This window comes from Arthrobacter sp. 9V (assembly GCF_902506065.1).
Taxonomy (GTDB): Bacteria; Actinomycetota; Actinomycetes; order Actinomycetales; family Micrococcaceae; genus Arthrobacter.
Genome location: NZ_LR732912.1, coordinates 4,367,913 through 4,424,831, shown reverse-complemented (window position 1 = coordinate 4,424,831; position 56,919 = coordinate 4,367,913). Strand labels below are relative to the sequence as shown.

Here is a 56,919-nt window from a genome sequence, read left to right as displayed (position 1 = left end):
GGTCCCTATCCGCTGCGCGCGCAGGAAATTTGAGAAGGGCTGTCCTTAGTACGAGAGGACCGGGATGGACGAACCTCTGGTGTGTCAGTTGTACTGCCAAGTGCATCGCTGATTAGCTACGTTCGGACCGGATAACCGCTGAAAGCATCTAAGCGGGAAGCCGTCTTCGAGATGAGATTTCCATGCACCTCGAGTGTGAGAGGCTCCCAGCAGACTACTGGGTTGATAGGCCGGATGTGGAAGCGGGGACTAACGACCCGTGGAGCTGACCGGTACTAATAAGCCGAAGACTTGATAACACACTGATTTCCGTGCACTTGTTGCACGGGCTCGCGTCCACTTTGTGGTTCCCGACAGACGATCGGGAATCGAAACTGAATACACCGCTCTGCCCTCTTCATCGAGGGTGGTAGTCGGGACAGCTTTGAGACCAATGTATGATCTGGTCGAGAGTGTTCCGGTGGTCATAGCGAGAGGGAAACGCCCGGTCACATTCCGAACCCGGAAGCTAAGCCTCTCAGCGCCGATGGTACTGCAAGGGGGACCTTGTGGGAGAGTAGGACGCCGCCGGACTTAACGTAGTAACACCAGGGAACCCCTGACCATTCATGGTCAGGGGTTTTCTGCGTTCACGGGGTTGTTCTGAGCGATCTGACGGCGGTGGTTGGGTTGATAGGCCGGATGTGGAAGCGAGGACTAAAGACTCGTGAAGCTGACCGGTACTAATAGGCCAACAACTTACACCACACAACACACTGCACGCGTCCACTATGTGGTTCCCGAACAACAACCGTTCACGGGAACCAACAACTACATAACAACACCACAGTTGTAACCACAAGATTTCCCACCCCACGGCCACAAACCGTAGGGACGGGTAACAGAGTTACGGCGGTCATAGCGTGGGGGAAACGCCCGGTCCCATTCCGAACCCGGAAGCTAAGACCCACAGCGCCGATGGTACTGCACCCNCAACAACCGTTCACGGGAACCAACAACTACATAACAACACCACAGTTGTAACCACAAGATTTCCCACCCCACGGCCACAAACCGTAGGGACGGGTAACAGAGTTACGGCGGTCATAGCGTGGGGGAAACGCCCGGTCCCATTCCGAACCCGGAAGCTAAGACCCACAGCGCCGATGGTACTGCACCCGGGAGGGTGTGGGAGAGTAGGACACCGCCGGACAACCATTCACGGGAAGCCCCGACCACACGGTCGGGGCTCCCCGCATTTAACAACCAAACCGCCGAGTCAGCGCATGCAGACGCTGTCCCCCGTCCTTATTCGGTGGATAGATCCGCCAGTGCCTGCTTCGGCGCGAAGTTCACCGGCCCGTGCCCCTCACACCTCAACGACACTGCCACGTGCCAATGCGAAGGGCAGGCGATCGAAGATAATGCGAATCTCAACAATCTGATTGTTCCGGACGCGATAGAGCTCGGCCCCAGGGGCGCTCGGTATCGCCCGATTGGCTGTGTCATACATGAGGATGGCTTCGTCGTCAGCGCCGTAGGCAGCGAGAAGCCTGGATTCCGTGAGGCTCGCGGCGAACGGCGCCATAAACGCCTGGACAGCCGCCCTGCCATTGAGGTCGCCTGCAGGTGCATGGCAGATGACTTCCGGGGCCAGGTGCGCCGCCGCCGATTCCAAGTTTCCTGATGTCCATGCCTGGTGGTAGCTGAGTGCGATCTCGACTGCTTGGGCTTGTCTTACGTCCATGATCCTGTTCCTTCCGTTGAGAGTTACTCATGTATGGACACCTCAGTCCTGCCCATCGGAACGATCTCAGTGGCACGTGCCAAGATGGAGTCGTGACGTTAGAGCACCTCGAGGCTGCCAGGGCCGGCGACGAGAAAGCGTTCGCGAAGCTTGTTGCGCCCTTTCGCCAACAGCTCCATGTGCACTGCTACCGAATAGTCGGCTCCGTTGACGATGCCGACGATGTCCTCCAAGAGGTGCTGCTCGCGGCGTGGAAGGGCTTGCCTGCATTCGAGGGAAGGTCGTCCCTGCGCACATGGCTCTACCGAATTGCCACTACCCGTTCCCTGAATGCAGTTAGGGATCGAAGTCGTCGTCCACGCCTCGAACCTGTACCGCCCTTTGAGCCTCCCACTCCGACGGATCGCTTTGATCTGTCGAATCTGCAGCCTTACCCGGACGTCTTGCTCGACAAGCTGGATCCCGCTGAGCGGTTGGTCGCCCGGGAGAGCATCGAGCTTGCTTTTGTGGTTGCCCTTCAGCGAATGCCTCCGCGTCAGGCGGCGCTGTTGATGCTCTGTGATGTCTTGGGTTTCAGTGTTGGGGAATCTGCGGAGATGCTCGGCATAGGTCCGACGGCGGCAAAGGGACTTCTCCAACGCGCGCGGTCCTCCCGTTCTGTTCTGAATCCGATCAAATCGGGCATGGAGCATCAGCACCTTGCCCGCAAGTTCGCGGATGCCTTCTCCCAGGACGACGTTGATGCGGTGGTTGAATTACTCACGGACCAGTGCTGGCTGGCAATGCCGCCCGCCAGCGAGTGTTATGTCGGCCGGCATGCGGTGGCGAGGTTTCTTCGTGCCAGTGCGGCCGGACGCCCAGGTGGCAGCTACGAGCTGGCCCCCGTCATAGCGGGTGGCAGGCCTTCCTTCGTCTGCTATTTGCAAGGCAGGGCCCGAGGGCTTCTGGTCATTGAGCCGTCCATGGACGGGATGAAGATCGAATCGATCATGCGATTCCTCGACGACGGGTTGCATCGACACTTCGGGATGCCTGATTCCTCGGCGTGAAACGGCGTGTTGGGGTGGGTGTGGGGGTGGATTTGCGTTGGGGGTGTGGGGGGTGTATTGTTTTCTGAGTCGCCGGGTGCGAAACGGAAAGCCGGAAGGTGTGTACGGTTCGGTAGGCGGCCAAAAATAACTCTTCTTTTCCAATGGCCCTGTTGGGTGCGCTGCTTTGTGGTGTGCTGTGGGTGATGTTTTGGAGGGTCTGTTGTTTGAGAACTCAATAGTGTGCCAAGTTTGTTGATACCGATTGTTTTATCAATTGGTTGAAATTATGGCCAGTACTGTCATGCACCCCCGTGTGTGGTGGTCTGGTTTTCAGCTGGTTTCCCACACAACACACTGCACGCGTCCACTATGTGGTTCCCGAACAACAACCAGAAATGTTCACGGGAACCAACAACTACATAACAACACCACAGTTGTAACAGTCTTCCCACCCCACGGCCACAAACCGCGGGGACGGGTAACAGAGTTACGGCGGTCATAGCGTGGGGGAAACGCCCGGTCCCATTCCGAACCCGGAAGCTAAGACCCACAGCGCCGATGGTACTGCACCCGGGAGGGTGTGGGAGAGTAGGACACCACCCGGAAGCTAAGACCCACAGCGCCGATGGTACTGCACCCGGGAGGGTGTGGGAGAGTAGGACACCGCCGGACAACCATTAAAACGGGAAGCCCCGACCACACGGTCGGGGCTCCCCGCATTTAACGGCCTATTACAGCCGAATGCTAACTATGGGCATCTACGGCGTGGGGCTGCCACCGTTGACGTTGAGCGTCTCACCGATCACGTAGCTGGATTCCGGTGAGGCAAGAAACACATATGCCGGAGCGAGTTCTGCGGGCTGGCCGGCGCGTCCCAACGGGGTCGATTGCCCGAACTCCGGGAGTTCTTCCTTGGGTTGGCCGCTGCTGACCTGCAGGGGCGTCCAGATGGGACCAGGGGCTACAGCGTTGACCCGGATGCCCTTGGGGGCCAGTTGCTGGGCGAGTCCCTTGGTGAAGTTGTTGATGCTTGCCTTGGTGGTGGCGTAGTCCACCAGCGTTGGCGACGGGTTGTAGGCCTGGATAGAGGTGGTATTGATGATCGTCGATCCGGCAGGAAGGTGGGGCAGGGCCGCCTTGGTCAGCCAGAACATGGCGTACACATTGGTTTTCTGCGTGTGGTCAAACTGTTCGTCCGTGATTTCGGTCAGATCTTCCTGAGCCACCTGCTTGCCGGCGTTGTTGACCAGGATGTCTACTCCGCCGAGGACGGCAATGGCAGTGTCCACCACTTCCTGGCACATGGCGGAGTCCTTGAGGTCTCCGGGCACTTTGACGGCCTTACGGCCTGCGGCCTCAATGATGCCGGCAATTCGCGCTGCGTCTTCTTCCTCTTCGGGCAGGTAGGAAAGAACGACGTCTGCCCCTTCCCGGGCAAAGGCGATGGCCGTGGCGGCACCGATTCCTGAGTCGGCGCCGGTGACGATCGCCTTGCGGCCCTCCAGGCGCCCGGTCCCGCGGTAGCTGTCTTCGCCCAGGTCCGCCTTGGGAGTCAGCTCGGCATCGAGGCCGGGCTCGGGCTGGTGCTGCTTGGGGGGTGAGATCTGTTCGTATGCGGTGACCGGGTTTCGGAATGTGTACTGATCAGTCATGGTGGTCCTCCTGTTGCCGAGGTCTGGAACACGTAAGGCAACTGCCGGGAAACTAAGCCGGTCAGCGCCCGCCCCCTCAAAAGGTAAGGGGGCTTAGTATTTACAGCCTAAGCGGGGGACAAAGCATCTGCCAAGCCATGGCCTGCGGACTGACGCAGGAACGTCATACCACCTCATGCAGCTGGTGGGATTTAGCCCGAGAAGAACTCCGACAACTCCGCGATCAACTTATCCGGTGCCTTGTTGGGGCCGTCATGGCCGAACCCGGGGAGGATGGTGTAGCTGGATCCTGACAGGATGTCGTGGATTTGGCCGCAAGCAACACCGAAGTACGCCGGGCTCTTTTCGCCCACCACAATGAGGGTTTCCAAGGGCAATTCAACGAAAGGTTCCGCGGGCATATCCGCGGCGATGACGGCTTTGATCTCGCGGACGCCGCAGGTCATCAACTCGCGCATCTGCTTGCCCAGTGGTGTCCCGGCGGCAAGCTTGTTTGCCAGCGTCAACATGGACAGGGGCATCCGAGCGAAAGCGCCGCCGGTTTCCACCCCCTTGATAAGAATGGCGAGGGCACGATCATAGTCTCCCGCCGCCGTCGCGCGTTCATACTCCGGTGTCCAGTCGGCTTTGACGCTGTGGTTGACCGAGACGGCGGGGTCGTAGACGGCGAGGCGCTCCACAGGCAGTGTCCGGGCCGCGTGCAGCGCAACGGCGCCGCCAAAGCTGTGCCCGAACACGTCAGTGCTGGATGTGTGCTTCATGACGTCGTGGAGGTCCTGGATATCCGCTTCCAGGGTGTAGTCCTCCGACTGCGGGGACGAGTCACCGCGCCCACGCCGGTTGAAAGTATGGACTGGGCGGCCAAGGGCTTCGCTGAGCTTCTGAGCGAAACGCATGTAGTCAGTGGCCGTCACCATGGAGGCAGGAACGACGACGACGCCGGAGCCCGCCGCTGCCAGCTCACCGCCGGTGGTGAGTACTTCGAGGTGTCCGCCGTCGTGGGTCATGATGATGTCGCGCGTCATGACTCGAGCCTAACCGAGCCACCTGACTGCCGGCAGCATGCAGGCCCCTATGTGGACAAGTCAGCTCTTAAAGTAGTCCGAGATGTCCGAGACGAGTTCATTGACGGCGGCCGGAACAGAACCGTGGAAGCCTTTCGGGGAGACTTCCAGGGTGCTGCCGGGAACGGCCCTGTTGAGTCGTGCGGCGGTGACCTTATAGAACTGTGGGCTCTTCTTGCCCACCATGAAGTGGGTGGAAGGAGGCAATACAGAAAAGTCCTTCGGGGTATCGGCGGCATCGAAAGCCGCTTTGAGCTCACCCACTCCTGAGGGCATGAGTTCACGGAAAAGCTTGTTGATCCTGGTCCTCGAGACCACCGCCATCAGCCCGGCCAACACCGGTTCCGGGACCCGGGCCAATGCGGTTCCAGGCTGCATTCCACGCTTCATCCGGGCCAGCGCCCTCCCAACATCGCCCTGGTTGACGGACTCCGCAAACCCATCCAGCCAAGCTGTGTCCATGCTGCCGTCTATATTTACCGCGGCGTCGTACACGGCAAGCTTCTCCGGTTGGTGGGGCGTGCCTGCGAATGCCTGGGCTGCGTTCAGGGCGACGGCGCCGCCAAGGCTGTGGCCCATGATGTTGCGGGCGCCCGTGGCGTCCATAATGGTGCGGACATCGGCGATCTCCGTCGCCATGGAGTAGTTGTGGGGCTGCTCGGTTGACTTGCCCCGGCCCCGGCGATCGTACACATCCACGGCCCACCCATCGCCCAGTCCCTTGGACAGAGCTATGGAGAAGGGGCGGTAGATCAGTGCGGTGAGGAATGCGCCGCCGATCAGCACTACCCGGCGTTCCCCGGGAGCGTCTTCCGTGCCGTAGCTGTACAAGGCGAGGTTGCCGCCGTCGTGCGTTCTGATGTCCCGTTCCTTCACCGGAACATCCTAGGTGGCAAGGCCGGATTCTTCCTCCACAAGGTTCCCTGACAGGAACCTGGCGACGCGCGAAGCGAGGCGTTTCCCGGGGCGCAGCGGACCTTCATGGAACTGCAGCGGCACCACCGCGAAGGTGATGGCAGGCACGGCGCCGGCCAGCATCCGGCCGGTCTCTGCAAAGTAGGACGGACTCCAGCCGCCGCTGAGCATAAGCGTGGGGGTGGAGAGCTTCATGAAGTCGTTAAGGTGGGCGTCGGCGTCCAACACCGCACGCATTTCCGTGACGGCGGTAGGTAGCAGGGAGCGCATCTCCAGGCCCAGCCGGGTACGGGCGGAGAGGACACTGAGCGCACGGAGGGCGCCCATGGGCAGATAGGAAATAGGGCCCGCGGTCCCCAGCCCCTGCACCAGATGGGCCCATGCGTGATCCAGTTGACCGGAAGTGACAGCTTCCTCGAGCTCGGGCCGCCAGCGGCTGCTCAGGTTGCCGGAGAGCGACACAGCGGCGTCGTAGGTGACCAGCCTGTTGATCTTGACTTGGCGCGCGGCTTGCAGTGCCACGAATCCGCCGTAGCTGTGTGCCACCACATCCGTTGAGCCGCACTGTTCCATCACCTGTTGCAGGTCCGCGATCTCGGTATCCACGGAGTAGCCCGGTGGCTGTGGTGCGGAATGGCCGCGCCCGCGCCGGTTATAAGTGTGCACGGGCCGTCCCAGCAGGACACTCAGCGTCCGCGCGAACGGCCAGTACAGCGAGTCCGTCACCAAGGTGCCATGAACAAGCACGACGCCGGCGGGTTCGGCAGGTGCCTTCGACCCCGGAAAGGAAGCACCTGCAGAAGCAGCCGGCCGAAAGGTGTGCACCTCGAGCTGCCCGCCGCCGTCGTTCGTTTCAACCGTCCACGTCTCCACAGCACCGAGTCTATGCGTTTCCCCGATCTTGGCGCCCGGAAGTAAAGGTCCGTAATCACCGGTAAACTTAAGGACTGTGACTTCCGCAAACACCCCCGCCCAGAACCCCTCCACAGAGCCCGTCGACGCCAGCGAGCAAATGCGCATCCGTATGGAGAAGCGCGCCAAGCTGATCGAGCGCGGCACCGAGGCCTATCCGGTGGGTGTTGAACGGACCCATTCCCTGAGTGAAATCCGGGAGAAATACGCACATCTGCAAGCCGATGAAACCACTGGCGATGTTGTTGGCGTCACTGGCCGTGTGGTATTCGTCCGCAACACCGGCAAGCTGTGCTTCGCAACTCTCCAAGAGGGCGGCGTGGACGGCAAGGGCGTGCGCCTGCAAGCCATGCTGAGCCTGGCCAATGTTGGTGAGGAAGCACTTGCCGACTGGAAGGCCCTGGTTGACCTTGGCGATCACGTCTTCATCAAGGGTGAGGTCATCTCATCCCGTCGCGGCGAGCTGTCCGTCATGGCTGACTCCTGGTCCATGGCATCCAAGGCCCTGCGCCCACTGCCGGTCCTGCACGCAGAACTGAATGAAGAAACCCGTGTCCGGCAGCGCTATGTGGACCTCATGGTCCGCGACGAAGCCCGCGAGATGGTCTACAAGCGCGCAGCCATCACCCGTTCAGTCCGCGACACCCTTGATCGCCATGGTTACGTGGAGGTGGAGACACCCATCCTTCAGCTGGTCCACGGCGGCGCTACAGCCCGTCCGTTCGAGACGCACATGAACGCGTTCGATCAGAAGATGACCCTCCGCATCGCTACGGAACTCTTCCTCAAGCGCGCCGTTGTTGGCGGCATCGACCGTGTGTACGACATGGGCCGGGTTTTCCGCAATGAAGGCGTTGACTCCACGCACAGCCCCGAATTCACCACCCTGGAATGCTACGAAGCGTGGGCAGACCAGTTCGTCATGGCCGAGCGCATGAAGGAAATCATCCTGAATGTGGCCGACGTGGTAGGTACACGCACCATCCAGACGGACGCCGGTGAAATTAACCTCGACGGCGAATGGGCTTGGATTTCGGTGTACCCGGGTATTTCCGAGGCCGTGGGAATTGAAATTACTCCGGACACCACAGTGGATGAGCTGCTGGCAATTGCTGCCAAGCACGAGGTCAAAGTGGACCCCAAGTGGGACGCGGAGAAGATTGTGGTGGAACTGTTCGGCGAGATCGTGGAACCCACGCTGCTGAACCCCACGTTCGTCTACGACTACCCGCCCTCCGCTCAACCGCTTGCGCGTCCTCACCGCGAAGATGGACGGCTCATTGAGGCCTGGGACCTGATTATTGGTGGCATGGAGCGCGGTACGGCGTTCTCCGAGCTCATTGACCCGGTGATCCAGCGCGAACGCCTCACGGAGCAGTCCCGCCGTTCCGCAGCGGGTGACGAGGAAGCCATGCAGCTGGACGAGGACTTCCTCAGGGCCCTGGAATACGGTGCGCCGCCAATGGGTGGCATCGGGCTGGGTATTGACCGCCTGGTAATGCTGTTCACCGGTGCCGGTATCCGCGAAACCATCCTGTTCCCGTTGCTGAAGCCTGAGGGTCACTGATTATGGAGTACATCGCAGTCCTGGCGCCATCCATTGTGGTGGGATTGATCTTCTGGTTTGCCATGAAGTCGATCTTCAATGCTGACAAATCCGAGCGGCAGGCTGAAGCCAAGGCGCAGGCTGAAGCAAATTTGAAAAATTCGGGACCTGCATCCGAGGGGCCGGCGGCTAAATAGCTTCAATTGGGTTCAGCTAACTGAAGAGAATCCAATTACGCTTTGACGTGCATGCTTGCCGTGAACGATAATCATCAAAGGAATCCGGGGAATTTCTGATTATCCAACCCTCCAAATGAGAGGCACCTCATGGCACAGAAAGTAAAAATCATCCTCGTCGATGACTTGGATGAAGGGGCAGCGGACGAAACTGTCCGTTTTGGCCTGGATGGCGTGAGCTACGAGATGGACCTGTCCACCGCCAACGCAGCCTCGCTGCGCAAGGCATTGGAGCCCTACGTAGCAAAGGCCAGGAAGACTTCTTCCGGCCGTGCAACCCGGGGCCGTGCAACAGCCGCACGTAACCAAGATTCCGCGCAAATCCGCCAGTGGGCCCGTGACAACGGTTACACGGTCAACAGCCGCGGACGTATTCAGGCTGAAATTCAGGAAGCGTACCAAAAGGCCAATTCCTGATTCACCGCTTCAATGCCCCGGCAGTCACTGCCGGGGCATTGGCGTTTAAGCCCTGAGTTTGCGGTTGCCCGCCAGGCTTGGAATATCCTGTGAATCGGCCCGGCCCTCAAGCTTCGAATACCGCACTAATGGGTCCCAACAAAGCCGGACCCGGGTTCACCGACGAATTGCTTGAGGTCAACCATCGCTTCAGGCCGTCAGGCAAGGCGACAGGGTCCCACCGCCGGCCGTCAGAGGTCAAGGGCCGCAGCCGGATTTATTCCGTAATCACGTCATGTTTCCCCTGTGGCGAACACGCCCCAAAAGTGCTTCTCAGACACGTAGCATCAAAGTACGTCGTAGCTAGGAGTGTGGCGAAATGTTTGAGAGATTTACGGACCGTGCCCGTCGCGTGGTCGTCCTTGCCCAAGAAGAGGCACGGATGCTCAACCACAATTACATCGGTACCGAGCACATCCTCTTGGGTCTGATCCACGAGGGTGAAGGCGTTGCTGCCAAGGCGCTCGAGTCCCTGAGCATTTCGCTCGATGGCGTTCGTGAGCAGGTGCAGGAGATCATCGGTCAGGGCCAGCAAGCCCCCTCCGGTCACATCCCCTTCACCCCGCGCGCCAAGAAGGTGCTTGAGCTTTCCCTCCGCGAAGCACTGCAGCTCGGCCACAACTACATCGGTACTGAGCACATCCTGCTCGGCCTCATTCGCGAAGGCGAAGGCGTGGCCGCGCAGGTGCTGGTGAAGCTTGGGGCAGACCTGAACAGGGTCCGCCAGCAGGTCATTCAGTTGCTCTCCGGCTACCAGGGCAAGGAGACCGCAGGCAGCGGCTCCGGCCAGGGCCAGCCTGAAGGTACCCCTGCCGGCTCGGTGGTGCTTGACCAGTTCGGTCGCAACCTGACACAGGCTGCCCGCGAAAACAAGCTCGATCCCGTGATCGGCCGCGAGCAGGAGATGGAACGCGTCATGCAGGTCCTCTCCCGCCGTACAAAGAACAACCCGGTCCTGATCGGTGAGCCCGGCGTCGGTAAGACTGCCGTCGTCGAAGGCCTCGCCCAGGCGATCGTCCGCGGCGATGTTCCGGAGACCATCAAGGACAAGCAGCTGTACACGCTTGACCTCGGTTCCCTGGTTGCCGGTTCCCGCTACCGCGGTGACTTTGAAGAGCGCCTGAAGAAGGTCCTCAAGGAGATCCGCACCCGTGGCGACATCATCCTCTTCATCGACGAGATTCACACCCTTGTTGGTGCAGGTGCTGCCGAAGGCGCTATCGATGCTGCGTCCATCCTCAAGCCGATGCTGGCCCGCGGTGAGCTCCAGACCATTGGTGCAACCACGCTGGATGAGTACCGTAAGCACATTGAGAAGGACGCAGCCCTTGAGCGCCGCTTCCAGCCCATCCAGGTCAAGGAGCCCTCAGTCGCTCACGCGATCGAGATCCTCAAGGGCCTGCGTGACCGTTACGAGGCACACCACCGCGTGACGATTACCGACGGCGCCCTCGCCTCCGCTGCGCAACTGGCCGAACGCTACATCTCGGACCGCTTCCTGCCGGACAAGGCGATCGACCTCATCGATGAAGCCGGCGCACGCCTGCGCATCCGTCGCATGACCGCTCCGCCGGAGCTCAAGGCCATGGACGAGCGCATCGCGGACGTGAAAATGGAGAAAGAATCCGCGATTGACGCCCAGGACTTTGAGGGTGCTGCCTCGCTGCGCGACAAGGAGCAGAAGCTCATTGCCGAACGCGCAGAGAAGGAACGCACCTGGAAGTCCGGCGGCATGGACGACATCTCCGAGGTTGACGAGGATCTGATTGCGGAAGTTCTTGCGAACTCCACGGGCATCCCGGTCTTCAAGCTCACCGAGGAAGAGTCCTCGCGTCTGCTCAAAATGGAAGACGAACTGCACAAGCGGGTCGTTGGTCAGGATGAGGCCATCAAGGCCCTGTCCCAGGCTATCCGCCGTACCCGTGCAGGCCTGAAGGACCCCAAGCGTCCGGGTGGCTCGTTCATCTTTGCCGGCCCCACCGGCGTCGGCAAGACCGAGCTCGCCAAGGCACTTGCCGAGTTCCTGTTCGGTGAAGAGGACGCCCTCATCACGCTGGACATGTCCGAGTACTCCGAGAAGCACACGGTTTCGCGTCTCTTCGGTGCACCTCCGGGCTACGTCGGCTATGAAGAAGGCGGCCAGCTGACTGAGAAGGTCCGCCGTCGTCCGTTCTCCGTGGTCCTGTTCGACGAAGTTGAAAAGGCCCACGCGGACCTCTTCAACTCGCTTCTGCAGATTCTGGAAGACGGCCGACTGACCGACTCCCAGGGCCGCGTGGTGGACTTCAAGAACACCGTAATCATCATGACCACCAACCTTGGTACCCGCGATATCTCCAAGAGCGTGGCTACGGGCTTCCAGTCCGGCACGGACACCCAGACCGGTTACAACCGGATGCGTGCCCGGGTTACGGAAGAGCTCAAGCAGCACTTCCGCCCCGAGTTCCTCAACCGTGTTGACGACGTCGTGGTGTTCCCGCAGCTGACGCAGGACGAGATCATCGAGATCGTGGACCTGTTCGTGACCCGCCTGGAGCGCCGCCTCAAGGACAAGGACATGGGCATCGAGCTCACGCCCGCTGCCAAGGTTCTCCTGGCCACGCGTGGTTACGATCCCGCCATGGGTGCCCGGCCGTTGCGCCGCACCATCCAGCGCGAGATCGAGGACCAGCTGTCCGAGAAGATCTTGTTCGGCGAACTCCACTCCGGCGACATCGTTGTGGTGGACGTTGACGGCGAAGGTGACGACGCAAAGTTCACGTTCGAAGGCAACGCCAAGCCGCGGATCCCGGAGATCGCTCCCACCGCGTAAGCGCAAGAAGCATTAAGCCCCGCCCGTTCCCAACAAGGAGCGGGCGGGGCTTCTGCGTTAACAGCCACCTTCAAAAGAGAAAGGAGCGGCATGCGGGTACTTATGGTGACTCCGGGAACACGGGGCGATGTTGCACCCATGGCCGGCCTGGGAAATCGCCTGCAGGGCCTGGGCTATGAGGTAGCCATTGCGGCCAACCCTGCCTATGCAACTCTGGTTGTTGAGTCAGGCTGCGAGTTCAGGCCGCTGCCCGGAAATCTGGAAGAGTTGATCAGGCACCCGGCCCCGGGTACCAGGGCATCATCTGAGGGCGTGCTCACCTTCTGGCGGAAGCTCACGGAGTATATGGATGCGGCAGCCACGGGAACCTTGGCCGCGGCTGAGGCAGGGACCGACGTGATCCTTGCTAATTCGGTGGCGCCCTATGCATATGACATTGGGGAAGCCATGGGCATCCCGGTCATCGGCGCCCATCTGCAGCCCACTGAGCCGAGCGCAGCCTATCCGCCGGTCCTCATGAATTCGGCCCGAAGCCTTGGCGCATGGGGAAATAGGATTATTGGTGAGCGCGCAGCTGCGGGCCCGGCGCCCTACGATGCTCCCGCCGCACGTCTCCGCAAGGAGCTGGGATTGGGCAAGCAGAGTCGCGCGGCCGGGGAGCGCCGTCGTCGTAAAGCGCATGCAACTGTTCTTCACGGCATCAGTCCCACAGTTCTGCCCCGCCCTACCGACTGGCACCCGGGCCTGGTAATGGCTGGATACTGGTGGCCGGCGAACTCGGCGGACTGGCAGCCTCCGGCGGATCTTGTTGCCTTCCTGGCCGAGGGTCCTCCGCCCGTCTTTGTTGGTTTTGGCAGCAGCGCCCACATTGATCCGAGCTTCATCCTCGAGGCCACCCGCCGGGCCGGCGTTCGGGCTGTAATACAAGGGGCAGAAGAAACCCGGGGCGCGCTGGGTGACGATGCAATCGCGGTGGGGAGCGTTCCGCACGAGTGGCTGTTCCCGCAGGTGGCAGCCGTGGTCCACCATGCCGGAGCGGGAACCACGGCGGCCGGCTTCCGTGCCGGGGTGCCGGCAATAGCTGTTCCTGTGTACACGGACCAGCCGCTCTGGGCGTCCCGGATCGCGTCGCTCGGGGCGGGTCCTCAACCGATTCCCCACAAGAAGCTGACTCCGTCGCGCCTTGGCGAGGCAATAAAACAAGCTGTCGGCACGGCGTCGTACGCGCGGCGGGCCGCGGAAGTAGCGGCTGTCATCGCCACGGAGGACGGAACCGCCCCCGTGGTGCAGGCCTTGCGACAGCTCGGCTAATGGCGAATATGTGAAAGTACTGTTTCACTGTGAGTGAACCACTCTGTGATCCAGGGCACAATGCGTGTTGAATCGGACCATGGACTCTGCTGATACTTACGCACGGGGCGAGCAGCCCGAAACTGCTTTTCACAACATGGACCACTACCTCGCCATCCCGCGGGTTAGTGGGCTCACCCTCAGCCCGGATGGCAAGCGCCTGGTCACCACCGTGACAACGCTGAACGGCAAAGGAACCGAGTTCGCCACGGCGCTCTGGGAACTGGATCCCAGCGGCCGGAACCACGCCCGCCGCATCACCCGCAGCTCCAAAGGCGAAGCCGGTGCCGTCTTCGCTGCCAATGGCGACCTGTACTTCACCTCGGCCCGTCCTGATCCGGACAGCCCTGAGGCGGACCCCGTGAACGCACTCTGGCTGCTGCCCGCCGACGGGGGAGAAGCCCGTGTGGTGCACTCGCGGGCTGGAGGTATCTCTTCGGTCATGGCTGCCAAGGATGCCGATGCCACGTTCGTCAACGCCGAGGTCCTGGCGGGCTCGGCCGATGAGGAGAACGACGAGGAACGCCGCAAGGCACGCAAGGACAACAAGGTCTCCGCCATTCTGCACAGCGGCTACCCGGTCCGCTACTGGGATGCTGACCTCGGTCCGGCCGAGCCGCGGATCTTCGCCGTGGAACAGGGTGAAGAGGAAGCACCTGGCAAACCCTCCACGGTGGACGCGTCAGCGCCGCTACAACTCCGGAACCTGACGCACGGCGTCGGCGGTTCGCTGCGTGAATCCAAATCAGTGGTGAGCCCGGACGGCAGGACCATCTACACCAGCATGACCAAGGCGCTCGCGAAGGCTGACAGCCGCGAGGTGCTCGCCGCCGTCGACGTCGCCACCGGCACCGTCAAAGTGCTCCTGGACCATGAGGGCATGAGCTACTTCCCTGGTCCTGTGAGCCCGGACAACCGGACCCTGGTGGTGCAGAGCGAGAGCGACACGACGCCCACGCAGGCTCCCCAAGTGAAGCTCCATTTGCTGAACGTAGCCGGCGGTGAAACCACGGACTTGGAACCGCTGGCGCAAGGATGGGACCGGTGGGCCAACCCCGCCGCCTGGCTCCCGGACGGTAGCGCGGTGCTGGTAACAGCGGACGACGACGGCGCGTCGCCGGTTTTCCGGATCAGCGTCGCCGACGGTTCAGTCAAGCGGGTGACGAAGGACGCCGCCGCCTATGCCGACGTCGTGGTTTCCCCTGACGGAACCACGGCGTACGCGCTCCGGAGCTCGTACGAGTTCCCCGCCGAAGCCGTGCGGATCGATCTGTCCACCGGTGAGGTCCTCCGGCTGCAGGCGCCGGCGGAGCGCCCTGTTTACCACGGTCGCCTTGAGCGCGTGGAGGCGACGGCCGAAGACGGTACCCGTGTTCCTGCATATCTGGCACTCCCGGAGAAAGTGTCCGCGGACAACCCTGCACCGCTCCTGCTGTGGATCCACGGCGGACCTTTGGGTTCGTGGAACGCATGGACCTGGCGCTGGAACCCGTGGTTGCTTGTGGCCAAGGGTTACGCCGTTCTCCTGCCTGATCCTGCCCTCTCCACCGGGTACGGCCAGGAATTCATCCAGCGTGGTTGGGGCGAGTGGGGAAAGAAGCCCTTCACCGACCTCATGGCCATCACCGACGCCGTGGTGGCCCGGCCGGACATCGATGAATCGCGGACTGCGGCCATGGGTGGGTCCTTCGGCGGCTATATGGCCAACTGGGTTGCCGGGCAGACCGACCGGTTCAAGGCGATCGTCACCCACGCAAGCCTGTGGGCCCTGGACCAGTTCGGCCCCACAACCGACGCCGCCCAGTACTGGCTCAAGGAAATGACCGAGGAAATGGCGATGGAAAACTCGCCGCACCTGAACGTGGGCAACATCAAAACACCCATGTTGGTCATCCATGGTGATAAGGACTACCGGGTGCCGATCGGCGAAGGCCTGCGCCTCTGGTACGAGCTGTTGTCCTCATCCCAGCTCCCCGCCGACGAGAACGGCCAAAGCCCGCACCGCTTCCTGTACTTCCCCGACGAAAACCACTGGGTCCTGCAGCCGCAGCACGCCAAGGTCTGGTACGGGGTAGTTGAGCACTTCCTGGCCAAGCAAGTGCTGGGCGAGGACGTTCCTTTGCCGGAGGAGCTGGGAGTCTAAGGTCTCGGAGGTCGGGCTGGGAACAGACTCACCGCGAAGACATTCGCCGGATCTCGGCGGCATAGCCGTCGAGGACCTCGAAGACTCCTTGGTGTTGCCACACCCGGTTGCGGCCCCGGCCTGACGCCTCGACGAGCACCCCACGGTCCGTGAGAGCATCCAGCGCACGTTGAGCCGCCATCTCACCGAGACCGAGTTCGCTCATCAGGTACTTTGAGTTCACTGCGGGCTGCCCTATCAGGGCAGGCAGCACTTTCCATGCTGCGGCGTCTGCTCGAAGGCCCGCCAGTTTGGTCCGGGATTCCTCTAATCGTGCTACGAGGTTGTCCACTAGTCGCGCCCCAGTGGTTGCGGCGATCCGGCTGGCCCTGGCGAACTCAAGGACGATAGGCCCGGCGTCGCCGGCGCGGAACGAGTCCAGTGCCTCGAAGTAGCGCCCTGTGTGGACGAGGAGACCCGCCGAGATCGGCACCGCCGTGGAACTGATCAAGCCTTTGTTGCGCAAGACCGATTGTGCCAGCGCGCGGCCGGTCCGACCGTTCCCGTCCGGGAACGGATGGATAGTTTCGAACTGGGCGTGGCTGACCGCGACCTGGACGAGTACGGGGACATCCTCTCGGCTGATAAATCCAACCAGGTCTCTGATGGCTTCGGGGATACGGCTGTGGTGAGGGGCTACGAAGTCGGCCATCCGAGGACCGGCCTCGCCACGGCCGATCCAGACCGGCTCGTCGCGGAATCGGCCGGCATCGAGAGGATCGAAACCGCGCTGATGGATCATCAGCGCCTTGTGCATAGCAAGGATGGCTTCCTCGGTGATGTCATCAGACAGTCGGAGGGCTGCCTCCATTGCGTGAACGTTGCCCACCACAGTGAGGGCGTTCGCCTTATCGCCCTCACTGATTTCAGCGAGGGCAAGCTGCTTCGCTGATGTCGTCAGCTGCTCGATCTGCGAGCTGGAGGCCGATTCCGTCCGTAGCAGGATTGCCGTCATAGGTCCGAGTGCGGGGTTATTCGTGCCAAGGGTCTGCTGCGCGTGCTTGTCGAACTCGATGAGCTGCCGTGTCGCATCCTCAACATCGGTATAAATCTCGCTGGAGAGGCGAGGGACCCAGTCCGCAATCGTGGCGGTGACTGCTGCCTGGTAGGGCCCGGTCTGGCGCTCAACCTCTGCGCGCGAGAACATCTCGGGTTCCTGCGGTTTCCACTGGTAGGTTTCGAATGAAATCGGGGCAATGGGGATGAGTGCCTCAGGAGGTATCGGCATATGTTCACGGTACCAACACTTAGATGAATAAGTGTTAGTAAGCGAGGAATTTCTTATCATCTATCTCTGCTGGCACCCGGCTGGAGATTCCGCCATAAAACGTGGGTCCAGCCGCTCGTAGTTAGGATGGGGGAGTGAATTCGACCTTCAGCCTTCGTCCTGCCCGCACCAGCGATGTGGCGGCTATCAAAAGGCTTGTGGCGCCCTTGGCTGAGGAGCGGATCCTCATGGCCAAGGAGACGGTGGCGTATTACGAGAGCCTCCAGGAATTCCGGATCGCCGAGTCCAGCGACGGCGAAGTCATTGGTTGCGGGGCCCTGCACGTGATGTGGGAAGACCTGGCCGAAATCCGCACCCTCGCCGCAGCTGACTCTTGGCGCGGGCGGGGCGTGGGGCACGTCCTCGTGGAGAACCTGCTGGAAGAGGCGAAAGCGCTGGGCGTCAGCCGGGTTTTCTGCCTGACCTTTGAAGTGGACTTCTTTAAGCGCCACGGATTCGAGGTTATGGCGGACCAGTCAGTAGTGGATCCCCAGGTGTACTCCGAGCTGCTGCGCTCGCATGACGAAGGTGTGGCCGAGTTCCTGGACCTGGCCCGGGTGAAGCCCAATACCTTGGGCAACACCCGCATGATCAAGCAGCTCTAGCGCCCTCGCAGCAAACTCTCACCCCTTATTGCGTGCCTGATGAGGCGCGGGACACAACCCTGCCCGATTATGAGTGATTTATTATCTCTTCTCTTATATCCAGTTGATGGATAAACTGATCAAGGCTTGCTGGGGAAGCTTCCACCACATCGGTCAATTGAGAGAAGATCATGCAGTCCCACGCGTCCTTTTCAGATGTTTCAGAACTCCAACTCAGCGTGCACGGTCCCGTGTTTACGCCTGCCGATCCGGGCTTTGCTCCCGAAGTAGCGGCCTTCAACCTCTCCACACAGCACCAACCCGATCTAGCCTTTGGCGCCCTCGATGCAGAGGACGTTTCCGCGGCTGTTCGCTGGGCAGCCGAGCGCGGCATGCCCGTCTCCGTTCAGTCCACCGGCCATGGCGCCACCAATGCCATTGAAGGCGGTTTGCTCATCAGCACCCGCCGAATGCTGGAACTCAGCATCGATCCCATCGAGAAGACTGCCCGCGTTGGTGCGGGCGTCCGCTGGAAGGCCGTGGTGGATCTCGCCGCGACGTTCGGCTTGATGGGCCTCTGCGGTTCCACTACCGACGTCGGGGTGGTGGGCTACACCTTGGGTGGCGGGCTGCCCATCCTGGGCCGCAAGTACGGCTTCGCTTCAGATCACGTGATTGCCTTTGAACTCGTCACCGCCGACGGCACACAGCGCCGGGTGACCAGGGACGAGAACCCTGAGCTGTTCCATCTCCTGCGTGGCGGCAAAGGAAACCTGGGCATCGTCACGGCCATGGAATTCCACCTCTTCCCGGCAGCTGACCTTTATGCGGGCGGGATGTACTTCGACGGCGGATATGCCCCTGAAGTCCTGCGGGCATTCCGGGAGTGGGTGCCATCACTGCCGGTGGAAGCGTCAGCATCCATGGCATTTCTCCGCCTTCCGGATATGGAGATGATTCCCGAGCCGCTTCGCGGAAAGTTCGTCATCCATCTCCGCTACGCCTATCAGGGTGACCTCACAACCGCCGCGGAGCTCCTCGAGCCTATGCGCGCGTGTGCACCGTTCATGATGGACGCCACCGGCCCCTTGAGTCCCGCGCAATTCGACACGATCCACCAGGACCCGGACCAGCCGGTGCCCGTTCGTGAGCATGGTTTTCTGCTGGATCGTTTGGACGAGCAAAGCGAAGAAACGTTGTTGCGGCACTTTGGCCCCGGGGTGGAAAGTCCTGTGCTGTTGGCCGAACTCCGTCTGCTGGGCGGTGCATTGGCGAAAAGCGCTGAGGGGGAAGACATGGTGGGTGGACGCGACGCAGCGTTTAGCTTCTTCATGGGCGCCATCGCGGTCCCTCCTGTGCTGGACATCCTGCCCACTGTCTTCAGCGCCGTTCACGAAGACCTTCGGCCTGCTGCGAATGCAGGGACGTTCGTGAACCTGCACGGCCACTTTGTGGATGCCGAGGACAGGGAAAAGCCGTGGCTTCCCGCTGCACGGGAACGGCTCAGGAAGGCCAAAGCGGAGCTGGACCCGAAGAACATGTTCAGTTTTGGTCACGTTGTAGGCCTTCCGGTGATCGATCAGACCGTGCTGTTGGAAGACGTTGTCACTGCCGGCGGCGACGCCGTCCTGAGCAGCTGAAGGGGATGCGGACCATGGACCATAGGGTCACGTTCCCCGATTTCTCCGCTTTTCAGATTGATATGCCCCACGGGTCTTGGCCGCACGAAGCCGCCTGGCAGGACGCGGGCCACTCCAACCCTGATCTGTACTCGGCCTTCTGGCCCGAGTACCAGGCCAGAAGTGAACCCGAGGCGGTGACAACGCAGGGCTCCGAGGATTAGCGGAGCCGAAGTACAGCGTCAACAAAAAAGAACAGCAACAGCGGAAAGGGACAGTCATTGGGGGCTGTCCCTTTCTGTGTCTGATCTCTGTCTGAATCCGGGAGCGGCCAGCTCCCTTTATGCACAACCGCTGCCATAAGCCCTACCGTGGCCACAGTCGCCGGTAGTAGGGTCAGAGCACCAGCCACAGCATGCCCAGGAGCATCACATGAAAAAGCTCATTAATGATCCACGCGCAGTGGTGGACGAGTCCGTTGAAGGTTTCGGCATGGCCCATGCCGACATTGTGGACGTCCATCCCGATCCCAAGTACGTCGTCCGGAAAGGCGCTCCCGTTGCGGGCAAGGTAGCCCTGGTCTCCGGTGGCGGCAGCGGTCACGAGCCCTTGCACGCGGGCTTTGTGGGCCTTGGTATGTTGGACGCGGCAGTCCCCGGCGCCGTTTTCACTTCGCCGACACCGGACCAAATCATCCCGGCCACCGTCGCTGTGGACTCAGGCGCCGGCGTCGTGCACATCGTGAAGAACTACACCGGCGATGTGCTGAACTTCGAGACCGCCGCCGAAATGGCGCAAGCTGAAGGCGTGCGCGTGCGCTCGGTGTTGGTCAATGACGACGTCGCGGTGGAGGACTCGCTGTACACGGCCGGCAGGCGAGGGGTTGGTGGAACAGTCCTTGTGGAGAAGATTGCCGGCGCGTCCGCCCAGCGCGGTGACGACCTTGACGCCGTCACGGCGATCGCCGAGCGCGTGGTGGCCAACGTGAGGACCATGGGTGTGGCCCTGTCCGGCTGCACGGTTCCGCATGCCGGTACGCCGAGCTTTGAGCTCGAGGAGAATGAGATCGAGATCGGCATTGGCATTCACGGCGAACCCGGCCGGCACAAGATCGCAATGGAAAGCGCTGATGCCATCACGGACCGCCTTCTGGGGCCTGTGCTGGAGGATCTGGCCCTGGCATCCGGGGAGAAGGTGCTGTTGTTCGTCAACGGCATGGGCGGCACCCCGCAGAGCGAGCTGTACATTGTGTACCGACGCGCAGCCCAAGTGCTGGCCGAACGCGGTGCCACCGTGGAGCGCTCGCTGGTGGGGAACTACGTGACCTCCTTGGAGATGCAAGGCTGCTCGGTGTCTGTGCTGCGCCTCGATGACGAGCTGACCAGGCTCTGGGATGCGCCCGTCCACACTGCAGCCTTGCGGTGGGGAGCTTGAGCATGGGCTTGGACGTCAACTGGGCTCTGGATTGGCTGAAACTCTCTGCCAAGGCCATGGACGAACACCGGGTGGAACTCATTGAGCTGGACCGGGCAATCGGCGACTCTGATCATGGCGAGAACATGGACCGCGGTTTCCAGGCCGTGCTGCAGAAACTGGATGAAACCCCGCCGGAGACGCCAGGTGCAGCATTGAAAGCTGCAGCCATGGCACTGATGTCCAAAGTGGGCGGCGCTGCCGGACCGCTGTACGGCACGGCGTATCTGCGGGCAGCAACTTCCCTGGGGGACACCAGCGATATCGATGCGGAGTCCTTGGCCGCTGCCCTCGCGGCAGCCCGTGATGGCGTGGTGGCCCGCGGCAAAGCCGAACTCGGCGACAAGACCATGATCGATGCGTGGACACCTGCGGTTGAGGCTGCCCAACAAGCCGCCGCGAGCGGCGCCGACGCTCTGGCAGTCCTGGAAGCGGCTGCCGAGGCGGCCGAAACAGGGGCCACGGCCACGGATCCGTTGGTGGCCCGCAAAGGCCGGGCCAGCTACTTGGGGGAGCGCAGCGCAGGTCATCGCGATCCGGGCGCCGCATCAACCGCGCTGCTCCTGAGGGCGGCCGCTGCCGCTGCCGCAGGGTCTACCGGTGACACGGGAACCGACGCCGTATGACCGTGGGGATTGTGGTGGTATCGCACAGCAGCAAGATTGCTGAGGGTGCGGTGGAACTCGCCGCGCAAATGGCGCCCGACGTCGAACTCGTCGCCGCCGGGGGAACGGACGACGAGCGGATCGGAACCAGCCTGGAGAAGGTGCTGGCCGCCGTCGAGCAGTCCTTGGTCGATTCCGGAGGCGACGGAGTGGTGGTGCTGACCGATCTGGGCTCGGCCGTCATGACAGCCGAGTCGGCGGTGGAATTTTCCAGCGATCCCGAGGCCGTTTTCCTGGCCGATGCGCCGTTGATTGAGGGGCTTGTTGCTGCTGCCGTCGCGGCTCAAGGAGGCGCCGGTGCAAAGGATGTCCGCCAAGCCGCGGAAGCTGTGGCCTTCGGCAACGTGCCCGCAGGCGTGGGGGGTCCGGAAATTTCTGACGGTGAGGATGAACCGGACGCGAGTGGCGACTTTGAGCTCATCAATCCCCTTGGAATGCATGCCCGGCCAGCTGCGAAAATCGCCGGGGGTTTATCCGGACTGGACGCGGAGGTGACGGTCAACGGCGTCGATGGCATGTCCATCATGGCGCTGATGGCACTGGCCGCCGGTAAGGGTTCCACCCTGCATGTTGAAGCAAGCGGCAGGGACGCGTTGAAGGCCGTGGAGTACGTGGGCAGGCTTGTGGAGGAAGGGTTCGGAGAGCTCTAGCTCGAAGATAATTTTCTCCCAAATATTGCTAAGTACACTGATTAGTGATGTTGTAGAGGTACAGGTTCACTACAAGGAAGAGGTGCGAAGCATGGGTGCTGACGACAAGATGGAGAACGCTGGCGAGAAGCTGGGCGGCAAGGCTAAGGAAGCCGCCGGAAAGCTCACTGACAATGAGCGCCTGGAAGCCGAAGGCAAGGGCGACCAGACGAAAGCCGACCTCAAGGGTGCCGGCGAGAAGGTAAAAGACGCCTTCAAGAAGGACTAAGAATCCAGGCAGGGCCGCTGCAATAGCAGCGGCCCTGCCTTGTCTTTGAGGCGATTGTTATGTGAGGCGTCGCTTGGCGACGCGCAACTTATGGAGGATCCTCGTGAACATACTGGTGAAACTTTTCGGCCTGGCCGTCAGCCTCGGGGCTGGCACGCTCGCAAACAAGACGCTGGAAGGCCTCTGGGAGAAGAAGACCGGTAAGCCTGCGCCCAAGGACGGAACCGACCTCAACGACTCGCTGCCCGGCGTTCTGGTCTTCGCTGTTGTGTCCGCAGGGGTGGGTGCCATAGTTCACGTTCTGACCCAACGGGGCACCAAGAGCGCCCTGGCCCGCATGAAGAAGACTGCTGACGAGGTTTAACAATGGCTATAGCTAAATACCCGAGTGTAGTGATCGATTGCCCAGACGCTGGTGCGTTGGCCGCCTTCTACGGCGAGCTGTTTGGCTGGGAAATCGAGGACAAAGGTGACTGGTTCGATATCCGTCCCGCCGACGGCAGCAATTGCATCTCCTTCCAGCAAGTAGAGGTGTACCAGCCTCCGGTGTGGCCCGGTCAGACCATTCCGCAACAGATGCACCTGGACATGGTGGTGGAGGATCTGGACAAGGGTGAGGAAGTTGCCCTGTCCCTTGGTGCGAGCAAAGCGGACCACCAGCCGGGCGAAACGTTCAGGGTGTTCCTCGACCCCGCCGGACACCCGTTCTGCCTCTGCCTCAGCTAAGGCCTCACCGGGGCGGGGCCCTCACCGGGGCGGGGCCCTGGCCCGGGCTCAGCCTTGGCCCGGCGCCGGGTGCCGGGGCGCTGCCTTGGCCCGGGTTCAGCCCTGCTGTGCGGCCCACTCATCAACGCGGCGGTTGCTCTCTTCTTCTGAGAGGTCCTCTACTCGCGTCATGATGGACCAGCGGACGCCGAACGGATCGCGGATGCTCGCATAGCGGTCACCCGAAACGAACGTGGACAGCGGCTCGCGGATGGTGGCTCCGGCCTGCTCCGCCTTTTTGACCAGACCGTCGGCGTCCTGGCAGTACAGTCCCAGGGAGTAGCAATCGTCCTCGCCACTGGGCGACGGAACCAAGTGATATTCCGGGCTGGGCTCGCCAAGCTGTAGGTGGCCGTTGCCGAAGTCGAGTTCGGCATGCACCACCACCCCTCCCATCTCGGTCTCGCCAACAACCCGCGCTCCAAATACATCGCGGTAGAACGCGATTGCTTCCCTGGCGTTGGGGACGGCGAGGAACGGTGTGAGGCTGGTCAGGCCGTTGGGTATGCCGTGCGTGGTGTGCTCACCGTGCGCTGCTGTGATGGACTCTGTGCTTGTAGTATCTGTCATGGTTACGACGCTACGGGTGCCTTGCCCCGTGGCGCTTGCAGATTTGCGACAGCTTTGATCCTCCACGGGAAAGGCTCTGATGGAAGGCTCGTTCAAGGGCATCCTTTATCCCGCGCGGCTGCCCACCTTCCACCGATTTCCCGCCCCCGCCTCCGTTGCCCACCTGGTGCAGTGGTTTTGGATTCCGGAGTGGAACATCGAGCCCGGCCGCTCATCACGGCAACACGTGATCGCCTACCCAACGTCCAATCTGGTGGTTCAAGGAGACGGGGTGGAGTTCTCCGGGCCAACAACCCGGGCCTCTTACCGTGACCTGACGGGCCAAGGCTGGGCAGTCGGCGCGCTACTCCGTCCCGCCGCCGTGCCACTGTTTACCGACAATCCCGCAGCTCTCCGTGACCAGGAAGCGGTGCTGGCTCTCACGGATCTTCACGGACCCGTATCGGCAGCCATGACGGCGGCCAAGGGTGGTGCCATGGGTTTGGATGACACTCACGACGCCGGCGCTCGCCGCGAGCGGGCAGTGGAAGCCTTGGTTGCCTGGCTGGTTTCGCTTGGGTTTGTTGCGTCAGAAGAGGCCTTGCTCGCCAACCGAATGATGGACCTGATCGCCACGGATCCTGAGGTGCTCTTGATGGAGGACGTGGCATCCCGTCTTTCAGTGTCCCCGAGAACCCTGCAGAGAATCGCCGGAAAGTACGTCGGTTTGAGTCCCTCCGCCCTCATCAGGCGCCGGAGGCTACAGGATGCCGCCGAGCTTGCCCGGTCCAACCAAACGGCGGACCTTGCCGCGATCGCCGTCGAGCTTGGCTATGCGGACCACGCCCACCTGACGAACGACTTCCGGAAGTACCTGGGTTTCACACCAAGTGGCTACCGGAAGTCGTTCGGTGCGGTTCCTGAATGACCTGCTGGCCCTGACCGGAATCCGCTAGCGATCCTCTTCGGAATCGTCGTCAGAGGTATTCAGTAGTCCGCGTCGTGCCAGATCCGCTTCCTCGGAGGCTTCCGGAGGCAGCGGGTCGGTGGCGTCCGGGACGTCGCTCGGAGCGTAGTCCGCAAGGCCGGCGGCAACTCGTTCCTGTTCCACGGCTTCCTGGTAAACGTCGTCGTCGATGCCCTCAGGCATCTTGCCGTGGCCCGAACGGTCGGGATTCGGCAAGGCATCGTCCTGCGGAACGATGACGTCCTCGACGGCTTCGCCGGCGGTGTTCTGTTCTTCGTTGGGTTGAGTCATGACTACTCCTTTTGTTCTGGTGATTATTTGTCTTTCCCGGATCCTGGCTCGCTGAGTTTGCGGTTGAATTCGGCTCCTGCGGCGTCCGGCATGACGTTGCTGCCCAGGCCCATGGTGCGGGATTTGAGGGAGCCGCCCAGCACATTTCCGTCCCCGTCCATCAGCCCTTTGAAGCCCTGTTTGGCAACCAATGCCGGATCATCCTTTTCGTCAGCCCCCACCTTGGTGTCCAGGAGCTCTGCGCGTTCAAAAAAGTCCGTCTCCGTGGGCCCGGGCAGGAGGGTGGTGACACTCACTCCGGTGTCCTTCAACTCGTTTCGCAGCGCCTGCCCGAAGGACTGCACAAAGGCCTTGGACGCACCGTAAATGGCTTGGAAGGGTGCCGGGGCCCGGGAGATGACCGAGGAGGTGAAGAGGATCTTTCCCTTGTTGCGTTGGACCATATCCGAAGCAACCCACTTGGCGATCACCACCGTAGAGGTGACATTCAGGTCGATCGTTTTGAGTTCCTCTTCAAGGTCGGTTTCCACAAATGGACCGCCCACTCCTATGCCGGCGTTGATGGCGGCTGCTTCCAACGGCCGGCCCAGGGTGGTGACCGCCGTGTGCAAACGAGTCATGCCCTGCCTGTCCGTGAGGTCGATCTGTTCTGCATAGACCTCCCCGCCGAGACCCTTCAGTTCCTCCGCTGCCGCGTGGATCTTTTCATTTTCAGCGACTATGAAGGTGTCGAATCCGTTGCTGAGGAACTGCTTCGCCAGCTCCAATCCGATGCCGCTTGAAGCGCCGGTGACCAGTGCCAGCGGCCGATCAGTAGTGGTCATGGTGGTTGCCTTTCGGATGTCAGTAACAGTCAGATTACTGAGTATTATCCGATGTGGCACTACCTTCAGTGAAGTATCCACACTGCCATTGCCGGGTCCGGACCGCCTGCCGATTACTCACTTCGGACCACGGTGGATACACCCGGAAACCACGCTTTCCGCCGGTGCCGTTCACGGACACGATTCCTTGCTTGACCAGCGCCGATTTCGGGAAGGCGAAGTAGCCCGCCCTGGTGCCTTCCCGGACTGTTATTACCAGCAAATCAGCGCCGTCTTCGGCGGGGAAGGGCTCAGTGGAGCCGTCCTTGGCGCGGCGCCAAACGGCAACAAACAAGCCCACCTTCGTGGGGGTGAGCTTTCCCACCCGGAACCGGATCAATTCCTGCCCGAGGTTGACGACGGCGGCGCCGTACTCAAGATTGTCGGCCTCGGCCGCCGGTGTTGAGGACGTTCCGGCTGGTTGGCTGAGATGCCGCAGTGCCTCAGTTACGTCGGGATGAACATCATGGTCAGGCACCCTCTCATCCTATGGTGCTGGCCCCGCCCTAGGGCTGCCGCCCTAGGGCCGCCCCAACCTACCGCTGCCGCAACCCCTCGCCGTCCAGCATCAGGCCCGCGGAAATCACGAGGCCGCACTGCTCGCCGTAGGGGTAATCACCCTTGGGTGTAAAGGTCACTGTGCGCACGGGTAGCGCGATGCCATCCGGGGAAGTTCCTGTCACGGTTGCCTCAAGGGGGCTTTCGCTGAGGGACGGAAGTTCGAGAAAGCCCTGGAGAGTCCCGTCCGGCGATGACGTCGCTGAGCACACGCCATCCGGGGCGCAGCCCTGGTCCACGGATGTAGCGCCGGGGTTCAGCATGATGTCCTTCTCAGTGCAGACGCCGTCCTGGCACGCCTTCAACCTCAGTGAAGCAACATCCGGGGCGTACGTGGCCGCGACGGCCAAGGAAACGCCGGCTACGTGTCCGATCGCCGGGCATCCCACGGGTTCATCGACGCAACCAGGAAGCAGCGCTGCAGTCCCCATGAGAGTCAAAGCCAGCCCGATTTTGCCCATGCTTCAGGGTAGGACCCAGGGCTGCCGGTGTCCCCGAAATCCGGCCAAGGAACGCAAACAGCTTCGCATCGTTACGGTTCCAAAGCCGCCCGTTGCCAAACCGACACCGCACCCGAGGAGCGCTACGCCGGAAGCCGCAAACCGCCGTCGTGCATCTCTGCCAGGCCGTCCAACAAGAGGCCCTCAAGGGCGCGCTCAAGTTGCTCGGGCGCTGAGTTCAAACGGTGCAGGGCGGCGAGCGGGATTCCGACGCCTGACGGAGCGAACCCGAGATCTGCCGGCGCTTGCTCGAACATTTCGCGGGGGACCGGGCTGGAAGCTTCACGGAGGACGGCCATCACGGCGCCGCGCACCTGCCGGTCCGTGCCGTGCCAGGACTGCCCCTTGGGGACGTACGACGGCGGCGGCTCGCCGGCCGCGAGCCACGCGCAACTGGAACGAACCGGGCACTCAACGCACTTGGGACTGCGCGCGTTGCACACCATGGCGCCGAGTTCCATGACGGACGCGTTCCAGCGCACGGACAGTTCCTGGTCCTCGGGCAGGAGGGCCTCAGCCAAGCGCATCTCCGCGGCGGTCAACGCTGGCGCCGGAAGCGCGTTGCCGGAGATGAGCCGTGCATGGACCCGCCGGATGTTGGTATCCACCACGGTTTCGCGGCGGCCAAAAGCGAAAGCTGCGACGGCGGCCGCTGTGTAATTACCGACGCCCGGCAACCCCAGAAGCTCGTCATAATTGTCAGGTACCTCGCCACCGTGCTGATCACGGATAGCGACGGCTGCCGCATGGAGCCTTAAGGCACGGCGTGGATAACCGAGGCGCCCCCAATGGCGGACGGCTGCGCCGGACGCTTCATCGGCAAGGTGGGCGGGCGTGGGCCAGCGTTCCATCCAATCCAGCCACACCGGAAGAACCCGGACAACTGGGGTTTGCTGCAGCATCACTTCACTGACCAGGATGCCCCACGGGCTGCAATCAGGCTCCCGCCACGGGAGGTCGCGGGCGGTCTCAGCGAACCACTGATCAAGGGCTTGGTGGAGGCCTGCCAGCGGGCCTGAATCGGGAAGTGTCATGCTGCCATCCACTGTAGTGGAAGCGGGGCGGCTCGGCGCCCCGGGAGGTGGCGACGAGGGGACACATCGCGGTGCTGATGGTCAGTCTGGTGACAATTGACGTGACCGGGAACGGTGCGCCTGCGCTGGAGTTGAGCGTGCCTGGCCGCGTCCTGCTGAAAGTGACCATGAACCGGACCTTGGAAGGTACCGGTGTCCGGATCGTCGAACTTTGTCCAACTCAGAAGAGGAAAGTTCCAGTCCAAGAACGCTGGCACTTGCCCTCGTGGATGACGTGCTCAGCCGGGAGCGCCACAACGAAACCATTGGCATCCCGATCAGCGGCACCAAAACGCTGCGTACGAGCTTACGCCCGTAGCTCCTGATCAATCCTTTTCATTCGAGCACGCACCAACTGGAAACGCGCGTCCCAGGGACCAGTCAAGTTTGTCAACGCGGCAGCGGCTGCCATATCGCCGGAGCCCATATCGCTTGCGCACCAGCGTGAGATCAGGTCGGCGTCTCCGCTGGAACGGACGGAGGCCGCAACTGCCTCATTCAATTCGTCACGCATGAGCCCCACGGTCAGATTTGTTGAGCGGTTGAGTAAGCGGGCAGGGTACGCTGCCAATGCTTCTCCGAGGCGGCCGGCCCGCAAATACCCTGCCACTGCGTCTGCGTCGGACATCACACGCACGCCGGCGGCAAAACGGTATGGATTGGGTTCCACCACCGCACCCAGCACCGCGCGGATTCGGTGCATTTCCGTCCGGATTGTCGCGGCCGCTCCGTCCTCGCCGTGCAATTGGTAGGCCAGCTCTTCTGCGCTCCAGCCTTGTGTTCGGGATGCCAGTAAAGCCAGTATTTCGGCTCGGCGCAGCGTGATTGGAATGCTACGGCCGCCATCGAGCTCTGCTGTGGGCTTGTCGCCGAGCAGCCGCAGAAACAGTGTGGAGGCGGTGCTGGGACCGGAAAGCCTGACGGTGGTATGTGGACTCGCCTCCGCCGACGGGCCCGCGGATCTCAGCAATTCCTCCGCTAACCGGACGCCGCAACGCACCATCCGCAGGCTGTCCGGCGTTACTGTATCGATCGGTCCGGAAACATCCAGCACGCCCACGATTTCCCCGCTAAAAGGGTCACGGATCGGGGCGGCTGTGCATGCCCAGTCGTGGTGTGTCCGGACTAGGTGCTCGGCCGAAAACAACTGGGCCGGACCGCCTGTAATAAGCGCTTCACTGATGGCATTGGTGCCGATACCGGACTCGGACCAGTCTGCACCTTCAACGAACTCCAGCGAGTCCGCCAGCCGCAACGCTGACCCGCTGCCTACCCGCCACAGCACCTCACCTTGACTGTCAGTCACGATCAGCAGGTGACGGCCGGCGGCGGACTCATCAGCAAGCATCTGAGACAAAGGCGGAACCACCGACGCCAGGCGGTGTGTGGCGCCCAACGAGCGGGCTTCAGATATGTCATGCAGATGCACCGGGCTGTGCCGCTCTGGATTGATCCCCAGCGCCAGGGAGCGGCGCCACGACTCAAGCAACGATGCCGAGAACGCGGGATCCGGCGAGCCGGACAGGGTGGCCTCCTGCGCACTGCGGAGTCTCATGGCGTACTCCCGAGGGGAGGAGAAACGTAGCCCAGGATCGGGCGCCAACGCGTGCCGCATGTGTCCACTCCCAATTCGCCTTTGAATCCGTCCACTAAGACCCCACAGCAAAAGGGGGTGGGGTCGGTGTAACCCGATTGTAACCCCCCGTGGCATGTACTTGTGATACGAGTCACCATCCGGGCGGGTGTAACGGAAGCGGGAATGACTCATCGCTTGCTATGGAAAGAGGAGACATGCCTGAGACCGCAAACGGCATAGCCGAGGCGTGGCTGGCGCAGTTCGACGAGGCGCTGCGCAGCCGCAACACCGAGGCAGCATTGGAATTGTTCGAGGACGAGTCGTATTGGCGCGACTTTGTATCCTTCACCTGGAATCTCAAGACGCTCGAGGGCAAGGACCAGATCAGGAACATGCTGGACGCCACTCTCGAGGATATCCAGCCACATAACTGGATCCTGGCCGAAGACGCAACCGGCGACGCCGCTAACAGCGAAGCATGGGTCAACTTCGAGACCTCCCAAGCCCGTGGATACGCACACTTGCGGCTGCGCAACGGCAAGTGCTGGACCCTGCTCACCACCATGCAGGAACTGAAGGGCTTCGAAGAGAGGAAAGGGCCCAACCGCGAAAAGGGCGTGGCCCACCACATCAGCAAGGGTCGCAAGTCGTGGCTCGAACTCAAGGAGGAACAAGAAGCCAGGCTCGGCTACGAGGACCAGCCGTATACGGTGATTATCGGCGGTGGACAGGGTGGCATCGGCCTCGGCGCTAGGCTCCGCCGGCTCGGCGTGCCCACCATTATCATCGAGAAAAACGAAAAGCCCGGCGACTCTTGGCGCAATCGGTACAAGTCCCTGCACCTGCACGACCCCGTCTGGTACGACCACCTGCCATACCTGAAGTTCCCGGATGACTGGCCCGTTTTCGCGGCCAAGGACAAGATCGGCGACTGGCTGGAGCACTACACCCGCATCATGGAGCTGAACTACTGGTCCAGCACCGAATGCACCAACGCCCGCTACGACGAAGACGCCCAGGAATGGATCGTCCAAGTCATCCGAGACGGCGAGCCGGTCACCTTGCGTCCCAAGCAGCTCGTCTTCGCCTTGGGCGTCTCCGGTTACCCCAACGTGCCAACGTTCGACGGTGCCGAGAGCTTCCTGGGGGAGCAGTACCACTCCTCCAAGCACCCCGGTGGCGGTGACTGGACAGGTAAGAAGGCCGTGGTGATCGGGTCCAACAACTCGGCCCACGACATCTGCGCCGACCTCTGGGAACACGGCGCCGACGTCACCATGATCCAGCGCTCGTCCACCCACATTGCCCGCAGTGAGTCCCTCATGGACCTGGCCCTTGGTGATCTCTACTCGGAGAAGGCGCTGGCCAACGGCGTCACCACGGAGAAGGCCGACCTCCTGTTCGCCTCGCTGCCGTACCGGATCCTCCCGGACGCCCAGATCCCGGTCTACCAGGAGATGGCCACGCGCGACGCCGATTTCTACTCCCAGCTCGAAGCGGCGGGGTTCGAGCTGGACTTCGGAGTGGACGGCTCGGGGCTGTTCCTTAAGTACCTGCGGCGCGGCTCCGGCTACTACATCGACGTCGGGGCCTCCCAGCTCATCATCGACGGCCGCGTGAAGCTGGCCAACGGTCAGGTCAGAAAGATCACCGGCAACGCTGTGGTGATGGACAACGGCACCGAGTTGGAAGCCGACGTGATCATCTACGCCACCGGCTACGGTTCCATGAACGGCTGGCTCGCGGACCTCGTTTCACCCGAGGTGGCGGACAGGGTAGGCAAGTGCTGGGGCTTCGGTTCCGATACCCCCAAGGACCCCGGGCCGTGGGAGGGAGAACTTCGCAACATGTGGAAGCCCACCAACGTGCCCAACCTCTGGATCCACGGCGGCAACCTGCACCAAAGCCGCCACTATTCCAACTACCTGGCCCTGCAGCTCAAGGCCCGGCTGGAGGGGCTGTCCACACCGGTGTTTGAGCTCCAGGCATCGCACCACACCCGCTGATAACCACCCGCCAGGCGGCGGCTGCACCGATATGGCGCAGCCGCCGCCCTGCCCAAAGGACCTCAACACTATGACTGTTCAGAACAAAGTAGCCCTCGTCACCGGCGCCGGCCAAGGGATCGGCCGGGGTATAGCGCTGAGATTGGCCCGGGACGGATTCCACGTTGCCGTGGCGGATCTTGATTCCCAGCAGGAGAAGGGCGAGGCCGTCGTCGCCGAAATTAGAGCCATCGGGAGCAAGTCGGTCTTCATCGCCGCCGACGTCGGGCGGCGGGAAGATGTTGTGGGTGCAGTAGAGACGGCCGCACGGCAGCTCGACGGCTTTGACGTCATCGTCAACAACGCGGGCATCGCCCAGATCCGGCCGGTACTGGAGATCACCGAGGAGGATCTGGAGCAGGTCTTCCGGATCAACCTGAACTCCGTGATCTGGGGCATCCAGGCGGCCACTGCAAAGTTCGATGAACTCCAACACGGTGGCAAGATCATCTCAGCCGCGTCGATCGCGGCAGTGAAGGGCTTTCCGATTCTCGGAGCGTACTCGGCATCCAAGTTCGCGGTCCGTGGCATCACCCAGGCCGCAGCGCAGGAGCTGGCGCCCAAGGGCATCACCGTAAATGCCTATGCACCGGGCATTGTAGGTACGGGAATGTGGGAGCTGATCGACCGGGAACTGAGCAAGATCAACGGCAAGCCGGCCGGCCAGAACCTGAAGGAGAACGTCGAAGCCATCGCCCTGGGCCGCATCGAGACGCCCGATGACGTCGCGAAAATAGTCTCCTTCTTCGCAGGCCCGGATTCGGACTATGTCACTGGACAAACGCTGCTCGTAGACGGCGGCATCCTGTACAGCTGAGCCCGACGAATCAGACACCAAGAAAAGGCAGAAGAGAACATGAAAGCAGCACGGTTTTACGCCCGCAATGACCTGCGGATCGACGATGTTCCGGAGCCGGAGGTGCGGGCCCGTACAGTGAAAATCCAGGTTGCGTGGTGCGGCATCTGCGGAACCGATCTCCATGAGTTTCTGGAAGGCCCCATCTTTGTCCCATCACCCGGACATCCCCATCCTCTCTCCGGAGAAGAAGCCCCGGTCACCATGGGCCATGAATTCTCCGGCACGATTGTGGAGGTCGGTGAAGGTGTTGACGAACTAGCAGTCGGTGACAATGTCGTCGTCGAACCCTATTTCGTATGCGACGAGTGCGCACCCTGCAAAGCCGGCAACTATCATCTGTGCACGAAGATGGGCTTCATCGGCCTGTCCGGCGGTGGCGGCGGTCTCGGCGAAAAGATTGTCGTGGACACAAGGTGGGTTCACAAAATTGGTGACATTCCGTTGGATGAGGCCGCACTGATCGAGCCGCTGTCGGTTGCCCACCACGCGGTGACCCGCAGCGGCGCCAAGACAGGTGACGTCGCCCTGATCGGCGGTTCCGGACCCATCGGACTACTGACGGCCGCCGTTTTGAAAAGTATGGGTGTCACCACCGTCATCAGCGAGCTCAGCGCGGCCCGCAAGGAAAAGGCGCGCTCCAGCGGGGTCGCGGATTATGTGATCGACCCGAGCCAGGAAGACCTCCAGACACGCGTACAGGAAATCACGAATAGCGTCGGCGCAGATGTGGCATTTGAATGTGCCGGCGTTAATGCAGTGCTGGATACCTTACTTAATGCTGTAAAGCCCGTCGGCGTGGTGGTGAATGTGTCCATCTGGGGCCATCCGGCGACTGTGGATATGCAGAAAATCGTGCTGAAGGAGATCGATTTACGCGGCACAATCGCCTATGTGCGCGACCATGCCGCGGCGATCAGGCTGGTCCAGGACGGCAAAGTGGACCTCAAACCATTCATCACCGGACGGATCGCGTTGGAAGACCTTGTGGACAAGGGGTTCGAAACCTTGATCAACCACAATGACACCGCGGTGAAGATTCTGGTCCACCCGTAGTCGCCGGCGGTCTGTACGGGACCGCCTTGGGGTGGAGATAACTCCGAAATGCTCTTCGGAGGCTGGTAGCCGACACGTAGATCTAATTAGGCTGCAGGGAGGTGCCCCTTCAAGTTTGGGCGCACCTCCCTCCACCATCAGCACAGCCAACCCGTTTGCTCAAGCAGGGAGAATGAGCCTCGTAATCTCTTCGACTCGTCCGGTGCCGTTGACCCGTCTGAGGAGGCCCAGCTCTTCGTAGTGCGACACGACGGCCTCGGTCTCATGCTGATAGAGGTCCAACCGGCGGCGTATGACCTGTTCAGTATCGTCCGTGCGGCCGTCCACCGCTGCGCGCTTGAGCAGCCGCGTGACTAGTTCCTCGCTGTCTGCCGTTAGCTGCAGGACACAGTCCAATTGCTGGCCCTTGTCGGCGAGGACGTGATCGAGGAACTGCGCCTGAGTGACCGTGCGGGGATAGCCGTCCAAAAGGAAGCCGTCGGCGACATCAACTTGCGCGAGCCGATCACAAACCATGTTGTTGGTGAATCTGTCCGGAACGAAATCGCCCCTGTCCATGTATTGCTGGACCTCAATGCCTAGCTTTGTACGGCCACGGACATTCTCGCGGAAGATGTCCCCTGTAGAGATGGCGACAATACCGAGTTGCGACGAAATACGTTCTGCCTGGGTGCCTTTGCCAGAACCGGGAGGGCCCATGAGCAACATTCTCTTCATGGCAGCTACTTTCTACTTAGTGAGCGATTTGGCGATCTGGGCCATGATGCCGGGGTCTGCCAGTGTGGTGGCGTCGCCGGTGTCGCGGCCTTCGGCGATGTCCTTGAGGAGGCGCCGGACGATCTTGCCGGAGCGCGTTTTGGGCAGTTCCGGAACGATCAGCAGCTGCTTGGGCTTGGCGATCGGGCCGATTTCCTTGCCCACGTGGTTCCGCAGTTCCAAAACCGTTTCGTCGCCGTTGTTCACGGCGTCACCGCGGAGGATGACGAACGCGACCACAGCTTGGCCGGTGGTGTCGTCAGCTGCACCCACCACGGCTGCCTCGGCAACGGACGGGTGGCTGACCAGGGCGGATTCGATCTCCGTGGTGGAGAGACGGTGGCCGGAGACGTTCATGACGTCGTCCACGCGGCCCAGGAGCCAGACGTCGCAGGTCAACAACTCGCGGGCCTGCTTCGCCCAGAACGCGGGACGGTCCGCCTCTGCCTCTGCGTAGGCGTCAGCGCTGGTCACGGCGTTCGCGGCGAACTCCGCAGACGGCGCGAACTTGCGGTTCTCATGGAGGAGGTTTTCAAGCGCCTCACCCTGCTGAACATAGTTTTCCGCTGACATCGCGGCAATATCCGTTGACATGTATAAACCCTTCGTTTTCCTTCAGTTTCTGCGGGGTCAAGGCAAGGTAGCCCGTTGCCTTCCTCAATCGGCCGGGAACACTGCAGGTTTCTCTCGCTGCGACCGTGCCGTGGACCTCAGCGTAGGAGCGGGGAGGTTACAAGCAGGTTGCACCTGCAGTTCTGCAGACGGATGGGGAGTTCTTGCACCTAACGTGCGATTGCTCCAGCTAGACCGCCGGCGGGCCGGCCGCCGCCCCCCAAAACTGCCCATGGTCGACGTCACACACGCCCGCATGAGGCCCTTTCGGCGTGGAGGTTAGGTGCCCATGCGGCTGCGCGCCTAGCCTAGAACCATGGCCAACACGGGTAAGCAGGATTCGACCGCGCGCACGTCAGCGCCGGCGAAGGGTGCTGCCCCCGGCAAAAAGCGACGGCCGAGCCCTGCCGTGTACCGCCGTCGTCGGCAAGTGGTTTTTGGCGCCCTGCTGCTGGTCATCGCACTGGTGATCGGCGGGGTGGTGGCCCTCACCGGCGCGCTGGCTGGTGACCCGGAGCCGCAGGCCGTCAGCACGCCCCAGGCATCAACGGTGCCAAGCCAGGGAAGTACCCCGACGGGAACGGCTGCGGCGTCGCCATCGCCCACACCCGTGTGCGATTTCAACCTGATGACCGTGGCCGCCAAGACCGATAAGCCCGCTTACGGTCCGGAGGAAAAGCCGCTGCTGACCATGACCATCACCAACGGCGGCACGGCCCCGTGCGAGGTCAACGTGGGCACCTCGCAGATGGAGTACTTGCTGATGAGCGGCTCGGACCGGATCTTCTCTTCTAAGGACTGCCAAACGGGCGGCGAGGATCTCATCAAGACCATCCAGCCCGGCAAGAGCGAAACCGCAAACTTTCCCTGGCAGCGCAACCGGACGCTGGAAGGCTGCGCCAGCATCGCCGCAACGCCGGGAGCGGGTGGCGCCTACTACACGTTCGAGGCGCGCCTCGGAAACAAGGCGAGCCCCAAGGTCGCCTTCCAGCTGAACTAGCGCTCATCCAAGCGCGAACGCCCGACGGCGGCGCTCGGCTTTAGAGGAAACGGTCCAGCAGGCTTGCCTCGGCCATGCGGCTCAGGCCTTCGCGGACTGTGCGGGCGCGCTGATCGCCGATTCCGTCCACGGTCATGAGGTCATCGATGGTGGCTGCCATGAGGTTCTGGAGTCCGCCGAAGTAGTCCACCAAACGGTCGGCCACTGCCTTGGGAACGGACTTGAGGCCGGAAAGGAGCCGGTAACCGCGCGGCTGCACTACGGCGTCCAACTGCTCCACTCCGCCTGCGAAGCCGATGATGTGGGCAATGCGGCTGAGGTCGATCAGTTCGGTGGGGCCAAGGTTGAGGAGTGCTTGGACGGCTTCCTCAATTTCCTCGGGCGTCGCGTCCGGATCGGAGTAGTCGCGGATGATGACGTCGCTGCCCGGTCCGCGTCCCATGGTGAGTTCCTCCACCTGAAGGGACAACAGCCGGCCGTCTTCACCGAGTTCCAGCACGTATTGGGCGATTTCCTCGGAGATGCGACGAACCATTTCCTGGCGTTGCAGCGTGACGGCAACATCCCTGACGGTGACCAGGGCCTCGATCTCCAAGGCGGAAAGGGAGCTGGTGACCTGGTCAAGACGTGCGCTGTACCTCTCCAAGGTGGCCAGTGCCTGGTTGGCGCGGGCCAGGACCTTCTCCGAGCCCTCCAGCACGTGGCGCAAACCGTTCACGTAGAGCGCGATGATCTGCATGGACTGGCTGACGGAAATAACGGGAACGCCGGTCTGGATGGCCACGCGTTCTGCAGTGCGGTGCCTGGTGCCTGATTCCTGGGTCTCAATGCTTGAATCCGGCACCAGTTGGACGGCCGCGCGGACAATGTTGCTGGCGTCCTTGTCGCAGATGATGGCGCCGTCCATTTTGGCCAGTTCACGCAGACGCGTTGGGGAGAAATCAATGCCGATATCGAACCCGCCCGAACAGATGGAGTCGATAGTGCGGTCGTACCCCAGCACGATCAAGGCGCCGGTGCGTCCACGAAGAATGCGTTCCAGGCCGTCACGCAAAGGAGTTCCGGGTGCGACTCTGGCAAGGGTCGCCTTGAGCGACTCTTCCGGGCTCCGGGCCATAGGGTTTCCCTTCGAAGGTGCAAGCCATGGCTCACAGACAAGCTGAATCCGGCGTCAGCGCGCACTGCCAAAAATGCCCACAAGACGACAAGCACAATGATAGGGCTTCCGGACGCCATTAACCGCACCAGCAAGCCCCAAAGTGGTCCATTTGGTGATGTTCGGTGTGGCCCGGAAAGTGGTTTGGCGACCGATTGACGCGAACCCTATTTCGGTCAATCAGCCGCCATCGCTCTAGCGCTGGCCGCGCCCAAGGCCTGTCAGCAAGGCGCTGCCCGCTTCCCGCCACAGCCCGTGGTTCCCCGGCGCAGCAGCACTTTCTGCCAAATATTTAATCCAATCGCCGTACTCCGTAATATCCCGGGCAGCTGCTGCAGCTACGGCATCGCAGGCGAAACCCACCGCGGTGCTCCCATCGTCCAAGGTGATGGACCCCAGCAACATCGGTTCGGGCAATTCGGCCAGGAAAGATCCCAACGCCGCCTCGGAAAGCAGCCATCGTTCTGCTACGAGCCCGGATCCTTGTTCAGACCGAACCACTCCGGGCTTGGGAGGCGTGGTTTCCAGGGCCACCATGCGGTACCTCGCCGCAGTGACAACCCGGCCCTCCCAGAAAGCTCCGCGCCGCTCAAGTTCCGCTGCCAACGGCTGGCCCTTCCGGTGGGCACCCACCACTACAAGAGGTACGACGGCGGCCCCCGCGGCAACCGGCCAAGGAACCTCTGTTGCGCCGAAACTTGCGGGTGCCGCCCCGGGTGCGAACAGTTCCGGCTTCTCCGGGGTCACCTCGATCCGTCTGGCTATGTCCGCGGCCACCCCGTCCTCGAAGGTGCGGGCGATGACTGTCAGGCCGAACTGCGAAACTGCGCCGCCTGTCCCGCCCGCGCTGCCGTCGCCGTCGGTAACAGTTCCTGCCGGGACTGCAACAGCGCTGAGATCAAAGAGGTTGCAGAAGTTCGTGTACGTGCCCATCCGGGAATTGACCCCCACGGGATCAGCCGCAACCTCGGCAAGTGTCGGGTGGAAAGGTGCTGTTGGCACAATCAGGGCATCGAAGCCGTCCAGCCGCAGCATCGCTTCCTTCTTGAGCTGCTCCAGGGCCGCGGTGTCCGTCACGTACTGGTATGCCGGTACTTTGCCCGCGGCTGTAATGATCCCTGCCACGGTGGGATCGAGTGTTGCAGAAAACCCGCCGGCCCGCACCTCATCAACAAAGCTCCCGACGGCGGCATAACGCTCGGCCACCAATCCGCCGTCGTATAGCAGCCGGGCGGCCTCCAGGAAGACGTCCACGTCAATGGCTTCGGCCACCACCCCGGTGGATCGTAGGCGCTCTATCTGGGCTTCGAGCTCGAGCGCCCACGCGTCCGGGAGTGCCGGCAGCGCGGCCGGATAGGCCACCCGCGGAGTTGCCGGTGCGGCGATCTTCACGTCCGCTGGCCAGCTACGACCCTCCCCGGCCATGATGCCCATGGCGAGCTCGGCAGTTGCGAGGTCGCGGGCAAAGATGGTGGCGGTATCCCAGGAACGGCAGGCCGGAACCACACCCTCAGTGGACACCACGCCCAGCGTCGGCTTGATCCCCACAATCCCCTGCAGGGCGGCGGGAATCCGCCCCGAACCGGCGGTATCCGTACCGATGGCAAGGTCCACGAGTCCCAGGGCCACTGCCACTGCGGAACCTGAGCTGGAGCCACCGGAAATCCGTTCGGGACGACGGGAATCGCGCACAGCTCCATACGGGCTGCGGGTTCCCACCAGTCCCGTGGCGAACTGGTCCAGGTTGGTAGCCCCCAGCACCAGGGCACCCGCGTTGCGGAGCCTCGCAACCGGCACCGCATCCCGGGCGGGCACTTCACCAAAGCCGGGGCACGCCGCCGTCGTCAGGAGACCGGCCACGTGCACGTTGTTTTTCACGGCGAGCAACAGACCAACCAGAGGCAGGTCCTTGCCGGACGCCGCGGCCGCATCAATCCGTGAGGCTTCGGCGAGCAGCTCATCCCGCCCGCGCAGGTGAATCCATATTTCAGGACGGCCGACGGCGTCAATCGCCTCGAGTGCCGCCAGGACGCGTTCCACGGTAGGCCCGGTCATGAGGCGCTGCCTTCCAGCACAAGTGCGGGTTCCCGGACGTCAACAGGCTCGAGCACCACCAGAGCCTCACCGGCCACAACCTGCGCACCGGCCGTAGGCAGTACGCGGTGGACTACGCCACCAACAGGTGCCTGGATGACCGTCTCCATCTTCATAGCTTCAAGGGAAACCAGCGGTTGGCCGGCCGCCACCAGGTCACCGGGTTCCACATCCACTTTCCACACACTCGCGGCGAACGGAGACGTAACCAAGGTGCCGCCGTCGGGAACCACAACGTCATCCGCCGGCGGGGCCAGGGACACAACCTGCTCGGCGCGATCGAACTCGCCGGCTTCCTCCCAAGCCTGCCGCTCCACGGCGAAAGCCGCGGACTGGGTCTCACGGAACTCCGCAATGGAGACGCTGTTGCGCTCAAGGAATTCCTCATGCTCGGCCAGCGAGAAGGTGCCGTCCTCAATCTCCACGCCCCGGCCCCTGCCGGCTGCCATATCGGCCCGGAGATCAAGCAGTTCCTCAGGGCTGACGGGGTACCAGGAAATTCGGTCGAAGAAACGGAGCAACCACGGGGAACCCGGCTCAAAGGGCGCTGTGTCCGCGTAGCGCGACCAGACCTGCGTTGTGCGCCCAACAAACTGGTAACCGCCGGGACCTTCCATGCCGTAGATGCACATGTAGGCACCGCCGATGCCCACGGCATTCTCAGGGGTCCACGTGCGGGCAGGGTTGTACTTGGTGGTGACCAGCCGGTGCCGCGGGTCCAGGGGCGTTGCTACCGGAGCGCCCAAGTACACATCGCCCAGTCCCAGCACAAGGTACTCGGCGTTGAAGACGGTGTCGAAAACATCATTGACGGACTCCAAGCCGTTGATGCGGCGGATGAACTCGATGTTCCACGGGCACCACGGGGCATCATCACGGACACCGGCCATGTAGCGCTCGATCGCTTCACGGGTGGCGGGATCGTCCCAGGACAAGGGGAGGCGGACGCTGCGGCTGGGCACTACCAATTCCGAGCTTGCAGGGAGCGAGGCGTCTATCTCCCTGACCAGGCCCAACAGCTTGGATGTGGGCAGCACCGACGGATCAGCCTTGATCTGCAGGGAACGGATGCCCGGGGTCAGATCCACAATGCCCGGCACACCGAGGCGTTCAAGTTCCTGATGGAGGGCGTGGACGCGGGCGCGGAGGCCAAGATCCAACACCATGTCCCCGTACTCCACCAAAAGGTTGTCATCACCAGAGCGGCGGAAGGTGACGGCAGGCCGTCCGTCGCCTTCGGGCACCCGGCCCAACACGCCGTCGTCGCCGTCCCCGCGAAGCAGCGCGGCGTTACTGAAGCTGCCGCCGGTGCCTGACCCGCCAGCACCCGGCAGAACCAGCTGCCTCGCGACGCCGAGCTCCTTGATCGAGGGCGCCTCCACCGAGCGGATCGGCACAAAGCGGACCTTATCCCCGGGCCGCAGCTGCCCCAGCTTCCAGCGCTCGCCGGTCACAACGGTGACGGGGCATACGAAACCGCCCAGGCTCGGACCATCGGGACCCAGCAGGATGGGGGTATCGCCGGTGAAGTCCAGGGCTCCCACGGAGTAGGCGGTGTCGTGGATGTTGGAAGGGTGCAGTCCGGCCTCGCCGCCGTCATTGCGTGCCCAGCGCGGCTTGGGTCCGATCAGGCGGACGCCGGTGCGGGCGGAGTTGAAGTGGACCTCGTATTCCGCGGCATAGAGTTCCTGGATGTCCTCGCGTTGGAAGAATTCGGGCGCACCATGCGGGCCTTCCACTACCTTCAGCTCCCATTCGGAGGTGAGAGCCGGGCGGCTTTCGGCAGGAACCACGCCGGGGACGGTTTCAGGCAGGTGCCCGGTGACCGTGCGGAGCACATCACTGGCCCTCAGCACTCGGCCGCCGTGTCCGCCGAACTGTCCCAACGTGAAGGTCGAGGCACTGCCCAGATACTGGGGAACATCCAGCCCGCCTTCAAACAGGACATACCCCCGCAGCCCGGATCCGTCCGCCGAGCCAACGTCCAGGAGGCCGTTCTCCGGGACGGTGATGGGCTCCCAGGTGTTTGCGGCGTTGCCGTTGACGGTCACGGTGACGTCGGCGCCCGTGACGCACACGGTGGTGGAGTGGGTGAAACGGAGCGCCGGCCCGGCCATGGTGAATTCCAAACCAGGTGCGCCCTCAGGGTTTCCCAGCGCGGTGTTGCCCAGGCGGAACGACAAATCATCCATGGGACCACTGGGCGGCACGCCGATCTGCCACAGTCCGGTCCTGCCCGGCCAATCCTGAACGCTGGTCTGGAGGCCCGGCCGTTCAACAGTGATACGTGGCTCAGGATCGCCCACGGTGTTCAGGGTCCCGGTGGAGTGCTGGGCAGCGCGGACCACGTCCATCCCGGCCACGGCACGCAGCATGCCCAGGTTCGTTTCGATTCCGTCAATGCGGGTCTCTGCCAGCGCAGAGGCCAAGGCATCAAAGGCGGCGTCGCGGGTGGTGCCGGACGTGATGACCTTGCCCAGCAGGGGATCGTAACTGGTGGAGACTTCACTGCCGGTCTCCACCCAAGCGTCAATGCGTACGACGTCGGAGGCCGGGTACTGCGCGTTGGTGACGGTTCCGGCGCTGGGCTGGAAGTTCCGGGCAGGGTCTTCTGCATAGATGCGCGCTTCCACGGCATGGCCCGAGACGGGCAGGCTGTCCGGCACGCCGTGAAGTACGGGCTCCTGCTGGGCCAGGTTCAGCATCCATTCCACCAGGTCAACGCCGGTGATGGCTTCGGTGACGGGGTGTTCTACTTGCAGCCGGGCGTTGACCTCAAGGAAGGAGGCTTCCTGGCGGACGGGATCGTAGACGAACTCCACGGTGCCTGCAGAGCGGTAGCCTACTGAGGCGCAGAGGGCGCGGGAGCTTCGGTGCAGTTCCTCCCGCAATGCCTCAGGGAGATCCTGGGCGGGAGCCTCTTCAAGTACTTTCTGATGGCGGCGTTGCAGTGAGCAGTCGCGGTCGCCGAGGCTCACTACACGGCCCTCACCGTCGCCGAACACCTGGACTTCCACGTGGCGGGCGTGCTCGATGTAGCGTTCAGCGAAGACTCCGGCGGTTCCGAAGCTGGAGCTGGCAAGTCGAGCCACCCGGGAGTAGTTGTCACGGAGTTCGGCTTCATCGCGGCACACGGCCATGCCGATTCCGCCGCCACCTCCGGTTGCCTTGAGCATGAGCGGGTAGCCGATGGTTCCTGCCGCGGCCACTGCTTCGTCCACACTGTCCAGCAGACCGGATCCCGCGATCATGGGAACCCCGGCGCGCTGGGCGGCATCCCTGGCAGTGTGCTTGGTCCCGAAGATCCGGAGTTGCTCCGGGGTGGGACCTACGAAGACCAGCCCTGCTGCCTCCACGGCTTCCGCGAATGCTGCATCCTCGGACAGGAATCCGTAGCCGGGGTGGATGGCGCCTGCCCCGGTGGCGGCTGCCGCACTGAGGATGGCCTCCACCTTGAGATAGGACTCCTTGGCCGGTGCGGGACCCAGCAGGACGGCCTCGTCCGCGAGCTTCACATGCTTGGCGCCGCGATCAGCCTCGGAGAAGACGGCCACGGTGCGCAGTCCCGCGTTACGGGCGGACTCAATGATCCGGCAGGAAATCTCGCCACGGTTGGCAATAAGAAGGGTATCGAAACGGGTCATGCGCGGGCCTCCGGACGTGTGACGATCATGCGCACCGGCGTGGGGTTGAAGCCGTTGCAGGGGTTGTTGATTTGGGGGCAGTTGGATACCAGCACCAGCGTGTCCACCTCTGCGCGAAGGGCTACTCGCTTGCCGGGTGCGGACAACCCGTCCACTATTCCCAGGGCGCCATCCGGGTCCACGGGCACGTTCATGAACCAGTTGATGTTGGACACCAGGTCCTTCTTGCCCAGATCCCACTTGGCGCCTTCAATGAGGAAGTTCTCAACGCAAGCGTGCTGTTCATGGGTGTGCTGACCGTAGCGGAGGGTATTGGATTCCTGCGAGCAGGCGCCGCCGATGGTGTCATGGATGCCAACCTCGTCCGCCACCACGGTCATGAGTTCCAGGCCGCTGTCTGCGCGCAGGATTGAGCCGGTAGTGAGGAAGATCGAACCCTGGCTCGCGATGGTCACGGCGGCGGAGTACCGGGTGCTGGTGTCCTGTGCTGCATAAAGGATGCAGTCGACGGCTTGGTTGCCATCGAGGTCAACAATGGTGAGGATGTCTCCGGCTGCCACCACAGCGGACCAGGGGCCGCGGGCTTCCACCAATTCGTCCAACACCACCTGCCCCGGCACTAGTGCGGGGATGCTTTCTGCGATGACGTTCATGCGGAGGTCCTTGCGTTGTAGTCGAGTTCTGTGTTGTGGAGGGCAAGACGCCCTTCCGGGCCGAGGCCAACATCCAGGGTTCCGTCCTTGAGCGCTTCAAGGTCCTGCGGTGCCTGCCAGGCCACGATGTCGACTGCGCTGCCGGTGAACTCCGCGCGCGGATCCAGCGGATGTGCGGTGTTGGCCAGTACCAGCACTGCGTCCATGTGGAGGAGAAGCTCGACGACGGCCCCGGCGCCTGCGCTGCCGGCGAACCGGATGCTGCCATCCGGGTCCACGGTGACGCCCTTGAAGAAAGAGATCGACGGCGGCAGTTGCCTTTGACTGACTCCGTGCTTCATGCCGCCCAGGGTGAGGAGTTCGCGGCCTGCCGGTGACGGGCTGTGGGCGGACCCGGCACCGTACTTGGCAGTGTTACCGGCCAGGTTTGTGGTGCCGGCAAGGGCATCGTGCTTGCCTGAACAATCGGCCACTACGGTTGCCATGAGCCGGCCGGCGTCGGATAGAAGCGGGTGCCCTGTGGTGATGTATGCCTGCCAGGGGACTTTGACGGTGTCCGCTACGTTGAGTCGCTCATGCTGGGCCCCGCTCCGGATGATGACAGCGTGAACGCAAGCATCGCCGTCGAGGTCTGTGAGCCTGAGGCGCGTCCCGCGGGCCAGTTCCAGGTGGGTGTAGCGTCCGAAGGCGAGTGTCTCCGCCCAAGTGAGGGAATCCTTCGCCTCCTGGGGGAGTGCCGACGTCAAGCGCGCAGGGGCCGAAGCTGGCGGGACGTGGATCATGGTTTCGGCCGTGAGTCCGTGCTGGGCCCGTGCGTGCAGCTTGGCGCCGGCTGTTGTGGCGGTACTGTTTTCAGCGGTCCGTGTTTCAAGAGTCTGAGTCATGGCAATCATTTCTGTGCTGGTGCTGGTGCTGGTACTTGGAACTGGCGGTGGCGTTAGCCGGCGTTGGCGGATTCGGCAGCGATTGCGGCCTTGTTGTCCCGGACCCGTATGTTCCGCCGGACCCAGATGCCCAGGATCAGGACGGCGCCCACCATGATGGGGGCGGAGAAGAGCAGGATCCCGTGTTCGCCGGAGGGGTCGTACACTTCCGGGCGGGGCCAGGAAAGGTTGATGACCATCACGGCGCCGTACAGCACGGCCAGGATGTTGACAGTAAGGCCCCAACGGCCCAAGGAGAAGAGTCCCGCCGGCATGGTCTGCCCAACACGGCCCCAGTCGCCCCGGAAACGGCTGAGCAACTGCGGCACGGTGACCATCAGGTACGCCAGATACACCATCACTATGCACACGCTGCAGAGGGTGGTGAAGAGTGCGGAGTTGCCGATGTTGATGGCCAGGATGCCCACAGCCAGGGCGCCGATCGCAATGGAGGGCCACATGGGGGTTCCGCGCTTGGCGTGGACCTTTGCGAGCAGGGCCGAGGCCGGGAGTTTGCCGTCGCGGGCCATGGAGAACACCAGCCGTGAACCTGCCGTTTGGATGGCAAGGGTGCAGACGAAGATGGCAATTGCCACGTCAACCAGCAGTACTTTCCCCCAGAACGTGCCCAGCACAGCGGTCAGTACGTAGGGCAGTCCTTCGGTGGCCAGCCGGCCGTCGTCCAGGCTTGGTGCTGCCATCAGTGCGGCGATGATCATGAGTCCGCCGCCTATGCCCGAGATAATGAGCGCGGAGAGAATGGTGCGCGGGGCCGTCTTGCGGGGGTTCTTGGTTTCCTCCGACAGTTCACCGGCGGAGTTGAAGCCCACCATCACGTAGGCCGCCATCAGCCCGGAGACCAGGAAGGCGCCCACCGCGCCAAGGTCAGAGGTGGTGACCACGCTGACGTCCGCCACCACCTCCGGGCCGCGCTGCGCGGCCGAGAACAGGGCGAGGATCACCGCGGCCACTCCCACAATCTCGCAGGTAACGCCGATGGAGTTCACGTGGGACATGAGCTTCACGCCCAGGCAGTTGATCACGGTGGTGAGCACAAGTAGAGCCGCACCAAGGATCACTGCGTTTGCCGCGCCCGAGGGGGTTGTCAGGGCGGGATCGCCGCCCACCACTTGGAAGCCATCCCACAACTGGGGGAGGACCACCTGGAGGGCAATGGCTGCCGCGGCGGCAGTGATGACCTGGGCGATGGACATGAACCAGCCCGCGAACCAACCCACCACTTCGCCCCCCACTCGGCGCGACCATTGATAGACAGCGCCGGACAGGGGGTAGCGGGCGGCGAGTTCGGCAAAGTTCAATGCCACAAGGAGTTGACCCACCAGGACCACGGGCCAGGTCCAGAAGAAAGCAGGGCCGGCGAACGAGTAGCCGAAGGCGAAGAGCTGGAAGATGGTGGTGAGGATGGAGACGAACGAAAAACCTGCGGCGAACGATGCGTATCGGCCCAGCTTGCGGTGCAGGGTGGGCTGGTAGCCAAGTGCTGTCAGGTCTGCATCGTCGGTGCGGCTGGCCGCCGTCGAAAGGGTGGATGTCATCGGGTTTCTCCGTGTCTGGGACGGGATGTGGAACCAGCCCGGAGAGGCTCGGATTACCCTTCCGGAATATCGGTCACTTGATAGTTTTCCAGCGCGGTGTCCCCGTAGCGTTTCGCCAATGTAAAGCCTTGGTTACCACGTATTTCCGGGGTGTAAATGAAAACTCACCATCGCGGGAGACCCTAGTGAACGGGCACTTTGGAGGTGGTGCGATGCAAGAATGAAGGGTGACTACAGCCGGACCGGGACGCCCCCGCAAGCAGCAAGCGATACGCCCGGGAGCCACCGCCCGCGATGAAATCCTGGATGCGGCAGCCGAGCTCTTCACGAGTCAAGGGTTCGCCAACACCTCCACCCGGGCCATTGCCGATGCCGTGGGAATCCGGCAATCCTCGCTGTATCACCACTTCTCCACCAAGGACGAGATCCTGGGAGAGCTCCTCGGCGGGACGGTGTCTACCAGCCTGGCGTTCGCCCGGGCTGTGCGGGATCATTCCGACGACGCCGGCCTGGCTGCGGCACGGTTGCACGCGGTGGTGTTGTTTGACGGTTCACAGCTGTGCAGTTCGCGCTGGAACCTGGGGGTGCTCTATCACCTCCCTGAAGCCAGGGCAGAGATCTTCCAACCCTTCATGGCAGCCCGCAAGGAACTCAGGACCATCTACTCGGAACTGGGCAATGAGCTCATAACTGCCGCTGGTCCCCACGCCGACCCAGGCCTTGGAGATACCGCATTCCGGCTGGTGGAGTCCCTGATCAACCTCCGTGCTGACGGACTGATCTCAAAAGATTCGGCATCCACCACCGCCGATACCGTGGTGACGCTGGCCGGGCTGAGGCGCGAACTCCCGGCAGTGAGGGCTGCCGGCAAGGAGCTCATCCTCCGCTTTGGGGCACCTGTCTCCTTGGCGAGCTGATACGCCGAGCTAATAGGCCGGGCTAAGACAGCGGGCTAGGACCGCCTAGTAATCCACCTGCCGCTTGAGCTTGTTCCCCAGCCACAGCATGGCCAGGCTCACCAGGAGGAATCCAACGGAAATTGCGACGGCAAACACCACAACGCCACCCCAGCCGCCGGCCCTGGCAGGATCAATGAACCAATACGGGTACCAGTCAACGAACGCCCCGCGGATGAGGCTGTAGAGCAGGTAGCCAATGGGGTAGAGCAGCCAATACCAAATGTGCTTGGGGCGCAGGGTGGCCCTGGGCGGTTGGAACAGCCAGTCAGCCACCATCACCACGGGGATCAGGTAGTGGACCACAAAGTTGACCCACGGGAGCAACGAACCGAGGTCTTCGCCGGCAAGCAGCGCACCGAACACCAGGCCCACCACGGCCATGGCGATGGTGGCAGTGCCTCGGGTGACGTCATCGATTTCGCTGGGGCGCTTCCGGATCAGCACCCTGTAACCGCTGATGAGGAGCACCAGGGCGGCGAAGATATTGGACAGGTTGGTGAAGTAGCTGAAGAAGTTCCATAGGTCATAGCCCAGGCCCAAGTGAACTGTCAGCTGTGTTCCTACCGCCACCAAGGTCAGCAGGCCAAAGAAAAAGCGTCCCCCGATTAGCACATTCCGTTTGGTCATGCCTCTCATCCTCGCTGACTCCACACCCCGAACAGCCTCGACACCCCGGCAGGATTACGTGATCAGCAGTTCCAGCGCCTCAGCCAGGTGACCCACCTCGCGCACCGAGAAGCCGTCCGGGATAACGCCCGCACCTGCCGGGCTTGCCGGAACAATGGCGTGCGTGAAGCCGAGCCGGTGAGCTTCCTGGATGCGCTGGTTGATCCCGGGAACCGGACGGACCTCGCCTGCCAGGCCAACCTCGCCGAACGCAATAAGCCTTTGCGGGAGTGCCTTCCGGGACTTCGCCGATGCCACGGCCAGCGCGACTGCCAAGTCCGTTGCCGGTTCCGTCAGCTTCACGCCGCCCACGGTTGCCACATAGGAATCGTCTTTATGCAGCATGCAGCCGGCACGCTGCTGAAGAACTGCCAACAGCATGGCAACCCTGGAGCTTTCCAACCCGCTGGTGGCACGGCGGGGCTGGGAATTGGCGCTCTCGGCAAGAAGGGACTGAACCTCAGCCAGCAAGGGCCTGCGGCCTTCCATGGTCACCGTAATGCAGGTGCCCGAAACAGGCTCACGGGTCCGTGAGACGAACAACCCGCTGGGATCAGCCAGCCCCTCAATGCCGGTCTCGTTAAGGTCAAAGCATCCGACGTCGTCCGTGGCGCCATAGCGGTTCTTCACGGCCCGCAGCAGGCGTAGACGGGAGTGGCGCTCACCTTCGAACTGGCACACAACATCCACCAGGTGTTCCAGCAAACGGGGCCCCGCGATGGTGCCTTCCTTGGTCACATGGCCCACCAGGAGCGTGGTCATATTGCGTCGTTTGGCCGCGGAAATGATGGAAGCCGCAACTTCGCGTACCTGGGACACGCCACCAGCGCTGCCCTCCACGTCTGCACTGCTCAAGGTCTGGACGGAGTCCACAATCAGCAGCTTGGGTTCAAGCTTTTCCACTTGACCCAGCGCCTGCCCGAGGTCGGTCTCGGCAGAGAGATAAAGGGTGTGGGCCACAGCATCGATCCGCTCGGCACGCAGCTTCACCTGCGCCGCCGACTCCTCACCCGTGATGTAAAGAACGTCCTGTCCGGTGCGCGCGAACTTCGCGGCGACGTCCAACAGCAGGGTGGACTTCCCGACGCCGGGCTCCCCGGCCAACAGGATGACGGCACCCGGGACGAGCCCTCCGCCCAGGACGCGGTCCAGTTCGTCCACGCCCGTGGGCAGGAATGCCGCCGTGGTCCCATCCACCTCAGCGATACGGCGGGCCGGCTCCAAAACTGTAGCGGCCGCCGTCGTACGCGCTACCGTGGCGCCGTATTCCTCAACGGTTCCCCACGCCTGGCACTCGCCGCAACGGCCCACCCATTTGATGGCGGTCCAGCCACATTCGGCACACTTGTAGGCGGGTGTTTTGGATGCGCGGGACGTCTTGGAAGCCATGGTTTCAAGAGTAGTGGCGGGGACCGACAGTATTAGCCGCCGATCCCGGCGCAGGCTACAGCGCCGGAAGCACCGCGCGGGCCTCGTCCGGTTCCATGCCGCTGGCTTCCAGCAGGTCCACCATGAGCGGCCGGAACAACATGACCACCGTTTCGCCCTCGAGCCTTTGCACATCCAGCATCTTGGGGTGTAGCCGCGCAGCGATATCCGAGAGCTCGTTCCGGGCCCGGCGCAGATGAACGCGGCGGGTTCCTTCGCTCTGCTCGGACAATCCAATGGTCATCTCATCGATTGCCGCGGCAGTTTCCTGCAAGACTTCGGAGATGCTGTCGATCGCTTCGTCAGACAACGCGGCATGGTTGATGGCACTGGTGAGCCTGCGGGCAAACACGCGGCTGTTGCGAAGCGCAAGGTCTATGTATTCCAGCGAATGCTCCAGGCCCGCAAGCTCATCGCGATGTCTCCGGTGGGCCGGCGCAAGGGTGGCAACTTCACCGGAAGCGCGCAAAGTCTGCCGCATTCGATCCACCAGCGGCTGGCAGTTCCGGCCGCGGATCAGTGCGTGCCAGGCGATAGTGGAGTCACTCTCAGTCAGCGCCTTGCCACATTCACGCAGCACTTCCGCCAGTTCATGCAGGATCCTCTGGACGTCCTTGCGGGGCTCCCGGCGTGGGTCTTTGGGCACCAGGATGGTCACCAGCAGTGCGAAAACGCCACCAACCACGGCGTCCAGGCTGCGCGTAAACGGCCCACCGGCCGGCGCCGGCAGCAGCACCACCAGCAACGACTGAAGCCCCAGCTGGGTGGTGAAGATAGTTCCGCTATCCAGGAACCTGGCCAGCAGGATAGAGAAAAGAAGCACGACGGCCGCCTGCCAGATCCCGGCGCCCAGCCAGTGAAGCAGCAAATCACCCACCACGATGCCCAGGGTGCAGCCAAGGCCCACCTCGATCACCCGGCGCAGGCGCGGATCGCGGGAAAAGCCCAAAGCAATCAGGGAAGAAGTCGCGGCGAACAAAGGCCCTTGATGGCCCAAGACGTATTCAGCGAAAGCGTAGGCGCCCACGGCGCACACTGTCATCTGGGTGGCCGGTGTCAACGAATTCCGGCTGCGAACCAGGCCCGTCCGGACTCTGGCGCGCAGGAACCTCTTGCTTGCAGAAAATCCCTTTGCGGCAGCCATGCTTTCCAGTCTATTTGCCCAACCCTCACAACTACCTCAAGCCCTGCACCCCTCAAGGTGGCACGCGCCACATAACCCAATGGTCCGCCGTCGTTCACCTTCCGTTTACCTTTCACCGCAGATCCCGTTACCTGCGCTCCTTACCTTCAGTAAAGGAACTAATTGGTCCACAGCTCGCGCACGCCGAAATCTCCGTTCGGCCCGCATCGAAGAATCCCTGGAAGGGGCACATCCAAGTGAAGGCAACTCACTTCGGCCGCAACGCGGCAATCGCGGTCATCGCAGCCGGCGCTCTCGCGCTCACTGCTTGCGGTTCAGACAACGCAACGGGCACCACTGGCGGCACCCAGTCGGCCGCGTCCGGCACCAAGGTCACCGGCACCCTGACCGGCATTGGCGCCTCCTCCACCGGCGCAGCCATGGACGCCTGGAAGGCCGGCTTCTCCGCCGCCAACTCCGGTGCCACTGTTCAGTACTCCCCGGACGGTTCCGGCGCAGGCCGCAAGGCCATCATCGACGGCTCGGCACAGTTCGCCGGCTCGGACGCCTACCTGAAGGACGAAGAGCTGGAAAGCTCCAAGGCCAAGTGCGGCCCTGACGGCGCCATCAACATCCCGGTGTACATCTCCCCGATCGCTGTGGCCTTCAACATCCCGGACGTCAAAGAACTGAAGCTCGACGCCGTAACGGTGGCCAAGATCTTCCGGGGACAGATCGCAAACTGGAACGATCCCGCAATCGCCGCCCTCAACGAAGGCGTCACCCTCCCGGACCTCAAGGTCACCCCGGTGAACCGCTCCGATGACTCCGGCACCACCACCAACTTCACCGATTACCTCGCAGCCGCTGCACCCGAGGTGTGGACGGACAAGGCTGCCGGCATCTGGCCCGCAAGCCTGGCAGGCGAGAACGCCAAGGGCACCTCCGGTGTGGTCAAGACCGTCACCGACACCCCGGGCGCCGTGACCTACGCTGATGACTCCGCCGTTTCCGGCAAGCTGGGCACCGCCTCCATCAAGGTAGGCGAGGAATTCGTCAAGATCTCCGCCGACGCCGCAGCCAAGGCAGTGGAAGCCGGCAAGCCCGTTGACGGCCGCGCCGCCAACGATGTTGCCATCAAGCTTGACCGCAAAACCACAGCATCGGGCGCTTACCCCGTAGTCCTCGTCTCGTACCACGTTGTGTGCACCACCTACGAGACCAAGGAAGTTGCTGACCTGGTCAAGGGCTTCGAAAGCTACGTCGTTTCCGACGAAGGACAGAAGACCGCAGCTGACGCCGCAAAGTCCGCACCGCTCTCCAAGACGCTGCAGGAAAAGGCCAAGGCCGCTATCGAAACCATCAAGGCCAAGTCCTAAGGTTTCGCGGCGGGTTTGCTGAACCCGGCTGAACACTGAAGTTCCCTGTCCCGCTCTCCGGTGGCCACCGCGGCACCGGACCGGGGCAGGGAACTTAGCCATGTAAGACCAGTTCACTCCAGACTTAAGGATCGTGAAGTGACCACCAACTCCCTGACAACCTCCCAAGGCGCAGGACGCGCCGGGGACAAGGTTTTCTCCGGGGCCGCCATGGCCGCAGGGTGCCTGATTCTCGCGGTCCTCTTCGGAGTCGCGCTGTTCCTTGTGGTGCAGGCAATCCCGGCCCTCACGGCCCCCGCTGAAGACATCCAAGGCGGCAACGGCTTCTTCGCCTACATCGCCCCGATCGTGGTGGGCACCCTGATTGCCGCCGTGATTGCGCTCGTCATCGCAACCCCCGTGGCAATCGGCGTGGCACTGTTCATCTCGCACTACGCTCCCCGACGCCTCGCGGCCGGGCTGGGTTACGTGGTGGACCTGCTCGCAGCAATCCCCTCCGTTGTTTACGGCGCTTGGGGTGCTGCCTTCCTGGCCAAGGAAATCTCACCGGCCTACGACTGGCTGGCCACCTACCTCGGCTGGATCCCCATCTTCGAAGGACCGGCATCCGCCACCGGCAAAACCATCCTCACCGCAGGCATCGTCCTGTCCGTCATGGTCCTGCCCATCATCACCTCCCTGTCCCGCGAAATCTTCCTGCAGACCCCCAAGCTGCACGAGGAAGCAGCGCTCGCACTGGGAGCCACCCGCTGGGAAATGATCAAGATGGCTGTGCTGCCCTTCGGCCGCCCGGGCATCATCAGTGCCATCATGCTGGGCCTCGGCCGGGCACTTGGCGAGACCATGGCCGTTGCCCTGGTGCTCTCCTCCGGCGTTCTCACTGCGAGCCTCATCCAGTCCGGCAACCAGACCATCGCGGCCGAAATTGCTTTGAACTTCCCCGAAGCCAGCGGCATCAAGGTCAACACGCTGATCGCTGCCGGCCTGGTGCTGTTCGTCATCACCCTGGGCGTGAACATGATCGCCCGCTGGATCATCACCCGGCACAAAGAATTCTCGGGAGCCAACTAAATGTCCGCCACAGTAGTCCGCAAGCGCTCAGCGCTCACCAAGGGCCAGTTGCCCAAGTTCGCGCCCTACATTGTCCTGGCCGTCGCGCTCATTGTGGGCGCGGCCATCATGGCGCTCATCGGCTTCAACGCCTTCGGCTGGGGCATCGTCTCCGCCATCCTGTTCGCCTTTGGCCTGGTTTCCTGGAGCGGTGCCGTTGAAGGTTCGCGGAAGGCCAAGGACAAGCTCGCCACCTGCCTGGTGGTGGGCTCGTTCCTGGTTGCACTCCTGCCCCTGATCTCGGTGATCTTCACCGTGTTGGTCAACGGCATCCCCGGCCTGATCACCCCCGGCTTCCTGGGCACCTCCATGAACGGCGTCACCGGTGCTTTCGACAACAAGGCAGTGGAAGAAGGAGCCCCGGTCATCGGCGGCATCTACCATGCACTGCTGGGAACCCTCCAGATCACGCTCCTGGCCACCGTCATCTCCGTACCCGTGGGCCTCCTTACCTCCATTTACCTGGTGGAATACGGCAACGACCGTCCGCTGGCCCGCGCCATCACGTTCTTCGTGGATGTCATGACCGGCATCCCGTCGATTGTGGCCGGCCTCTTCGCGGCAGCGTTCTTCTTCGCAATCGTTGGCCCCGGCACCAAGACCGGTGCGGTAGCCGCCGTCGCGCTTTCAGTCCTGATGATCCCCGTTGTGGTCCGTTCCAGCGAGGAAATGCTCAAGATTGTCCCCAACGAGCTCCGCGAGGCCTCGTACGCGCTGGGCGTCCGGAAATGGCGCACCATCACCAAAGTGGTTATCCCGACGGCGATCTCCGGCATTGCGTCCGGCGTCACCTTGGCGATCGCCCGCGTGATAGGCGAGACCGCACCCATCCTGGTGACCGCAGGCTTCGCCACCACCATCAACAACAACGTGTTCGGCGGCTGGATGGCCTCGCTGCCTACCTTCATTTACACCCAGATCCTCAACCCCACCTCGCCGTCCAACCCTGAGCCGTCGGATCAGCGTGCTTGGGGTGCGGCGCTGGTGCTGATCATCCTGGTGATGCTCCTGAATCTCGGAGCCCGCCTCATCGCCCGTCTGTTCGCGCCCAAAACGGGACGCTAGCCGGGCCGCCGTCGCTTATTTGCAAGCGGCGCCTTCACACTTCCAGAACCCCCAAGGAACAAAGGAACACCATGTCCAAGCGCATCGACGTCAAAGACCTGAATGTCTACTACGGCAACTTCCTGGCCGTCGAGGACGTCAACATCAACATCCAGGCCAAGTCCGTCACGGCCTTCATCGGCCCGTCCGGCTGCGGCAAGTCCACCTTCCTCCGCACGCTGAACCGCATGCACGAGGTCCTTCCCGGCGCGCGCGTCGAAGGCGAAGTCCTTCTGGACGGCGACAACCTCTACGGCGCCGGCGTGGACCCCGTAACCGTCCGCACCCAGGTGGGCATGGTCTTCCAGCGCCCCAACCCGTTCCCCACCATGTCCATCCGCGACAACGTGCTGGCCGGCGTGAAGCTTAACAACAAGAAGATCTCCAAGGGCGCAGCCGATGCCTTGGTGGAGAAGTCCCTGGTGGGCGCCAACCTCTGGAACGAGGTCAAGGACCGCCTGGACAAGCCCGGCTCCGGCCTTTCCGGTGGCCAGCAGCAGCGCCTCTGCATTGCCCGCGCCATCGCAGTGGAGCCCCAGGTGATCCTCATGGACGAGCCCTGCTCCGCCCTGGACCCCATCTCCACACTGGCCGTTGAGGACCTCATCAACGAGCTCAAGGACCAGTACACAGTGGTGATCGTGACCCACAACATGCAGCAGGCCGCCCGTGTGTCAGACAAGACCGCGTTCTTCAACATCGCAGGCACCGGCAAGCCCGGCAAGCTGATCGAGTTCGCAGACACCACCAGCATCTTCAACAACCCCGGCCAGAAGGCAACGGAAGACTACGTCTCCGGCCGCTTCGGATAAGGGGTCCTGCAGGTTCCGGCTTCTATGGGGGGAGTCGGCACAGAACGACGGCGGCCGTCGCCTTGGGGGTACGGCCGCCGTCGTTTTTTGTACCCAACTGGGGGACAGCAAACGTCGCAATGGGCGCTCATTGCGACGTTTGCTGTCCCTTAGTTGGGCGCGACCACTTGGGTGCGTACGGGAGGGTTACAGGCTCGCGAGGGGCGAGAACGCCAGCTCCAGAACGAAGGCCGCAGCGGCCGTGATCAACGGCGTGGCCACCCAGAACAGCAGGATGCGCCGGACCAGGCGCCTGTTGGCAGTGTGGAACCGCTGGTTCACTCCAGCACCCAGCACCGACGCCGTTAACGTATGCGTAGTGGACAGGGGCAAGTTAAACCCGATTGCGCCGATGAAGAGCATTACGGACGTCAAGGTTTGCGCCACGAAACCGCGCAGCGGATCCACCCGAATAAGTTTGTGTCCAAGGGTGTGGGAGATCCGCCAGCCGCCGAACATGGTGCCGGCGGTGAGCATGATGGCCGTGAGGAGCAGGATCCAGACCGGTACGTCGTTTCCGCCGGACAACCCGGCGGCAACCATGGCCAACACCATCACGGCGGCCGTGCGCTGCCCATCCTGAAGCCCGTGGCCGAACGCCACAGCAGCTGCGGAGACCGCCTGTGCCCGGCGGAACCTCCGGTTCACCACGTTGGGCTGTGTGTAGCGCGCAGCCCAGGTCACCGGCCACACCAGCAGGTAGGCAGCCACGAAGGCGATCACGGGGGACAGCACCAAAGGCAAAGCCACTTGCGTGAGCATGACGTTGTCCATGCCGTCCACGGCATTCCCGCCCACCAGGACGCTTGCGGTACCGGCCCCGATCAGGCCGCCAACCAGCGAGTTCGTGGAGGATAAGGGGATGCCCCGCCACCACGCATACACGCCCCACAGGATGGCTGCTGTGAGGGCGGAAGCCAGCAAGGTCAGCCCGCTGGTGCCACTGGGCAGGGTGATCCACGACTGCGTGAAGGCCAGGATGAAGGTGCCGCTGAGCATGGCACCCACAAAGTTGAAGACGGCGGCGAGAAGCACCGCGATGGACGGCGTGAGGGCGCGGGTCCGCGTGGAGAGTGCCACGGAGTTGGAGACATCGCGGAAGCCGTTGAGGAAAGCGAACCCGGAGGCCAAAGCAACTACGAGGACCAGGAAGGCGATGGTCACGTCATGATTCCTTGACGATGATGCTGCCTACCTGGGTGGCGACCTTCCGCATGTCCTTGGTAACTTCCACCAACTGGTTGGCGATGTCCCTGTGCCGGGCGTACTGCGTGGACTTCATGTCCTTGAGCATCTCGGCCACCCAGATGCGGTGTGAGCGTTCGGCGCGCTTGGCCAGCCGAAGGATCTCGATCCAGTAGTCCTCAAGCTCGTCCAAGTCCTCGAGTTTCCGCATGGCGTCCACTGTGAGCTCGGCTTGCCGGCTGATGATCTCCAACTGGTCCGCGGCACGTTTGGGCAGGCGGTCCAGTTTGTAGAGTGCTACGAGGTCTCCGGCGGCGTCCAGCTTCTCCATGGCCTCGTTGAGGTGGCGGGAGAGCGTGTACATGTCCTCGCGGGGGAGCGGGTTCACAAAGCTGGTCCGCATGTGCGTCAGCAACGCGAAATGGAGGTCCAAGGACTTGGACTCATGCTCGTGCAGCTCTTCGGCCAGGCGCTGGTGCTCACTGGCCGGCGCGCCGAGTATTTCGGAGAGCGTTCCAGTGGCGGCAACAATAACGCCGGCCATCTGCGCGAGCAGTACGAGCCCGGCAGGTTCCTGGGGAAAAAGGCGCAGCTTCATGTCGCTTCCGGGGCAGGGACGGATGGGCACGGGCAGTTTGACTTGACGCCGCCCGTTTCGGTCCCAACTTTACCGGTCCGGCGGCGGTGGCTGCGAAGCTCAGGGGCGTTGCGGGCAGTTCTCCCCATCGCTGCACTGCCTCCGGCATGCAACACTTAGTCAGGCACCAATTAATCCACTCAATGGGGGAACCATGCGATTCAGCAATGTCATGAAACTTTCCGGCCTCGCCGTTGCCGGCCTGCTGGCTCTGACTGCCTGTGGCGGAGCAACGGCGGGCTCGACGACGGGTGGTCCCGAATCGTCGTCGTCCTCCTCCGCGCCTGCCTCCTCCGCGTCTGCCGCGTCGGCGTCCCCGCTGGCCACCACCTCGTCTGAGGATGCCGGTACATCGTCCGGTTCCTACAAGGTAGCCGCTTGGGCACTGCCGATCTCCGAAGCAGGGGACAAGCTGGGCACCATCAAGGGCGACAGCTTCAGCGTGGACATTTACCAGGTGGCCACCGATGTGGCGTCCAAGGACAGCATGTTCGTGGACAAGGAGACCAAGGAGAACCTGCTGAAGAAGGGTGATCCCGTGGTGTACCTGAACTACGTGGTCACCAACACCTCATC

Annotated in this window: 51 protein-coding genes, 3 rRNA genes, 1 pseudogene and 1 other annotated feature (1 of these 56 cut by a window edge); of the genes and pseudogenes, 29 read left to right on the top strand and 26 right to left on the bottom strand. The window is 62.6% G+C overall.

Annotated elements, in window-relative coordinates; translation table 11 throughout:
* The first annotated feature begins 456 nt into the window (after positions 1–456).
* Positions 457–573: ribosomal RNA gene (gene rrf, locus BACI9J_RS20395) — 5S ribosomal RNA — on the top strand.
* 314 nt (positions 574–887) lie between these two features.
* Positions 888–971: a sequence feature (5S ribosomal RNA rRNA prediction is too short), on the top strand.
* Positions 972–1,075: 104 nt separating this feature from the next.
* A 5S ribosomal RNA gene (gene rrf / locus BACI9J_RS20390) occupies positions 1,076–1,192 on the top strand.
* 156 nt (positions 1,193–1,348) lie between these two features.
* Here rrf (BACI9J_RS20390) and BACI9J_RS20385 read toward each other — a convergent pair.
* The gene (locus BACI9J_RS20385; RefSeq protein ID WP_159735969.1) at positions 1,349–1,726 is read right to left on the bottom strand and encodes a nuclear transport factor 2 family protein; all 378 of its coding nucleotides are present in this window, start codon (positions 1,724–1,726) and stop codon (positions 1,349–1,351) included.
* 92 nt (positions 1,727–1,818) lie between these two features.
* On the opposite strand from BACI9J_RS20385, the gene BACI9J_RS20380 reads away from it, so the two are divergent.
* On the top strand, positions 1,819–2,775 hold the full coding sequence (locus tag BACI9J_RS20380; RefSeq protein ID WP_159735968.1) for an RNA polymerase subunit sigma-70: 957 nt from the start codon (positions 1,819–1,821) through the stop codon (positions 2,773–2,775).
* 470 nt (positions 2,776–3,245) lie between these two features.
* Positions 3,246–3,362: ribosomal RNA gene (gene rrf, locus BACI9J_RS20375) — 5S ribosomal RNA — on the top strand.
* 153 nt (positions 3,363–3,515) lie between these two features.
* Here the strand turns inward: rrf (BACI9J_RS20375) and BACI9J_RS20370 are convergent.
* The 4 genes from BACI9J_RS20370 to BACI9J_RS20355 all read right to left on the bottom strand — a co-directional run bounded on the left by BACI9J_RS20370 (position 3,516) and on the right by BACI9J_RS20355 (position 7,261).
* Complete coding sequence (locus BACI9J_RS20370; protein WP_159735967.1) at positions 3,516–4,409, bottom strand: glucose 1-dehydrogenase; 894 nt, start codon at positions 4,407–4,409, stop codon at positions 3,516–3,518.
* A 191-nt stretch (positions 4,410–4,600) separates the two neighbouring features.
* Complete coding sequence (locus BACI9J_RS20365; protein WP_159735966.1) at positions 4,601–5,434, bottom strand: alpha/beta fold hydrolase; 834 nt, start codon at positions 5,432–5,434, stop codon at positions 4,601–4,603.
* Between the two features lie 60 nt (positions 5,435–5,494).
* On the bottom strand, positions 5,495–6,349 hold the full coding sequence (locus BACI9J_RS20360) for an alpha/beta fold hydrolase (RefSeq protein WP_159735965.1): 855 nt from the start codon (positions 6,347–6,349) through the stop codon (positions 5,495–5,497).
* Positions 6,350–6,358: 9 nt separating this feature from the next.
* Positions 6,359–7,261 carry an alpha/beta fold hydrolase gene (locus tag BACI9J_RS20355; protein WP_159735964.1) on the bottom strand — a complete coding sequence of 301 codons (903 nt, stop codon included), beginning with the start codon at positions 7,259–7,261 and terminating at the stop codon, positions 6,359–6,361.
* Positions 7,262–7,337: 76 nt separating this feature from the next.
* On the opposite strand from BACI9J_RS20355, the gene lysS reads away from it, so the two are divergent.
* From lysS to BACI9J_RS20325, 6 genes are all read left to right on the top strand, one after another.
* Entirely contained in the window at positions 7,338–8,867 is a 1,530-nt protein-coding gene (lysS, locus tag BACI9J_RS20350; RefSeq protein ID WP_159735963.1) for a lysine--tRNA ligase, read from the top strand.
* A 2-nt stretch (positions 8,868–8,869) separates the two neighbouring features.
* Positions 8,870–9,043, top strand: coding sequence for a hypothetical protein (locus tag BACI9J_RS20345; protein WP_011772935.1), 174 nt, complete (start codon positions 8,870–8,872; stop codon positions 9,041–9,043).
* Positions 9,044–9,172: 129 nt separating this feature from the next.
* A complete protein-coding gene (locus BACI9J_RS20340) occupies positions 9,173–9,499 on the top strand; it encodes a histone-like nucleoid-structuring protein Lsr2 (RefSeq protein ID WP_014920382.1) in 327 nt (108 codons plus the stop codon).
* 358 nt (positions 9,500–9,857) lie between these two features.
* Positions 9,858–12,350 (top strand): ATP-dependent Clp protease ATP-binding subunit, encoded by a 2,493-nt coding sequence (locus tag BACI9J_RS20335; protein WP_026541632.1) that lies wholly within the window; start codon positions 9,858–9,860, stop codon positions 12,348–12,350.
* 90 nt (positions 12,351–12,440) lie between these two features.
* Entirely contained in the window at positions 12,441–13,661 is a 1,221-nt protein-coding gene (locus tag BACI9J_RS20330) for a glycosyltransferase (protein ID WP_159735962.1), read from the top strand.
* A gap of 79 nt (positions 13,662–13,740) precedes the next feature.
* Positions 13,741–15,843: a S9 family peptidase gene (locus tag BACI9J_RS20325; protein WP_201296631.1), complete on the top strand. Its 2,103-nt coding sequence runs from the start codon at positions 13,741–13,743 to the stop codon at positions 15,841–15,843.
* Positions 15,844–15,871: 28 nt separating this feature from the next.
* On the opposite strand, the gene BACI9J_RS20320 is transcribed toward BACI9J_RS20325, so the two are convergent.
* Positions 15,872–17,110: a Fic family protein gene (locus tag BACI9J_RS20320; protein WP_159735960.1), complete on the bottom strand. Its 1,239-nt coding sequence runs from the start codon at positions 17,108–17,110 to the stop codon at positions 15,872–15,874.
* A gap of 134 nt (positions 17,111–17,244) precedes the next feature.
* On the opposite strand from BACI9J_RS20320, the gene BACI9J_RS20315 reads away from it, so the two are divergent.
* From BACI9J_RS20315 to BACI9J_RS20280, 8 genes are all read left to right on the top strand, one after another.
* Positions 17,245–17,754, top strand: a complete 510-nt coding sequence (locus BACI9J_RS20315) for an amino-acid N-acetyltransferase (RefSeq protein ID WP_159735959.1) — start codon at positions 17,245–17,247, stop codon at positions 17,752–17,754.
* Between the two features lie 170 nt (positions 17,755–17,924).
* Positions 17,925–19,373, top strand: a complete 1,449-nt coding sequence (locus tag BACI9J_RS20310) for an FAD-binding oxidoreductase (RefSeq protein ID WP_159735958.1) — start codon at positions 17,925–17,927, stop codon at positions 19,371–19,373.
* A gap of 411 nt (positions 19,374–19,784) precedes the next feature.
* Positions 19,785–20,786 (top strand): dihydroxyacetone kinase subunit DhaK, encoded by a 1,002-nt coding sequence (dhaK, locus tag BACI9J_RS20305; RefSeq protein ID WP_159735956.1) that lies wholly within the window; start codon positions 19,785–19,787, stop codon positions 20,784–20,786.
* Positions 20,787–20,788: 2 nt separating this feature from the next.
* Positions 20,789–21,451: a dihydroxyacetone kinase subunit DhaL gene (dhaL, locus tag BACI9J_RS20300; RefSeq protein ID WP_159735955.1), complete on the top strand. Its 663-nt coding sequence runs from the start codon at positions 20,789–20,791 to the stop codon at positions 21,449–21,451.
* Positions 21,448–22,140: a dihydroxyacetone kinase phosphoryl donor subunit DhaM gene (gene dhaM / locus BACI9J_RS20295; protein ID WP_159735954.1), complete on the top strand. Its 693-nt coding sequence runs from the start codon at positions 21,448–21,450 to the stop codon at positions 22,138–22,140. Before dhaL ends, dhaM begins: the two co-directional genes overlap by 4 nt.
* 91 nt (positions 22,141–22,231) lie before the next feature.
* Positions 22,232–22,408 (top strand): CsbD family protein, encoded by a 177-nt coding sequence (locus BACI9J_RS20290; RefSeq protein WP_159735953.1) that lies wholly within the window; start codon positions 22,232–22,234, stop codon positions 22,406–22,408.
* Positions 22,409–22,511: 103 nt separating this feature from the next.
* Positions 22,512–22,772: a DUF4235 domain-containing protein gene (locus BACI9J_RS20285; protein ID WP_159735952.1), complete on the top strand. Its 261-nt coding sequence runs from the start codon at positions 22,512–22,514 to the stop codon at positions 22,770–22,772.
* A gap of 2 nt (positions 22,773–22,774) precedes the next feature.
* Positions 22,775–23,134: a VOC family protein gene (locus BACI9J_RS20280; RefSeq protein ID WP_159735951.1), complete on the top strand. Its 360-nt coding sequence runs from the start codon at positions 22,775–22,777 to the stop codon at positions 23,132–23,134.
* 96 nt (positions 23,135–23,230) lie between these two features.
* On the opposite strand, the gene BACI9J_RS20275 is transcribed toward BACI9J_RS20280, so the two are convergent.
* Entirely contained in the window at positions 23,231–23,743 is a 513-nt protein-coding gene (locus BACI9J_RS20275; RefSeq protein WP_159735950.1) for a VOC family protein, read from the bottom strand.
* 79 nt (positions 23,744–23,822) lie between these two features.
* Here BACI9J_RS20275 and BACI9J_RS20270 point away from each other — a divergent pair, with 79 nt between their 5' ends.
* Positions 23,823–24,650, top strand: a complete 828-nt coding sequence (locus BACI9J_RS20270; protein WP_159735949.1) for a helix-turn-helix transcriptional regulator — start codon at positions 23,823–23,825, stop codon at positions 24,648–24,650.
* A gap of 24 nt (positions 24,651–24,674) precedes the next feature.
* Here the strand turns inward: BACI9J_RS20270 and BACI9J_RS20265 are convergent, their stop codons facing one another.
* The 6 genes from BACI9J_RS20265 to BACI9J_RS20240 all read right to left on the bottom strand — a co-directional run bounded on the left by BACI9J_RS20265 (position 24,675) and on the right by BACI9J_RS20240 (position 29,529).
* Positions 24,675–24,980, bottom strand: coding sequence for a hypothetical protein (locus BACI9J_RS20265; RefSeq protein WP_159735948.1), 306 nt, complete (start codon positions 24,978–24,980; stop codon positions 24,675–24,677).
* Between the two features lie 23 nt (positions 24,981–25,003).
* Positions 25,004–25,804: an SDR family NAD(P)-dependent oxidoreductase gene (locus tag BACI9J_RS20260; protein ID WP_159735947.1), complete on the bottom strand. Its 801-nt coding sequence runs from the start codon at positions 25,802–25,804 to the stop codon at positions 25,004–25,006.
* Positions 25,805–25,838: 34 nt separating this feature from the next.
* The gene (locus tag BACI9J_RS20255) at positions 25,839–26,321 is read right to left on the bottom strand and encodes a MepB family protein (RefSeq protein ID WP_159735946.1); all 483 of its coding nucleotides are present in this window, start codon (positions 26,319–26,321) and stop codon (positions 25,839–25,841) included.
* Between the two features lie 58 nt (positions 26,322–26,379).
* Positions 26,380–26,862 carry a hypothetical protein gene (locus BACI9J_RS20250; protein WP_159735945.1) on the bottom strand — a complete coding sequence of 161 codons (483 nt, stop codon included), beginning with the start codon at positions 26,860–26,862 and terminating at the stop codon, positions 26,380–26,382.
* 122 nt (positions 26,863–26,984) lie between these two features.
* Positions 26,985–27,935 (bottom strand): A/G-specific adenine glycosylase, encoded by a 951-nt coding sequence (locus tag BACI9J_RS20245; RefSeq protein ID WP_159735944.1) that lies wholly within the window; start codon positions 27,933–27,935, stop codon positions 26,985–26,987.
* Between the two features lie 346 nt (positions 27,936–28,281).
* Entirely contained in the window at positions 28,282–29,529 is a 1,248-nt protein-coding gene (locus tag BACI9J_RS20240; RefSeq protein ID WP_236558790.1) for a helix-turn-helix domain-containing protein, read from the bottom strand.
* Between the two features lie 236 nt (positions 29,530–29,765).
* Here BACI9J_RS20240 and BACI9J_RS20235 point away from each other — a divergent pair, with 236 nt between their 5' ends.
* The 3 genes from BACI9J_RS20235 (at position 29,766) to BACI9J_RS20225 (ending at position 33,507) form a co-directional block, all read left to right on the top strand.
* Positions 29,766–31,556 carry a flavin-containing monooxygenase gene (locus BACI9J_RS20235; RefSeq protein WP_159735942.1) on the top strand — a complete coding sequence of 597 codons (1,791 nt, stop codon included), beginning with the start codon at positions 29,766–29,768 and terminating at the stop codon, positions 31,554–31,556.
* Between the two features lie 70 nt (positions 31,557–31,626).
* The gene (locus tag BACI9J_RS20230) at positions 31,627–32,412 is read left to right on the top strand and encodes an acetoin reductase (RefSeq protein ID WP_159735941.1); all 786 of its coding nucleotides are present in this window, start codon (positions 31,627–31,629) and stop codon (positions 32,410–32,412) included.
* A gap of 39 nt (positions 32,413–32,451) precedes the next feature.
* The gene (locus tag BACI9J_RS20225; protein ID WP_159735940.1) at positions 32,452–33,507 is read left to right on the top strand and encodes a 2,3-butanediol dehydrogenase; all 1,056 of its coding nucleotides are present in this window, start codon (positions 32,452–32,454) and stop codon (positions 33,505–33,507) included.
* 159 nt (positions 33,508–33,666) lie between these two features.
* On the opposite strand, the gene BACI9J_RS20220 is transcribed toward BACI9J_RS20225, so the two are convergent.
* Both BACI9J_RS20220 and BACI9J_RS20215 read right to left on the bottom strand, forming a co-directional pair.
* Positions 33,667–34,224, bottom strand: coding sequence for an adenylate kinase (locus tag BACI9J_RS20220; protein WP_159735939.1), 558 nt, complete (start codon positions 34,222–34,224; stop codon positions 33,667–33,669).
* A 12-nt stretch (positions 34,225–34,236) separates the two neighbouring features.
* A pseudogene (locus BACI9J_RS20215) lies at positions 34,237–34,653 on the bottom strand (AMP-binding enzyme); the annotation flags it as partial.
* A gap of 538 nt (positions 34,654–35,191) precedes the next feature.
* Between BACI9J_RS20215 and BACI9J_RS20210 the strand changes: the two are divergent.
* Positions 35,192–35,875 (top strand): hypothetical protein, encoded by a 684-nt coding sequence (locus tag BACI9J_RS20210; RefSeq protein WP_159735938.1) that lies wholly within the window; start codon positions 35,192–35,194, stop codon positions 35,873–35,875.
* A 40-nt stretch (positions 35,876–35,915) separates the two neighbouring features.
* Here BACI9J_RS20210 and disA read toward each other — a convergent pair whose 3' ends face one another.
* From disA to BACI9J_RS20180, 6 genes are all read right to left on the bottom strand, one after another.
* Positions 35,916–36,992: a DNA integrity scanning diadenylate cyclase DisA gene (gene disA / locus BACI9J_RS20205; protein ID WP_024819020.1), complete on the bottom strand. Its 1,077-nt coding sequence runs from the start codon at positions 36,990–36,992 to the stop codon at positions 35,916–35,918.
* 234 nt (positions 36,993–37,226) lie between these two features.
* Complete coding sequence (atzF, locus tag BACI9J_RS20200; RefSeq protein ID WP_159735937.1) at positions 37,227–39,086, bottom strand: allophanate hydrolase; 1,860 nt, start codon at positions 39,084–39,086, stop codon at positions 37,227–37,229.
* A complete protein-coding gene (gene uca / locus BACI9J_RS20195; RefSeq protein ID WP_159735936.1) occupies positions 39,083–42,769 on the bottom strand; it encodes an urea carboxylase in 3,687 nt (1,228 codons plus the stop codon). Before uca ends, atzF begins: the two co-directional genes overlap by 4 nt.
* Entirely contained in the window at positions 42,766–43,422 is a 657-nt protein-coding gene (locus BACI9J_RS20190; protein ID WP_159735935.1) for an urea amidolyase associated protein UAAP2, read from the bottom strand. The genes uca and BACI9J_RS20190 overlap by 4 nt, the downstream gene beginning before the upstream one ends.
* Entirely contained in the window at positions 43,419–44,306 is an 888-nt protein-coding gene (locus BACI9J_RS20185) for an urea amidolyase associated protein UAAP1 (RefSeq protein WP_201296630.1), read from the bottom strand. Before BACI9J_RS20185 ends, BACI9J_RS20190 begins: the two co-directional genes overlap by 4 nt.
* 53 nt (positions 44,307–44,359) lie before the next feature.
* Positions 44,360–45,901: an amino acid permease gene (locus BACI9J_RS20180; RefSeq protein WP_159735933.1), complete on the bottom strand. Its 1,542-nt coding sequence runs from the start codon at positions 45,899–45,901 to the stop codon at positions 44,360–44,362.
* 227 nt (positions 45,902–46,128) lie between these two features.
* On the opposite strand from BACI9J_RS20180, the gene BACI9J_RS20175 reads away from it, so the two are divergent.
* On the top strand, positions 46,129–46,818 hold the full coding sequence (locus BACI9J_RS20175) for a TetR/AcrR family transcriptional regulator (RefSeq protein ID WP_159735932.1): 690 nt from the start codon (positions 46,129–46,131) through the stop codon (positions 46,816–46,818).
* A gap of 45 nt (positions 46,819–46,863) precedes the next feature.
* On the opposite strand, the gene BACI9J_RS20170 is transcribed toward BACI9J_RS20175, so the two are convergent.
* From BACI9J_RS20170 to BACI9J_RS20160, 3 genes are read right to left on the bottom strand one after another with little or no spacing between them, the layout of a single operon-like run.
* Positions 46,864–47,487 carry a Pr6Pr family membrane protein gene (locus tag BACI9J_RS20170; RefSeq protein ID WP_159735931.1) on the bottom strand — a complete coding sequence of 208 codons (624 nt, stop codon included), beginning with the start codon at positions 47,485–47,487 and terminating at the stop codon, positions 46,864–46,866.
* 54 nt (positions 47,488–47,541) lie between these two features.
* Positions 47,542–48,915: a DNA repair protein RadA gene (gene radA, locus BACI9J_RS20165; protein ID WP_026541672.1), complete on the bottom strand. Its 1,374-nt coding sequence runs from the start codon at positions 48,913–48,915 to the stop codon at positions 47,542–47,544.
* Between the two features lie 55 nt (positions 48,916–48,970).
* Positions 48,971–50,098 (bottom strand): FUSC family protein, encoded by a 1,128-nt coding sequence (locus BACI9J_RS20160; protein ID WP_159735930.1) that lies wholly within the window; start codon positions 50,096–50,098, stop codon positions 48,971–48,973.
* A 236-nt stretch (positions 50,099–50,334) separates the two neighbouring features.
* Between BACI9J_RS20160 and pstS the strand changes: the two genes are divergently transcribed.
* The 4 genes from pstS (at position 50,335) to pstB (ending at position 54,482) form a co-directional block, all read left to right on the top strand.
* Positions 50,335–51,456, top strand: coding sequence for a phosphate ABC transporter substrate-binding protein PstS (gene pstS / locus BACI9J_RS20155; RefSeq protein ID WP_159735929.1), 1,122 nt, complete (start codon positions 50,335–50,337; stop codon positions 51,454–51,456).
* A 138-nt stretch (positions 51,457–51,594) separates the two neighbouring features.
* Entirely contained in the window at positions 51,595–52,527 is a 933-nt protein-coding gene (gene pstC, locus BACI9J_RS20150) for a phosphate ABC transporter permease subunit PstC (protein ID WP_024819033.1), read from the top strand.
* Complete coding sequence (pstA, locus tag BACI9J_RS20145) at positions 52,528–53,631, top strand: phosphate ABC transporter permease PstA (RefSeq protein ID WP_159735928.1); 1,104 nt, start codon at positions 52,528–52,530, stop codon at positions 53,629–53,631.
* Between the two features lie 71 nt (positions 53,632–53,702).
* Positions 53,703–54,482, top strand: coding sequence for a phosphate ABC transporter ATP-binding protein PstB (pstB, locus tag BACI9J_RS20140; RefSeq protein WP_159735927.1), 780 nt, complete (start codon positions 53,703–53,705; stop codon positions 54,480–54,482).
* Positions 54,483–54,668: 186 nt separating this feature from the next.
* Here pstB and BACI9J_RS20135 read toward each other — a convergent pair whose 3' ends face one another.
* Complete coding sequence (locus BACI9J_RS20135; protein WP_159735926.1) at positions 54,669–55,685, bottom strand: inorganic phosphate transporter; 1,017 nt, start codon at positions 55,683–55,685, stop codon at positions 54,669–54,671.
* A 1-nt stretch (position 55,686) separates the two neighbouring features.
* Entirely contained in the window at positions 55,687–56,304 is a 618-nt protein-coding gene (locus BACI9J_RS20130) for a DUF47 domain-containing protein (protein ID WP_043469600.1), read from the bottom strand.
* A 193-nt stretch (positions 56,305–56,497) separates the two neighbouring features.
* Here BACI9J_RS20130 and BACI9J_RS20125 point away from each other — a divergent pair, with 193 nt between their 5' ends.
* Positions 56,498–56,919 carry the 5' portion of a hypothetical protein gene (locus BACI9J_RS20125; RefSeq protein ID WP_159735925.1) on the top strand. Its footprint extends 316 nt past the window's final position, so the window shows 422 of its 738 coding nt (coding positions 1–422); the start codon lies at positions 56,498–56,500; its stop codon lies beyond the right edge, outside the window.

What these genes read in the sequence shown, in the direction of transcription:
- BACI9J_RS20385 (WP_159735969.1), bottom strand. Translation starts at nt 1,726, where the DNA reads ATGGACGTAAGACAAGCCCAAGCAGTCGAGATCGCACTCAGCTACCAC.
- BACI9J_RS20370 (WP_159735967.1), bottom strand. Translation starts at nt 4,409, where the DNA reads ATGACTGATCAGTACACATTCCGAAACCCGGTCACCGCATACGAACAG.
- BACI9J_RS20365 (WP_159735966.1), bottom strand. Translation starts at nt 5,434, where the DNA reads ATGACGCGCGACATCATCATGACCCACGACGGCGGACACCTCGAAGTA.
- BACI9J_RS20345 (WP_011772935.1), top strand. Translation starts at nt 8,870, where the DNA reads ATGGAGTACATCGCAGTCCTGGCGCCATCCATTGTGGTGGGATTGATC.
- BACI9J_RS20340 (WP_014920382.1), top strand. Translation starts at nt 9,173, where the DNA reads ATGGCACAGAAAGTAAAAATCATCCTCGTCGATGACTTGGATGAAGGG.
- BACI9J_RS20335 (WP_026541632.1), top strand. Translation starts at nt 9,858, where the DNA reads ATGTTTGAGAGATTTACGGACCGTGCCCGTCGCGTGGTCGTCCTTGCC.
- BACI9J_RS20330 (WP_159735962.1), top strand. Translation starts at nt 12,441, where the DNA reads ATGCGGGTACTTATGGTGACTCCGGGAACACGGGGCGATGTTGCACCC.
- BACI9J_RS20325 (WP_201296631.1), top strand. Translation starts at nt 13,741, where the DNA reads ATGGACTCTGCTGATACTTACGCACGGGGCGAGCAGCCCGAAACTGCT.
- BACI9J_RS20320 (WP_159735960.1), bottom strand. Translation starts at nt 17,110, where the DNA reads ATGCCGATACCTCCTGAGGCACTCATCCCCATTGCCCCGATTTCATTC.
- BACI9J_RS20310 (WP_159735958.1), top strand. Translation starts at nt 17,925, where the DNA reads ATGCAGTCCCACGCGTCCTTTTCAGATGTTTCAGAACTCCAACTCAGC.
- dhaK (WP_159735956.1), top strand. Translation starts at nt 19,785, where the DNA reads ATGAAAAAGCTCATTAATGATCCACGCGCAGTGGTGGACGAGTCCGTT.
- dhaL (WP_159735955.1), top strand. Translation starts at nt 20,789, where the DNA reads ATGGGCTTGGACGTCAACTGGGCTCTGGATTGGCTGAAACTCTCTGCC.
- dhaM (WP_159735954.1), top strand. Translation starts at nt 21,448, where the DNA reads ATGACCGTGGGGATTGTGGTGGTATCGCACAGCAGCAAGATTGCTGAG.
- BACI9J_RS20290 (WP_159735953.1), top strand. Translation starts at nt 22,232, where the DNA reads ATGGGTGCTGACGACAAGATGGAGAACGCTGGCGAGAAGCTGGGCGGC.
- BACI9J_RS20280 (WP_159735951.1), top strand. Translation starts at nt 22,775, where the DNA reads ATGGCTATAGCTAAATACCCGAGTGTAGTGATCGATTGCCCAGACGCT.
- BACI9J_RS20275 (WP_159735950.1), bottom strand. Translation starts at nt 23,743, where the DNA reads ATGACAGATACTACAAGCACAGAGTCCATCACAGCAGCGCACGGTGAG.
- BACI9J_RS20270 (WP_159735949.1), top strand. Translation starts at nt 23,823, where the DNA reads ATGGAAGGCTCGTTCAAGGGCATCCTTTATCCCGCGCGGCTGCCCACC.
- BACI9J_RS20265 (WP_159735948.1), bottom strand. Translation starts at nt 24,980, where the DNA reads ATGACTCAACCCAACGAAGAACAGAACACCGCCGGCGAAGCCGTCGAG.
- BACI9J_RS20260 (WP_159735947.1), bottom strand. Translation starts at nt 25,804, where the DNA reads ATGACCACTACTGATCGGCCGCTGGCACTGGTCACCGGCGCTTCAAGC.
- BACI9J_RS20250 (WP_159735945.1), bottom strand. Translation starts at nt 26,862, where the DNA reads ATGGGCAAAATCGGGCTGGCTTTGACTCTCATGGGGACTGCAGCGCTG.
- BACI9J_RS20245 (WP_159735944.1), bottom strand. Translation starts at nt 27,935, where the DNA reads ATGACACTTCCCGATTCAGGCCCGCTGGCAGGCCTCCACCAAGCCCTT.
- BACI9J_RS20240 (WP_236558790.1), bottom strand. Translation starts at nt 29,529, where the DNA reads ATGAGACTCCGCAGTGCGCAGGAGGCCACCCTGTCCGGCTCGCCGGAT.
- BACI9J_RS20235 (WP_159735942.1), top strand. Translation starts at nt 29,766, where the DNA reads ATGCCTGAGACCGCAAACGGCATAGCCGAGGCGTGGCTGGCGCAGTTC.
- BACI9J_RS20230 (WP_159735941.1), top strand. Translation starts at nt 31,627, where the DNA reads ATGACTGTTCAGAACAAAGTAGCCCTCGTCACCGGCGCCGGCCAAGGG.
- BACI9J_RS20225 (WP_159735940.1), top strand. Translation starts at nt 32,452, where the DNA reads ATGAAAGCAGCACGGTTTTACGCCCGCAATGACCTGCGGATCGACGAT.
- BACI9J_RS20220 (WP_159735939.1), bottom strand. Translation starts at nt 34,224, where the DNA reads ATGAAGAGAATGTTGCTCATGGGCCCTCCCGGTTCTGGCAAAGGCACC.
- BACI9J_RS20210 (WP_159735938.1), top strand. Translation starts at nt 35,192, where the DNA reads ATGGCCAACACGGGTAAGCAGGATTCGACCGCGCGCACGTCAGCGCCG.
- disA (WP_024819020.1), bottom strand. Translation starts at nt 36,992, where the DNA reads ATGGCCCGGAGCCCGGAAGAGTCGCTCAAGGCGACCCTTGCCAGAGTC.
- atzF (WP_159735937.1), bottom strand. Translation starts at nt 39,086, where the DNA reads ATGACCGGGCCTACCGTGGAACGCGTCCTGGCGGCACTCGAGGCGATT.
- uca (WP_159735936.1), bottom strand. Translation starts at nt 42,769, where the DNA reads ATGACCCGTTTCGATACCCTTCTTATTGCCAACCGTGGCGAGATTTCC.
- BACI9J_RS20190 (WP_159735935.1), bottom strand. Translation starts at nt 43,422, where the DNA reads ATGAACGTCATCGCAGAAAGCATCCCCGCACTAGTGCCGGGGCAGGTG.
- BACI9J_RS20185 (WP_201296630.1), bottom strand. Translation starts at nt 44,306, where the DNA reads ATGACTCAGACTCTTGAAACACGGACCGCTGAAAACAGTACCGCCACA.
- BACI9J_RS20180 (WP_159735933.1), bottom strand. Translation starts at nt 45,901, where the DNA reads ATGACATCCACCCTTTCGACGGCGGCCAGCCGCACCGACGATGCAGAC.
- BACI9J_RS20170 (WP_159735931.1), bottom strand. Translation starts at nt 47,487, where the DNA reads ATGACCAAACGGAATGTGCTAATCGGGGGACGCTTTTTCTTTGGCCTG.
- radA (WP_026541672.1), bottom strand. Translation starts at nt 48,915, where the DNA reads ATGGCTTCCAAGACGTCCCGCGCATCCAAAACACCCGCCTACAAGTGT.
- BACI9J_RS20160 (WP_159735930.1), bottom strand. Translation starts at nt 50,098, where the DNA reads ATGGCTGCCGCAAAGGGATTTTCTGCAAGCAAGAGGTTCCTGCGCGCC.
- pstA (WP_159735928.1), top strand. Translation starts at nt 52,528, where the DNA reads ATGTCCGCCACAGTAGTCCGCAAGCGCTCAGCGCTCACCAAGGGCCAG.
- pstB (WP_159735927.1), top strand. Translation starts at nt 53,703, where the DNA reads ATGTCCAAGCGCATCGACGTCAAAGACCTGAATGTCTACTACGGCAAC.
- BACI9J_RS20130 (WP_043469600.1), bottom strand. Translation starts at nt 56,304, where the DNA reads ATGAAGCTGCGCCTTTTTCCCCAGGAACCTGCCGGGCTCGTACTGCTC.